20 protein-coding genes and 1 pseudogene (2 of these 21 cut by a window edge) are annotated in these 57,671 nt (G+C 68.6%); 17 read left to right on the top strand and 4 right to left on the bottom strand.

From position 1 onward, the window contains the following. Positions 1-373, top strand: the 3' end of a protein-coding gene (locus ACFRU2_RS22905) for a phenazine antibiotic biosynthesis protein (protein WP_382974933.1). Its footprint begins 734 nt before the window's first position; only the last 373 of its 1,107 coding nucleotides appear in the window; its start codon lies beyond the left edge, outside the window; its stop codon occupies positions 371-373. 190 nt (positions 374-563) lie between these two features. Next, on the top strand, positions 564-2,000 hold the full coding sequence (locus tag ACFRU2_RS22900; protein WP_382974931.1) for an FAD-binding oxidoreductase: 1,437 nt from the start codon (positions 564-566) through the stop codon (positions 1,998-2,000). Positions 2,001-2,220: 220 nt separating this feature from the next. Here the strand turns inward: ACFRU2_RS22900 and ACFRU2_RS22895 are convergent, their stop codons facing one another. Next, positions 2,221-3,612 (bottom strand): carboxylesterase family protein, encoded by a 1,392-nt coding sequence (locus ACFRU2_RS22895; RefSeq protein WP_382974928.1) that lies wholly within the window; start codon positions 3,610-3,612, stop codon positions 2,221-2,223. Between the two features lie 222 nt (positions 3,613-3,834). Between ACFRU2_RS22895 and pabB the strand changes: the two genes are divergently transcribed. The 13 genes and pseudogenes from pabB (at position 3,835) to ACFRU2_RS22830 (ending at position 53,106) form a co-directional block, all read left to right on the top strand. After that, positions 3,835-5,934: an aminodeoxychorismate synthase component I gene (pabB, locus tag ACFRU2_RS22890; protein WP_382974925.1), complete on the top strand. Its 2,100-nt coding sequence runs from the start codon at positions 3,835-3,837 to the stop codon at positions 5,932-5,934. Next, complete coding sequence (locus ACFRU2_RS22885; protein ID WP_382974923.1) at positions 5,934-7,163, top strand: 4-hydroxybenzoate 3-monooxygenase; 1,230 nt, start codon at positions 5,934-5,936, stop codon at positions 7,161-7,163. Before pabB ends, ACFRU2_RS22885 begins: the two co-directional genes overlap by 1 nt. Then, on the top strand, positions 7,164-8,342 hold the full coding sequence (locus ACFRU2_RS22880; protein ID WP_382974920.1) for an FAD-dependent monooxygenase: 1,179 nt from the start codon (positions 7,164-7,166) through the stop codon (positions 8,340-8,342). Between the two features lie 67 nt (positions 8,343-8,409). Beyond that, the gene (locus ACFRU2_RS22875) at positions 8,410-35,004 is read left to right on the top strand and encodes an SDR family NAD(P)-dependent oxidoreductase (RefSeq protein WP_382974917.1); all 26,595 of its coding nucleotides are present in this window, start codon (positions 8,410-8,412) and stop codon (positions 35,002-35,004) included. Between the two features lie 153 nt (positions 35,005-35,157). Then, positions 35,158-45,582 (top strand): annotated as a pseudogene (locus ACFRU2_RS22870) (SDR family NAD(P)-dependent oxidoreductase); the annotation flags it as partial. After that, positions 45,575-46,381, top strand: a complete 807-nt coding sequence (locus ACFRU2_RS22865; protein ID WP_382974914.1) for an arylamine N-acetyltransferase — start codon at positions 45,575-45,577, stop codon at positions 46,379-46,381. The pseudogene ACFRU2_RS22870 and the gene ACFRU2_RS22865, both read left to right, overlap by 8 nt. A 43-nt stretch (positions 46,382-46,424) precedes the next feature. After that, positions 46,425-47,285, top strand: a complete 861-nt coding sequence (locus tag ACFRU2_RS22860) for a 3-hydroxyacyl-CoA dehydrogenase family protein (RefSeq protein WP_382974912.1) — start codon at positions 46,425-46,427, stop codon at positions 47,283-47,285. After that, positions 47,285-48,010 carry an O-methyltransferase gene (locus ACFRU2_RS22855; protein ID WP_382974909.1) on the top strand — a complete coding sequence of 242 codons (726 nt, stop codon included), beginning with the start codon at positions 47,285-47,287 and terminating at the stop codon, positions 48,008-48,010. The genes ACFRU2_RS22860 and ACFRU2_RS22855 overlap by 1 nt, the downstream gene beginning before the upstream one ends. Continuing rightward, positions 48,003-48,278, top strand: a complete 276-nt coding sequence (locus ACFRU2_RS22850; protein ID WP_382974906.1) for an acyl carrier protein — start codon at positions 48,003-48,005, stop codon at positions 48,276-48,278. Before ACFRU2_RS22855 ends, ACFRU2_RS22850 begins: the two co-directional genes overlap by 8 nt. Continuing rightward, entirely contained in the window at positions 48,271-49,371 is a 1,101-nt protein-coding gene (locus ACFRU2_RS22845) for an acyl-CoA dehydrogenase family protein (RefSeq protein WP_382974903.1), read from the top strand. The genes ACFRU2_RS22850 and ACFRU2_RS22845 overlap by 8 nt, the downstream gene beginning before the upstream one ends. Further along, positions 49,368-50,330 carry a 3-oxoacyl-ACP synthase gene (locus ACFRU2_RS22840; protein WP_267038625.1) on the top strand — a complete coding sequence of 321 codons (963 nt, stop codon included), beginning with the start codon at positions 49,368-49,370 and terminating at the stop codon, positions 50,328-50,330. The genes ACFRU2_RS22845 and ACFRU2_RS22840 overlap by 4 nt, the downstream gene beginning before the upstream one ends. Before the next feature lie 10 nt (positions 50,331-50,340). After that, a complete protein-coding gene (locus ACFRU2_RS22835; RefSeq protein ID WP_382974900.1) occupies positions 50,341-51,459 on the top strand; it encodes an HAD-IIIC family phosphatase in 1,119 nt (372 codons plus the stop codon). A gap of 150 nt (positions 51,460-51,609) precedes the next feature. After that, complete coding sequence (locus ACFRU2_RS22830) at positions 51,610-53,106, top strand: MFS transporter (RefSeq protein ID WP_382974897.1); 1,497 nt, start codon at positions 51,610-51,612, stop codon at positions 53,104-53,106. Positions 53,107-53,352: 246 nt separating this feature from the next. On the opposite strand, the gene ACFRU2_RS22825 is transcribed toward ACFRU2_RS22830, so the two are convergent. Next, a complete protein-coding gene (locus ACFRU2_RS22825) occupies positions 53,353-54,132 on the bottom strand; it encodes an aminotransferase class IV family protein (protein WP_382974894.1) in 780 nt (259 codons plus the stop codon). A 699-nt stretch (positions 54,133-54,831) separates the two neighbouring features. On the opposite strand from ACFRU2_RS22825, the gene ACFRU2_RS22820 reads away from it, so the two are divergent. Further along, positions 54,832-55,050 (top strand): adenylosuccinate synthetase, encoded by a 219-nt coding sequence (locus ACFRU2_RS22820; RefSeq protein ID WP_382974891.1) that lies wholly within the window; start codon positions 54,832-54,834, stop codon positions 55,048-55,050. A gap of 12 nt (positions 55,051-55,062) precedes the next feature. Continuing rightward, on the top strand, positions 55,063-55,995 hold the full coding sequence (locus tag ACFRU2_RS22815) for a methylenetetrahydrofolate reductase (protein ID WP_382974888.1): 933 nt from the start codon (positions 55,063-55,065) through the stop codon (positions 55,993-55,995). Positions 55,996-56,128: 133 nt separating this feature from the next. On the opposite strand, the gene ACFRU2_RS22810 is transcribed toward ACFRU2_RS22815, so the two are convergent. Together ACFRU2_RS22810 and ACFRU2_RS22805 are read right to left on the bottom strand one after the other, a co-directional pair. After that, positions 56,129-57,238, bottom strand: coding sequence for an aspartate kinase (locus tag ACFRU2_RS22810; RefSeq protein ID WP_382974885.1), 1,110 nt, complete (start codon positions 57,236-57,238; stop codon positions 56,129-56,131). Next, positions 57,235-57,671, bottom strand: the 3' end of a protein-coding gene (locus ACFRU2_RS22805; protein ID WP_382974883.1) for an aspartate-semialdehyde dehydrogenase. The gene runs 583 nt beyond the window's last position; the window shows 437 of its 1,020 coding nt (coding positions 584-1,020); the start codon falls outside the window, past its right edge — the gene reads right to left on this strand; the stop codon is at positions 57,235-57,237. The genes ACFRU2_RS22810 and ACFRU2_RS22805 overlap by 4 nt, the downstream gene beginning before the upstream one ends.

Below are 57,671 nucleotides of genomic sequence, written 5' to 3'. Positions count from 1 at the left end.
CCAGCGGTTCGAGCTCGAGCGGGTGACCTTCCCCAAAGCCCGGTTCCTCAGCCGGTACAGCAGTGCCCTGATCCTCGAGGGTTCCCGGCAGCGGTCCGGCACCAGTCTGGACGAAGAGATCGTCTACGACCCGGGCAGCCCGGTCGTCACGTTCCTGGTCGTGGATCCGGCGACCGGCGAGCCGGTGCCGTACGGCCGGCGAGGCCAGGTGGTCATGAACCATGTCAGCAAGGGCATGTTCCTGCCGAACAACCTCGAACGCGACACCGCGATCCGTGTTCCTGGACCGCCGGGGCAGATCGGCGACTCGGTCTCGGCTCCCCAACCGGTGGAGACCTTCGGCGGCGAGGAAGTCATCGAGGGCATCTACTGAACGCCGTACCCGGTCCTAGGGGCCTTGCATCGCCATGCCCCTAAACAGCCCCTAGATATCACTGAATGCAAAACGCCCAATTCTTAATAAGATAAATACGACAAGGGGTGTAGTCATGCTCAATCGAAGAAACCTGTTGAGGGTCGGAGGCAGCGCGGCTCTGGCAGTAGTGGCCTCAGGAGAGGGGCTCTTGTCGCCGGCCTTCGGAGCCGACAACGATTGGACCCGCCTCGCGGGCCGGCTGCAGGGTGATCTGGTCCTGCCGGGGGACGCGAACTACCCCTACGCCAAGCAACTGCAGTTCGCGGCGTTCGACTCGGTCAACCCGCAGGCCATCGCCTACTGCGAGACCGTCGCTGATGTCCAGGCATGCGTGCGGGTCGCTCGGCGGAACGGGGTGGGCGTCCGCGTGCGCAGCGGCGGCCACAACTTCGAGGGCTGGTCCACCGGTCCCGGCCTGGTGATCGACGTGTCTCGGCTCAACCACGTGTCGGTGGGCGCCTCCACCGTCCACATGGGTCCCGGCGCCGCCTCGATCGACGCGCTCGCCGCGCTGGCCCCGCACAACAAGCAGATCATCGCGGGCACCTGCCCCACCGTCTGCCCTGGCGGATTCATCTCCGGCGGCGGTATCGGCAACCAAACCCGCATGTTCGGTCTCGGCGCCGACCGCTTGGTCTCGGCGAAGGTCGTCTTGGCCGACGGAAGCGTCGTGCACTGCTCGCCCACCCGCGAATCGAGCCTGTTCTGGGCGCTGCGCGGCAGCGGCGGCGGCACCTTCGGCATCGTTGTCGACTTCGAGGTGAAGCCGATCGACGCGCCGAACATGGTGCACTTCGTCACCTACTGGTCCTGGAACGATGCCCAGCGGATGTTCCCTGCCTGGCAGGAATGGATGGCCAGTGCACCGCGCGCGCTCGGCTCTACGTTCGTCGGCTACCTGTTCGACGCTGCCCCGGGCAACGCACCCGGGATCGGGATCACGGGCGGCTTCCATGGTCCGAAGAGCCAACTCGACGCGGAGCTTGCCCGCTTGTCGGCGCTGTCGGGAGCTCAGCCCGTCAACACCACGGTGAGGGACCTGTCCTACGTGGACGGTATGAAGGCCGCTTACCTCTGCGACACCATCAGTACCTCCCAGTGCCACCGGGTCGGTCAGACTCCGGATGCGGTCCTTCCGCGCACCGGTTACCAAACGAACGGCTTCCGCCTGTTCAACCGGTCGCTCGACTCCTCCACCAACGACGCGATCCTCACCGCGTTCGAGGCCGACCGGCACGCGGGCCAGGGCCGGTTCCTGCAATGCATCGCGATGGGCGGGGCGGCCAGCGACATCAACCCGAGGTCAACCGCGTTCTGGAACCGCGACGCGCAGTTCCTCGCCGGCTATGTAGCCCTGGGTGAGAAGGCGACGCCGGCCGACGAGGCCGCGGCCACGGCCTTCATCGACAAGGGCTCCGCCGTGCTCGACCCGGCTTCGAGCGGTGCCTACGTCAACTTCCCCAGCTCGAAGCTGCCGAACTGGCGAGAGGCGTACCACGGCGGCAACTACCCACGCCTGCTGCGCGTGAAGCAGGCCTACGACCCGGGCAACTTCTTCTCCCACCCTCGAAGCATCGGCAGCTGACCTGGTCGTTGAGAGTGCCCACGGGAGCTCGTTCTGGTGGCGGTTGTGCCGCTGCCGGCGGGCTCCCTCGTCACTCACGCTTCCGTGCACCCAGCTTCACAAGCCCTGCGAGGGGGGAGCGACGATGCGGCGGGCGCTTGAAACTGGCGGACCTCTGTCGGGGCCGGCACCCGACGGACAAGAGCGCGGCTGGGAGCCGGGAGTTCGCCTCGGCCGCGCCTTACCGGACGACGACAGCCGAGGGTGCCGTGATCTCGTGTGTCACCGGCGTCTGCGGGGTCCATGTCGGCCATGACGGGCGCCCTTCCCGGGCCAGGGAGATCAGAGCGTTTTGCACCTGCTGCCCGATCAGCCGGTCGGTCTCCGTCCCGTCGCTTCCCTCGGTGTCGACGAACAAAGACGCCATGTCGGTGCCGTGCACCGGGCGATCCGCCATGGAAGGAAACTCGGACGCGAAGTTCGAGTTGGTCGGCGCGTAGCAGAACTTCTGCAGCCACGCCTTTCCGCCGGCTTGGTGGGCGGTCCGCACCAATCGGTTGGCGGGTGCCCAGTAACGCTTCTCCGTGAGCAGCCGGGTCTTCTCGTCCAGGTCGGCCGAGGAATCACCTGTGGCGATCGCGTTGTAGACGCGGTCGAAGACCGCTTCGCCCATGGCGACGTAGATGCCGGCCTCGTCCGACGTCACTGACACCATTACGGGCACGTCGGCGATGCCTCCGGCGAGGACGCTCTCGAGCGGCGGCCTGGGAATGACGGTGCCATCGATGAAAGGGCGGTACCGGACCGGGATCCCCCGTTCGAGCAGCTTCCCGTGGATGTGCCGCAACCCCACGTTCGGGAGTCGGGTCAGATCCTCGGGCGACTTCGCCAGTGGCCCGGCCGCCGCGAGGAACTCGTCGGTGAAGCGCACCGCGGCCTCCTCGGACGTGGGCACCTCGGCGTTCCCGCTGTAGATCGCCGCCCGATGGAAGAGCCCGTAGGCCGCGGGCGTGCCGAGCAGAGTCGCCACGTCGGAACCGCCGGAGGACATACCGAACAGCGTGACGTTGCTCGGGTCGCCGCCGAAGCCGGCGATGTTGTCCCTGATCCAGCGCAGCAGCATGACCTGGTCGAGAGCCTCGAGGTTGGCGCTTTCCGCGAAGTCCGGGTCGTGGCCGCCTAGGTACAGGCATCCCCACGGGCCGAGTCGGTAGTTCGCGGTGATCACGACGGCGCCGTGCCGGGCCGCGAAATGCCACGGGTCGATCCAGCTGCTCGCACTGCCGTTCACCCGGCTGCCTCCGTGGAACCAGACCAGGACCGGCAGGGGTTCGTCTGGCCGCGGACCAGGGGACCACACGTTCAGGTTCAGGCAGTCCTCGTTCTCTACGAGGTCGCCCAACGGGAGGTGGTAGAGGCCCCGGCTCACCTTGATCGGCAACTGCCAGCTGACCGGTCCCCATGCGGTGGCCTCGATCGGGCCGCCCGGCTCCACCGGTACCGCCGGCCGGAAGCGCCGCTCGACGCGCGCGTAGGGTACGCCCCTCCAGTTGGGCACCCCCCGGTCGAGAAAACCGTGCACCGGCCCGGACGTGGTGCCGACCACGAGGTCCCTTTCGGTGAACTCACGCACGGTCTCATCTCCGAATCCTTGGAAGCCAATCACTGATCATGCTTCTGGTGGGGTCCGGAGAATGTCAATAGGGGATATCCGCTCCCGATGAGCAGGGGCCCCTAGGACTGATTCGGCCAACCCCTAAATACGTTACGGCGGTTGCCCGGCCAGTTGCGGTCAGGCCAATATGAGCCGTTCCTGCCCTTCTCCCGTGTAGTCGATCGCCGTCTGGAGGCCCCGATGCAACCTGCGAATCCGGCGGGCAATGTGAACTCGCCCATCGGTCATGTGCGCACGTTGCTGGTGGACAACTACGACTCCTACACCTACAACCTTTTCCAGATGATCGCGCAGATCAACGGCGCGGAGCCCGTGGTCGTCCGCAATGACGACCCGGCACTGAGGGACGACGCCTTCATCTTGCAGTTCGACAACGTCGTGATATCCCCGGGCCCCGGCCACCCTCAGGATGGCCGGGACTTCGGCGACGCCGCCCGGCTGCTGTCGCTGCCGGACCTGCCGGTGCTCGGGGTCTGTCTCGGACACCAAGGCATCGCTCTGTTCCACGGTGCCGAGGTGCGCTCGGCCGGCGCACCGAGGCACGGCCACCTCTCGCAGATCACCCACACGGGCGAGGGCGTCTTCGAAGGACTGCCCCAGGACTTCACCGCCGTGCGCTACCACTCCTTCGCGGTGGACTCCCTGGCCTCGACGTCTCTGGAGGCGATCGCCTGGGCCGAGGACGGCGAGATCATGGGCATCCGCCACATCAACCGGCCGCACTGGGGCGTGCAGTTCCACCCCGAGTCGGTGGCGACCGAGCACGGCGCCCGGATCCTGGAGAACTTCCGCGACCTGACCCGGGGCCGGACCGCCACGCGCCGCGACCTGTCGGTGGCCAGCCCGGACGGTGAGGGTCCGTTCGTCGTCCGCATGTCGACCGTGGAACGCGAGGTCGACGCGGAGTCGGTCTTCATCGGTCTCTACGGCGACAGTGCCCACGCGTTCTGGCTCGACAGCAACCGCTGCGAGCGCGGCCTGGCGCGGTTCTCGTACCTGGGCGACGCCTCGGGCCCGCTCAGCGAGGTGCTCAGCTACTCGGTGACCGACGACGTGGTCGTCGTGGACTCTGCGGATGGCGCCCAGAGCCTGGTCGAGGGGAACATCTTCGACGTCCTGAGCCGGCGCTTGGCCCAGTCGCGGGTCGAGCTGGACGCGCCGTTCGACTTCAACGGTGGGTACGTCGGCTACTTCGGGTACGAGATGAAGGCGGACTGCGGCTTCAGCAACCGCCACAAGGCGGAGACCCCCGACGCGCAATGGATGCGCGCCGACCGGTTGGTCGTCGTCGACCACGTCGAGCACCGGACCTACCTGGTGGCGCTGTGCCGGCCGGGCGCGGAGTCCGTCGCCGAAGCCGACGCCTGGCTGGCCGACACGGCCGCGGCCGTCGACGCGCTCGACAAGGCGGGGCCGACGCTGCCCGAGGTGGGCCCAAGCCCGCACGTGGACGTCCCGGCGTCCCTCGTGCGGGACCGGGAAACCTACCTTGCCGACATCGCCGAGTGCCAGCGGCAGCTGCGAGCGGGCGAGAGCTACGAGATCTGCCTGACCAACATGCTCCGGACCGCGGCCCCGGACGACGACCTCGCCTTCTACCTGCGGATGCGACGCACCAACTCGGCCCCCTACAGCGCGTTCCTACGGTTCGGCGAGCTGCGGATCCTGAGCTCCTCACCCGAGCGATTCCTGCGGATCGACCGCCACGGCATGGTCGAGAGCAAGCCCATCAAGGGCACTGTGGCCCGCAGCGAGGATCCCGCGACTGATGAGTCCCGGCGGCTTGAGCTGACCCGCAGCGCCAAGACCCAGGCTGAGAACCTCATGATCGTCGACCTTGTGCGCAACGACCTCGGCCAGGTGTGCGAGGTCGGGAGCGTGCACGTCCCGAAGTTCATGGCGACCGAGTCGTACGCCACCGTGCACCAGCTGGTCTCCACGATCCGCGGGCGGCTGCGGTCGGAGGTGAACGCCGTCGACTGCGTGAAGGCGTGCTTCCCGGGCGGCTCGATGACCGGAGCGCCCAAGCTGCGCACGGTCGAGATCACCGACCGGCTGGAGTCCGAGGCCCGCGGCGTCTACTCCGGGACACTCGGCTACTTCGGGTACGGCGGGTCGGCCGACCTCAGCATCGTGATCCGGACGGCCGTCTTCTGGCGCGACGTCGTCCTCATCGGAGCGGGCGGCGCCATCGTGCTCGACTCGGACCCGGTCGACGAGTACGAGGAAATGCTGCTCAAGGCCCGCACCGTCCTGCTGAATCCAGCCCGGCAGAAGTGATGAGGATTCTTCGTACGCAGGTCGTCGTCATCGGCGCCGGCCCAGCCGGGCTGTACCTGTCCCACGAGCTGCGCGCCCACGGCGTCGACTCCGTGATCGTCGAGAGCTGCAGTCGCGAGCATCTGGAACGACGGGTGAGGGCGGGGCTGCTCGAGGAGGGCACGGTGCAGCTGCTGCGCGGTTCCGGGCTGGCCGACCGGCTTGACCGGCAGGGTCTGGTACACGACGGTTTCCAGCTGCGCTTCGAGGACACGGTTCAGCGGATCTCGACCGAGTCGCTGATCGGTGAGCCGACCTACATCTATGGTCAGCAGGAAGTCGTCAAGGACCTGTTGGCCGCTCGTCCGTCGGATGACGGATCGCTGTACTTCGACGCGCTGGACGTTCAGATCGCGGGGATCACCGGCGACAAGCCCTCGGTGGCGTTCACGGTCGGCGGGGAGCAGGTCGTCGTCGAGGCCGACTTCATCGCCGGCTGCGATGGATACCACGGAGTGTCCCGCGCGAGCATCCCTGCGGCGTCCCTCGCCTTCCACACTCGGCGCTACCCGTTCGACTGGATCGGGCTGCTGGTCAACGCGGCGCCCTTCGCGTCCGAACTGGTCTACTCCGTGCACCCGCGCGGCTTCGCCCTGGCGAGCATGCGCACGCCCGAGGTCAGCCGCCTCTACCTACAGGCCGACGCCCGGGACGAGCAGAGCAACTGGCCGCATGAACGGATCTGGGACGAACTCGGGCAACGGCTGTACGTGGACGAGGGCCGGATGCGGGCGCGGGGAGCGATTCTCGAGCAGGTCAGGGTTCCGCTTCGGGCCACCGTCGCGGAGCCCATGCAGTTCGGCCGGCTCTTCCTCGTAGGCGACGCCGCCCACATCTTCCCGCCCACCGCTGCGAAGGGGTTGAACGTGGCGCTCGAGGACTCGAGCGTGCTCGCCCACGCCCTCATCGGGTGGTTCCGCCGCGGTGAGGCCGGTCCCCTTGAGGGCTACTCGTCCGCGCGTTTGCCTGCGGTCTGGCGTGCCCAGGACTTCTCGGCCTGGCTGACCTGGCTGTTCCATCCTGCGGCGGACGCGACCGCGTTCGACCACCGCCGCCGGACCGCGAGCCTGACACGACTGGCTGAGGGTGGTAGCAGCGCTGCCGCCTTCGCCGACGAGTACGTCGGCCGCTCTCGGCGCCGGCTGTCCTCACCTTCTTACATTCACGAACTCGACGGCATGGAGGCTTGAGTGTCCACTCAACGGCGGGAAGCAGGCCGGGCATTGGTCGTCGGCGCCGGTGTCGCCGGCTTGACCGCGGCGCTGAGGTTGCACCGGGGCGGCTGGCAGGTCCAGGTCGTGGAGAAGGCCTCCGGCAATCGCAACGGCGGGACGTGGATCAGCTTCCGGGGCGTGGGCTACCAGGCGGCCGAGCGGCTCGGCATCCTCCCGCAGCTCACCGAGGGGCAGCTGCCGTGGGAGGACATCCACATGCTGGACACCGACGGACGGCTGCGTGTCGTCTGGCGGGCGGCCACACAGCTGGCGCTGAACAACGAGCCGACCTTGCACATCCCGCGCGACAAGATCGCGGACATCCTGCTCGACGCGCTGGACGGCGAGGTGAAGATCGAGTACGGCACGACCGTGTCGAGCATCACCCAGGACGAGTCCGGAGCCGAGGTCGTTCTGTCGAACGGTGACAGTGATCGCTTCGACCTGGTGATCGGCGCTGACGGCGTCAACTCCGTCGTTCGCGAGCTGGCCTTCGGCCCGGAGACGGAGTTCCGAACCGACTTCGGTGACCTCATGGCCATCTACAACCTGGAGCGCAGTCCGGTCGACACCGGGGTCGAGCATCTCCTGAGCGGAGTCGGGCGGATGATCGCGGTCAGCCGCCTCGGCGACACCTTCTCGGTGATCTTCTTGTGGACGAGCACCGACCTGGCCGGCGACCTGTCCACCGATCTGTCCAAGGCGGTTCGGCGCCGGTTCGAGGACCTCGGCTGGGCCGTCCCGGCCCTGCTGAAGGAGGCCGAGGCCGTCCCGTCGGCCTACTACGGGCCGGTGAGCCAGATCAAGATGGACACCTGGAGCCAGGGCCGGGTGGTTCTCGTCGGCGACGCGGCCTGGTGCACCGGGTTCTACGCGGGTTACGGCGCTTCGCTGGCCGTCGGCGGCGCCGATCTCCTCGGTGACGTGCTGGAACGCCACCCCGGGGACATCCCCACGGCTCTGCGCGAGTGGGAGGCCGAGTACCGCCCCATCGCGCTGAAGGTTCAGGCGCAGGCTCGTCGGGGACGCGAGAGCTTCTTCCTGCCACCCACCGAGTTCGCCATCAAGCTCCGCACGATCTTCCTGCGGGTCGCTGGCAACTCCGTCACCACACGGCTGCTCCGCCTGTTCATGGGCGTCCGGTCCCCGAAGTAGGGACCCGCCCGCTCGCCTCCCGGACGAGCGCCCGCACCGAAACTTGATCACAGAAAGTGTCACGCAGTTGCTTATCGAGCTGGTTCGGCCCCTGAGCGAGATCGTCCGGGCAAACGCCACCCGTCTGGGTGACAAGATCGCCTTCTCCGACGCGCATGGCAGCGTCTCCTACGCTGATCTGGACCGGGACACCTCCCGCCTCGCCGGGCACCTCGCCGCGCTCGGAGTGGAGCCCGGGGACCGGGTCGCGCTGTTCCTCGGCAGCTGCGTCGAGATGATCGAGAGCTACCTGGGGGTCGTCCGCGCGGCGGGGATCGGCGTGCCGCTCTCACCGGACTGCACGGAGGAGGAGCTGCGCCACTACCTCGTCGACAGCGGAGCGAAGGTCGTCATCACCCGGGCTGCCTACGCCGGTCAGGTGCGCCGGGCAGCGCAGGGCAGCGACGTCCGTGAAATCGTCGCGGTGGGGAGCGCGCCGGGGACCACGTCCTTCGCCGACCTGATCGGATCGGAACCCGACACCCCCGCCCGGGACAGTCTCGGACTCGACGACCCGGCCTGGATGCTCTACACGTCGGGCACCACCGGCCGGCCCAAGGGGGTCCTGTCCACCCAGCGCAGCTGCCTGTGGTCGGTCGGTTCCAGCTACCTGCCGATGGCCCGGCTCGAGGAGCAGGACCGCATCCTGTGGCCCCTGCCCCTGCACCACAGCCTGGCCCACTGCCTGTGCCTGCTCGGCGTGACCGTCGTCGGCGCCTCCGCGCACATCGTGAGCGGATTCGCCGCCGACGAAGTGCTCGACACTCTGAGCCGGGAGCCGTTCAGCATCCTGTCCGGCGTCCCTGCCATGTATCACCTGCTGATCGCCGAGGCCCGGGCACAGGCCCGTGAGGTCCGGGGCCTGCGGCTGGCCCTCGTCGCCGGTGCCGTCACCTCCGACACCCTGCGCGAGGAAATCGAGGAGACGCTCGGCGTCGTCGTGCTCAACACCTACGGCAGCACCGAGACGTGCGGGCCGATCACCATGAGCAGCCTCGACGAGCCCGCGCCGGCCGGGTCCTGCGGCCGGCCGGTCCCCGGTCTCGACGTACGTCTGGTGGATCCCGTCGCCCTCCGCGACGTCGGCACCGGCGAGGAGGGCGAAGTCTGGGTCCGGGGGCCGGGCCTGATGCTCGGCTACCACGACGCCCCGGCCGAGACCGAGGGCAGGTTCAGCGACGGCTGGTACCGCACCGGCGACCTGGCCCGCAGCGACCAGGAGGGCTTCTTCCGGATCACCGGCCGGATCAAGGAACTCATCATCCGGGGCGCGGTCAACATCCACCCCGGCGAGATCGACGAGGCCATCCGGCCGGTGCCGGGGGTGATGGACGTCGCGGCCGCCGGCAAGAGCGACGACGTCCTCGGTGAGGTGCCGGTCGCCTTCCTGGTCGCCGGTGACGGCGGCCTCGAACCCGGCCGGGTCCTGTCCCGATGCCGCGAACTGCTGTCGGTCCACAAGATCCCCGAGGAGCTGTACGAGACGCAGCACATCCCGCGGACGGGCTCGGGCAAGATCGCCCGCCATCTCCTCGCAGACACCCCCGCCCGGCTCCTGGCCGTCAACCACACCGGCCGGGCGACAGCGGCCACGCGCATTCCGGGCGCGGACGGGGAAGAGACGACGCTGCCCCTCGGTCGGAGCGGGACCCGCGCCGGCGCCCCGAACCCGTGGTTCGGGCCGTCCGACACCGTGATGATCTCGGGCGCCGCCACGACGCTCGGGGCGGCGGTGGCGGACCTGCTCGCCGACCGGTACTCCGTGCGCCGGCTCGTGCTCGTGGACACCGCTGAGCACCGGGACCTCCTCGGCATGCTCGCCGACGGCATCGGCCGGCGGACCGGCATCGAGGTCATCCTGGGATCCGCCGACACGCCGGACGCCGAGATCACGGGCCTCGTCCACATCGAGGACCCCGCCCGCGGCGCGGCGCCTGACGGCGAGGACCTGGTGACCGCGTCGTCGGCGCGAACTGTCGTCCTCTGCGCCGGTGCGGTCTCGCAGCCCTTCGACGTGCTCGCGCGCCGTCACGACTCAGCGGACCGGCGCGTCCTGTCCCTGACGTGCGACGGCTGGGCGGTCACCGGCGGCTTCTTGCGCACGGGCCTGTCGGATCCGTGGTCGGCGGCCGAGCTCGCCGGGGCGTTCGACTCCGCCGTCCGTTCCTCGGGCACCACGATGGCGATCACCGAGGTCGTGCCGCAGGACGACCGGCTCGCCGTGGCCGGTGCGACCGAGTTCTTGCGCGACCTGATCTACCGTGAGGTGGCTTCGACCGTCGGGGACGAGGTGTTCGACCGGCAGCGGCCGTTCAAGGACCTCGGCCTGGACTCGGCCCGTGCCGTCGCCCTCCGCAATCGGCTCGCCTCGCTGACCGGGCTGAACCTTTCGGTCTCGGCACTGTTCGACCACCCCACCCCGTCGGCTCTGGCCGACTTCCTGTCCGCCCAGGTGGCAGGGGAAACGCCCGCACTCGCGGCCACCCCCATGGCCGCGACGACGGACGAGCCGGTGGCGATCGTGGGTCTGGGCGTGCGGCTGCCCGGAGGCGTGGACAGCCCGGCCGCCTTGTGGGACCTGCTGTCGTCGGCTGCGGACGTGGTGGGTGAGTTCCCCACCGACCGGGGTTGGGACCTCGACGGCTTGTTCGACTCGGCCCCGGACGCGGTAGGCGTCTCGCACGCGCGTGAGGGCGGGTTCCTCACCGACGCGGCGGGGTTCGACGCGGGGTTCTTCGGGATCAGTCCGCGTGAGGCGTTGGCGATGGATCCGCAGCAGCGTCTGCTGCTGGAGACGTCGTGGGAGGCGCTGGAACACGCCGGGATCGACCCGTCCTCGCTGCACGGCCGGGACGTCGGCGTCTACACCGGACTGATCGCCAACGACTACCAGTCCGCCGCGGACGCGGTGGTGCCGATTCCGGAGCTGGACGGGTACCGGTCGACTGGTGACGCGCACAGTGTGGCGTCGGGGCGCATCTCCTACGTGCTGGGTCTTGAGGGTCCGGCGGTGAGCGTCGACACGGCGTGCTCGTCGTCATTGGTGGCGTTGCATCTGGCCGTTCAGGCGTTGCGCGCGGGTGAATGCTCGATGGCGCTGGCCGGTGGCGCGACCGTGATGGCCACTCCCGAGACCTTCGTGGAGTTCTCCAGGTTGCAGGGCATGGCCCTTGACGGCCGGTGCAAGGCGTTCTCGGACTCTGCGGATGGCATGGGCTGGGCCGAGGGCGCGGGGATGCTGGTCCTGGAGCGGCTGTCGGATGCGCAGCGGCTCGGGCATGAGGTGCTGGCGGTGGTCCGGGGCAGTGCGATCAACCAGGACGGTGCGTCCAACGGGCTCACGGCTCCGAATGGTCCGTCGCAGCAGAGGGTGATCCGTCAGGCGTTGGCGAGTGCTGGACTTGCTGCGGCTGAGGTCGACGCGGTCGAGGCCCACGGCACGGGGACCACTCTGGGTGACCCGATCGAGGCGCAGGCGCTGCTTGCGGTGTACGGCGATCGTGGTGAGCAGGGTGAGCCGTTGTGGTTGGGGTCGGTGAAGTCGAACATCGGCCACACCCAGGCCGCGTCGGGTGTCACCGGTGTCGCCAAGATGATTCTGGCGATGCGGCACGGTCTTCTGCCCCGGACTCTGCACGCTGAGACGCCTTCGTCGAAGGTCGACTGGAGCGTGGGGAACGTCCAAGTGCTGGCCGAAGAACGCGAATGGCCGCAGACCGGCCGTCCGCGCCGCGCCGGCGTGTCCTCCTTCGGTATCAGCGGTACCAACGCCCACGTCATCCTCGAACAGGCCCCGGACGCTCCTGCGACGCCGGACGTGCTTGCCGAGCCGGTCTCGGACTCGTCGGGTGTGGTGCCGTTGGTGGTGTCGGCGCGGTCGCCGGAGGGTTTGCGGGCTGCTGCGGGGCAGTTGGCTGACTTCCTGGAGCAGCAGCCTGCGTCGGGCTTGGCTGACCTGGAGCAGGTCGGTCGGGCGTTGTTGACGTCTCGTTCGGTGTGGGAGTTCCGGGCTGCGGTTGTGGCCGCGGATCGGGACGAAGCCGTGGCGGGGCTGCGTGCCGTGGCGGCCGGGGACGCGGGGTCCTCGGGGGCGGCCGGCATGGGCCGGGTGGTGTTCACGTTCGCTGGGCAGGGTGCTCAGCGGGCGGGGATGGGCCGGGATCTGTGTGAGGCGTTCCCGGTGTTCGCTGCTGCGTTTGATGAGGTGTGTGCGGCGCTGGACGCCGAGTTGGGCGGGGTGGCGGGGTTCCCTCTTCGTGAGGTTGCGTTCGCTGATGCGGGTTCGGATCTGGCGGGTCTGCTGGATCAGACGATGTATACGCAGTCGGTGTTGTTCGCGTTCGAGGTTGCGCTGTGGCGTCTGGTGGAGTCGTGGGGCGTTCGTGCGGATGCGCTGGTCGGTCATTCGATTGGTGAGCTGGCTGCGGCGTTCGTGGCTGGTGTGTGGTCTCTGGAGGATGCCGCTCGGGTGGTGGCTGCCAGGGCTCGCCTGATGCAGTCGCTTCCGGCCGGCGGCGGAATGGCGTCGCTGGCTACGGGTGAAGAGCAGGTCGCGGAGCTGCTTGCCGGTCGCACCGGTGTGTGGGTCGCTGCGGTGAACGGGCCGCGCGCGGTCACGGTTTCAGGTGAGCAGGCGGCTGTTGAAGAGGTCGTCGCGCTCGCGGTGGCGGGCGGGATCCGGGCGCGGCTGCTGTCGGTCAGTCATGCCTTCCACTCGCCTCTCATGGATCCGATGCTGGAGGAGTTCGGCTCCGTGGCGGCTGGCGTCTCCTACCGGGAGCCGTCGGCGGCCGGACGGCGGGAGTGGATGTCGCCGGAGTACTGGGTCCGACAGGTCCGTGAACCGGTCCGCTACGCCGATGCGCTCACCGAAGCCCGGGGCGACTTCCTGGTCGAGATCGGTCCGGATGGGAGTCTGACGTCTCTCGCCCGGTCCAGTGACCACGCGGTTGCGGCGGTTGCGTTCTCGCGTCGGAAGCAGCCCGAGGTGGCTGCTGCCGTTGGTGGGCTGGCGGAGTTGTGGTCTGTTGGCGGGCCTGTTGCCCAGACGGCCTTGGCTGCGCTGATTCCCGGCGCCCAGGTGTCGGGCCGTGTCGTTCCGCTGCCGACTTATCCGTTCCAGCGCGACCGTTATTGGCTCACCCCCGCCGCTGCTTCTGGTCAGGTGGCGGGCGGGCATCCGCTGCTGGGCATGGTGGTGGAGGTGCCGGGTGGGGTGATGCTGACCGGGCGGGTGTCGCTGCATACGCATCCGTGGCTGGCCGACCACATGATCGCCGGTGCGGTCGTGGTCCCTGGCGCTGCTCTGGTCGAGCTCGCCATCAGCGCGGGAGACCGGATCGACTGCCCCGTCGTGGATGAGCTCATCATCCATGCTCCTTTGCCGGTCCCCGCGTCCGGCAGCGTCGAAATCCAGGTTCACGTCACCGAGCAGCCGGACCCCAGTGGCCGTCGGCAGGTCCTCATTCGCTCCCGCCTGTCCGGGGCAGAACAATGGCGATCCAACGCCGAAGGCTTCCTCGCACCCGTCGCCGCGGCTGCCGGCACCGACGACCTGCGAGCCTGGCCGCCGCCGGGAGCACGCCCGATTTCCGTTCAGGGCTTCTATGAGGACCTGGCCGGCCGTGGTTACGCGTATGGGCCGTCGTTCCAGGGTCTGACTGCGGCCTGGACCGTTGACGGGGTGTTGTTCGGTGAGGTTGCTCTTGCTGAGGGCTCCGAGATTGATGTGTCGGGGTACGGGATTCACCCCGCTCTTGTGGACGCTGCTCTTCATCTGTCGATGGCGGCGACTCCGCCGGGTGCTACTGACAGTGTGTTGATGCCGTTCGCGTGGAACCGCGTCGCTCTGCATGCGACCGGTGCCACAAGGCTTCGGGTCCGTGCGACCCAGAGCCCCGAGGGGCTGACGGTGGACCTGGCCGACACTGCCGGTGATCCGGTCCTGACCCTGGGAGCCCTGACCACACGGCCCGTCCTCGCCGCCGACCTCGCCGCCGCCGACGCGTCGGCCCGCGGCGCGCTGTTCACCGTCGACTGGACCCCCCTCGCCACCGGCCACACCCTGGCCGACGCGCCCGCCAGCGCCGTGATCGCAGACGGGGTCGACCTGCGATCGCTGGAACAGGACGTCCCGTCGTGGCTGATCCTCGATGCCGGGCAGACCGATGGAGCCGGAGAACTTGCGCGGGTGCGCGCGGAACTGGCGCGGGTGCTGGAGGTGCTGCAGGTCTTCACGACCGACCCGGCCTTCAAGGAAACCCGGCTGGCCGTGGTGGTCCGGGATGCGGGCAGTGACCCGGTAGCGTCTGCGATCGCCGGGCTGACCCGCTCGGCCCAGTCCGAGAACCCCGGCCGGATCCTGCTTGCCGACCTCGCCTCGGACGCGGCGGAACTCGTCGATCTGACGGGTCCGCTGGAGCAGGCCGCTGCCGAGGACGAATGGGAGATCCGGCTCCGGGACGGGCAGACCGAAGTCCCCCGGCTCACCCGGGCACCTCAAGCGGACTTCGCAGCCGGGGACCTGAGTGCGGGCTGCGTGGTGGTCACCGGAGGAACCGGGACCCTGGGCGGCCTCGTCGCCCGCCACCTCGTCGCCGAGCATGAGGTCCGGAGCCTGGTGCTGGTCTCACGGCAGGGCCTCGCCGCGCCCGGAGCCGCACAGCTGCAGGCGGAGTTGGAGGCCGCCGGCGCCCACGTGCAGATCGTCGCCGCTGATGTCGCCGACCGGGATCAGGCCGAGGCCCTGCTGGCCGCGGTGCCGGGGCCGCTCAGCGGGGTGATCCACACCGCTGGTGTGCTGGATGACGCCGTCCTGGGTGGGCTCACGGTAGAGCGGCTCGAGACCGTACTGCGTCCGAAGGCGGATGCGGCCACGCATCTGGACGAGCTGACGCGTGGGCTCGGGCTGGCGGCGTTCGTGCTGTTCTCCTCCGTTGCCGGGGTGATGGGTACTCCGGGACAGGGGAACTACGCGGCGGCAAACTGCTACCTCGACGCCCTGGCCACCCGTCGGCGGGCCGCCGGCGAGGCCGCGGTGTCCCTGGCCTGGGGCTATTGGGCATCGGCGAGCACGATGACCGAGCACCTCAGCCAGGCCGACCTGGCACGAATGAGCCGCACCGGGATGGGCGCGCTGGATCCCGAGCCGGGTATGGCGCTGCTGGATCAGGCTCTCACTTCCGGTCAGCCGACGCTGGTCCCGATGGTGCTGGACCTGGCGGTGCTGCGCCGCCACCACGGTCCGGTCCCCGCTCTGCTCCAGGCGCTGGCGGGGCCGCAGCGCCGCGCTGCCGCCTCCGGCACCGTCGGAGCGTTGCGAGCGACGCTGGCGGCGATGGGGCGGGAGGATCAGGTGGCCCATCTGGTCGGCCTGGTCCGCGCGGAGGCCGCTGTGATCCTGGGGGCCGCCGGTCAAGACCTGATCCGGGCCGACCAGGCGTTCAGCGACGCGGGGTTCGATTCACTGACCTCGGTCGAGCTGCGCAACCGTCTCACCGCTGTGACCGGAACACCCCTGCCCGCGACGCTGGTGTTCGACTACCCCACCCCCGCGGCGCTCGCTGACCACCTGTTCACCGAGCTGGCCGGTCTCACCCCGGCGCACGCGATCATCCCCGCCACGAAGATCGTCACAGACGAGCCCGTCGCCATCGTCGGTCTGGGACTGCGGCTGCCCGGAGGCGTGGACAGCCCGGCTGCCTTGTGGAACCTGCTGTCCTCGGGCATGGATGTGGTGGGGGAGTTCCCCACCGACCGGGGTTGGGACCTGGACGGCCTGTTCGACCCGGACCCTGAGGCTGCTGGGAAGTCCTATGTGCGTGAGGGCGGGTTCCTCACCGAAGCGACCGGGTTCGACCCGGGGTTCTTCGGGATCAGTCCGCGTGAGGCGCTGGCGATGGATCCGCAGCAGCGGTTGCTGCTGGAGACGTCGTGGGAGGCGCTTGAACACGCTGGGATCGACCCGACTTCCCTACGGGGCCGGCACGTGGGCGTCTACACCGGCCTGATCGCCAACGACTACCAGACCTCCGCCGACGCCGCGGCCGCACTTCCGGAGCTGGACGGATACCGGTCGACGGGTGCGATCTCAAGCGTGGCGTCGGGACGTATCTCGTATGTGCTGGGCGTGGAGGGCCCGGCGGTGAGCGTCGACACGGCGTGCTCGTCGTCGCTGGTGGCTTTGCACCTGGCCGCTCAGGCGTTGCGTGCGGGCGAGTGCTCGATGGCCCTGGCGGGTGGCGTGACGGTGCTCGCGCATCCGGGCGTGTTCGTCGAGTTCTCCCGGCTCCGCGGTGTCGCCGCCGACGGCCGCTGCAAGGCGTTCTCGGACTCTGCGGATGGCATGGGCTGGGCCGAGGGCGCGGGGATGCTGGTCCTGGAGCGGCTGTCGGATGCGCAGCGGCTCGGGCATGAGGTGCTGGCGGTGGTCCGGGGCAGTGCGATCAACCAGGACGGTGCGTCCAACGGGCTCACGGCTCCGAATGGTCCGTCGCAGCAGAGGGTGATCCGTCAGGCGTTGGCGAGTGCTGGACTTGCTGCGGCTGAGGTCGACGCGGTCGAGGCGCATGGCACGGGGACCACTCTGGGTGACCCGATCGAGGCGCAGGCGCTGCTTGCGGTGTACGGCGATCGTGGTGAGCAGGGTGAGCCGTTGTGGTTGGGGTCGGTGAAGTCGAACATCGGCCACACCCAGGCCGCGTCGGGTGTCACCGGTGTCGCCAAGATGGTCCTGGCGATGCGGCACGGCGTTCTGCCCCGGACCCTGCATGCCGAGACGCCTTCGTCGAAGGTGGATTGGTCGGTCGGTGATGTGCGGGTCCTGACCGAGGAGCGGGAGTGGCCCGCGACCGGGCGTCCGCGCCGCGCCGGCGTGTCCTCCTTCGGCGTCAGCGGTACCAACGCCCACGTCATCCTCGAACAGGCCCCCGACACCCCTGGCAGCACGGACGTGGCTGTCGAGTCCCCCTCGGACACGTCGGGTGTGGTGCCGTTGGTGGTGTCGGCGCGGTCGCCGGAGGGCCTGCGGGCGGCGGCGGGACGGTTGGCTGATGTCCTGGCCCTCGAACCTGACCTGGAGCAGGTCGGTCGGGCGTTGTTGACGTCTCGTTCGGTGTGGGAGTTCCGGGCTGCGGTCGTGGCCGCGGATCGGGACGAAGCCGTGGCGGGGCTGCGTGCCGTGGCGGCCGGGGACGCGGGGTCCTCGGGGGCGGCCGGCATGGGCCGGGTGGTGTTCACGTTCGCTGGGCAGGGTGCTCAGCGGGCGGGGATGGGCCGGGATCTGTGTGCTGAGTTCCCGGTGTTCGCTGCTGCATTTGATGAGGTGTGTGCGGCGCTGGATGCGGAGCTGGGTGCAGCGGCGCTGAGTTCGGTGCGTGAGGTTGCGTTCGCTGAGCCGGGTTCGGATCTGGCGGGTCTGCTGGATCAGACGATGTATACGCAGTCGGTGTTGTTCGCGTTCGAGGTTGCGCTGTGGCGTCTGGTGGAGTCGTGGGGCGTTCGTGCGGATGCGCTGGTCGGTCATTCGATTGGTGAGCTGGCTGCGGCGTTCGTGGCTGGTGTGTGGTCTCTGGAAGACGCGGCTCGGGTGGTGGCTGCCAGGGCTCGCCTGATGCAGTCGCTTCCGGCCGGCGGCGGAATGGCGTCGCTGGCTACGGGTGAAGAGCAGGTCGCGGAGCTGCTTGCCGGTCGCACCGGTGTGTGGGTCGCTGCGGTGAACGGGCCGCGCGCGGTCACGGTGTCCGGAGAGCAGGCGGCTGTTGAAGAGGTCGTCGCGCTCGCGGTGGCGGGCGGGATCCGGGCGCGGCTGCTGTCGGTCAGTCATGCCTTCCACTCGCCTCTCATGGATCCGATGTTGGAGGAGTTCCGCTCCGTGGCGGCTGGCGTCTCCTATCGGGAGCCGTCGGCGGCCGGGCGGCAGGAGTGGATGTCGCCGGAGTACTGGGTTCGGCAGGTCCGTGAACCGGTCCATTACGCCGACGCCTTGGCTGAAGCCATCGCCAGCACCGGTGCGGGGTTCGTCGTCGAGATCGGTCCGGACGGGAGTCTCACCTCGTTGGCCCGGTCCGGCGACCACTCGGTTGCGGCGGTTGCGTTCTCGCGTCGGAAGCAGCCCGAGGTGGCTGCTGCCGTTGCTGGGCTGGCGGAGTTGTGGTCTGTTGGCGGGCCTGTTGCCCAGACGGCCTTGGCTGCGCTGATTCCCGGCGCCCAGGTGTCGGGCCGGGTCGTTCCGCTGCCGACTTATCCGTTCCAGCGCGATCGTTATTGGCTCACCCCCGCCGCCGCTTCTGGTCAGGTGGCGGGCGGGCATCCGCTGCTGGGCATGGTGGTGGAGGTGCCGGGTGGGGTGATGCTGACCGGGCGGGTGTCGCTGCATACGCATCCGTGGCTGGCCGACCACATGATCGCCGGTGCGGTCGTGGTCCCTGGCGCTGCTCTGGTCGAGCTCGCCATCAGCGCGGGAGACCGGATCGACTGCCCCGTCGTGGATGAGCTCATCATCCATGCTCCCTTGCCGGTCCCCGCATCCGGCAGCGTCGAAATCCAGGTCCACGTCACCGACACCGACGCCACTGGACGTCATCCGGTGACGGTGAGTTCACGTCCGACAGGCGCGCAGGACTGGCGGCGAAACGCCGAGGGTTTCCTCACCGCGACCGTGAGTGCGGCCGATCAGACCGGCACGGCGATTTCGGGAACGTGGCCGCCGCCGGGAGCACGCCCGATTTCCGTTCAGGGCTTCTATGAGGACCTGGCCGGCCGTGGTTACGCGTATGGGCCGTCGTTCCAGGGTCTGACTGCGGCCTGGACCGTTGACGGGGTGTTGTTCGGTGAGGTTGCTCTTGCTGAGGACTCCGAGATTGATGTGTCGGGGTACGGGATTCATCCCGCTCTTGTGGACGCTGCTCTTCATCTGTCGATGGCGGCGACTCCGCCGGGTGCTACTGACAGTGTGTTGATGCCGTTCGCGTGGAACCGCGTCGCTCTGCATGCGACCGGTGCCACAAGGCTTCGGGTCCGTGCGACCCAGAGCCCCGAGGGGCTGACGGTGGACCTGGCCGACACTGCCGGTGATCCGGTCCTGACCCTGGGAGCCCTGACCACACGGCCCGTCCTCGCCGCCGACCTCGCCGCCGCCGGCACCGGGGGCGGGGGTGCCGAACCGCTGATGCTGGCGGTCGACTGGACCCCGCTCCCCGTCCCGGCCCTCGGTGACACCGCCACCCCGGCCACCGGGACGGTGGACGGGGAGATCGGCGTGGTGATCACGGACGCGGCAAGCCTGGAGGCGCTGGGTGCGGAGGCACCGGAGTGGCTGATCCTGGAGACGGACCCGCTGATCGCCTATGCCGCTGAGTCCAGCGCTGTCCCCGGCGCGGATGAGCCGGCGCGGGTGCGTGTGGTGCTGGCACGGGTACTGGAGGTGCTGCAGGCCTTCACGACCGACCCGGCCTTCAAGGAAACCCGGCTGGCCGTGGCGGTTCGGGATGCGGGCAGCGACCCGGTCGCGTCCGCTGTCGCCGGGCTGACCCGCTCGGCCCAGTCCGAGAACCCCGGCCGGATCCTGCTCGCCGATCTCGGCCGGCCGGACCCCGGCACGGACGCCGCGGCACTCGCGCATCTCGCGGGATCGTTCGGAACCGCCGCGGCGGCGGACAAGTGGGAGATCAGGCTCCAGGACGGGCAGATCGAAACCCCGAGGCTGATGCGGGCCGCTGACGACCGGCTGGAGCTGCCGGCCGATCCGTGGGTGCTGTCGGCGTCGGCGGCATCGACGGTCGAGGAGCTGGCGGCGGTTCCGTGGCCGGCGGCGTCCGAGCGGCTGGAGGCGGGGCAGGTCCGGGTCGGGATCCGCGCCAGTGGCGTGAACTTCCGCGATGTCCTCGTCACGCTGGGCATGATCCCTCCGATCGCCGGCGCCGGCCTGCGGCTCGGTGGCGAGTGCGCGGGCGTCGTCCTGGAGACCGGACCCGGGGTAGTGGATCTGGTCCCCGGAGACGAAGTCACCGGTATCGGCATGGTGATCGGACCGACGGCGGTCGTGGATCACCGGTACCTGGTGAAGGTCCCGTGCGGCTGGACCCCCGAACAAGCGGCCTCGATGCCGGTCGCGTTCATGACCGCCTGGTACGCCTTCACCGAACTGGCCACCGTCGGAGCCGGAGACACCGTCCTGGTCCACGCCGGTGCCGGAGGCGTCGGCATGGCCGCCATCCAGCTCGCTCAGCACCTCGGCGCCGAAGTCTTCGCCACCGCCAGCCCCGCCAAGCACGACCTCCTGCGGAGTCTCGGACTCGACGAAGACCACATCGCCAGCTCCCGCGACGGCGACTTCGAACAGCGATTCCTCACCGTCAGCGGCGGACGCGGCATGGACGTGGTGCTGAACTCCCTCGCCGGTGAACTGACGGACGCGTCCCTGCGGCTCCTGCCCAGAGGCGGCCTGTTCCTCGAAATGGGCGCCACCGACGCCCGCCGCCAGGACGAGACCGAAGCCGCGTACCCCGGCGTGGCGTACCGGGTGTTCTACCTACAGGAACTGGACCCGGCACTGATCCAGCGGATGCTGCTGGATCTGGCCCGGCTCTTCGAGGCCGGGCACCTGACCACGCTGCCGTTGACCGTCTGGGACGTCCGCGACGCTCGCGACGCCTTCCGTCACATGGCCCAGGCCAAGCACACCGGCAAGAACATTCTGCGGCTGAACTCCACGACCGGGACGGAGGGTCTGGCTGCGGGGTGTGTGGTGGTGACCGGTGGTACCGGGATGTTGGGTGGGCTGGTGGCCCGGCATCTGGTCGCCGCGCACGGGGTCCGGAGTCTGGTCCTGACCTCGCGGCAGGGTGGTGCTGCGCCGGGGGCTGATGATCTTCGGGCGGAGTTGGAAGCTGCTGGCGCCGAGGTGCGGATCGTCGCCTGTGACGTGGCCGATCGTGATCAGGTGGTGGACCTGCTGGCTGGGGTTCCGGGGCCGTTGAGCGGGGTGTTCCACACTTCCGGTGTCTTGGACGACACGGTCTTGGGCGGGCTCAGTCCGGAGCGGTTGGACACGGTGTTGCGTCCGAAGGCGGATGCGGCCACGCATCTTGACGAGCTGACGCGTGGGCTCGGGCTGGCGGCGTTCGTGGTGTTCTCCTCCGTCGCAGGGGTGACGGGCGGACCCGGACAGGGGAACTACGCGGCGGCGAACTGCTATCTCGACGCTTTGGCCGCCCGACGGCGGGCCGCCGGCGAGGCTGCGGTATCCCTGGCCTGGGGCTACTGGGCGCAGGCGAGCACGATGACCGAGCACTTGACCTCCGGTGATCTGGCTCGGATGAGCCGCGCCGGATTCGGCGCGCTGGACGCCGAAGAGGGCATGGCGTTGCTGGATCAGGCCCTCGTCTCCCAGCACCCGATGCTGGTTCCGATAGCGCTGGACCTGGCGGTCCTGCGTCGCCAGGACGGCCCGGTTCCTCCTTTGCTTCGGGCTTTGGCCGGGACTCAGCGTCGCGCTGCCGCTACCGGCGCTGTGGATGTGTTGCGGTCGACGTTGGCCGGGATGGCGGCGGGAGATCAGGTCGACTATCTGGCTGGGTTGGTGCGTGCTGAGGCGTCGGTCGTTCTCGGTGGTGCGGGTCGGGAACTGGTCCGGGTTGACCAGGCGTTCAATGACGCTGGCTTTGATTCGCTGACGTCGGTCGAGCTTCGTAATCGTCTGACCGCTCTGGCTGGGATGCCGTTGCCGGCGACGTTGGTGTTCGATTACCCGACTCCGTTGGCGCTGGCTGACTTCCTGCTGGGCGAGTTGGTTGGTGTTGCTCCCGCTCACGCCGTGATGCCCGTGGCCGCGACGGTCACGGATGAGCCGGTGGCGATCGTGGGCCTGGGCTTGCGGCTGCCCGGCGGTGTGGACGACCCCGCCGCCCTGTGGAACCTGCTGTCCTCGGGCATGGACATGGTGGGGGAGTTCCCCACCGACCGAGGCTGGGATCTGGGTGACCTGTACGACCCGGACCCTGAGGCCGCAGGGAAGTCCTATGTGCGTGAGGGCGGTTTCCTCACCGATGCGGCGGGGTTCGATGCGGGGTTCTTCGGGATCAGTCCGCGTGAGGCGCTGGCGATGGATCCGCAGCAGCGTCTGCTGCTGGAGACGTCGTGGGAGGCGCTGGAGCGTGCCGGGATCGACCCGACTTCGCTTCGGGGCGAGCGGGTTGGGGTCTATGCCGGACTGATCGCCAACGCCTACCTCGCTGCAACCGACACCCCGGACCTCGAGGGCTTCCGAGCCACCGGCACCACCCCGAGTGTGGCGTCGGGGCGTATCTCCTATGTGCTGGGTCTTGAGGGTCCGGCGGTGAGTGTGGACACGGCGTGTTCGTCGTCGCTGGTGGCGTTGCACCTGGCCGCTCAGGCGTTGCGTGCGGGTGAGTGCTCGATGGCGCTTGCCGGCGGCGTCACCGTGATGGCCAATCCAGAATCCTTCGTGGAGTTCTCCCGGCTCCGAAACATGGCCCTCAACGGCCGGTGCAAGGCCTTCTCGGACACCGCCGACGGTGTGGGCTGGGGCGAAGGCGCGGGGATGCTCGTGTTGGAGCGCCTGTCGGATGCGCGGCGGCTCGGGCATGAGGTCCTGGCCGTGGTCCGGGGCAGTGCGATCAACCAGGACGGCGCGTCCAACGGGCTCACGGCTCCCAATGGTCCGTCGCAGCAGAGGGTGATCCGTCAGGCGTTGGCGAGTGCCGGACTCGCTCCGGCTGAGGTCGACGCGGTCGAGGCCCACGGCACGGGGACCACTCTGGGTGACCCGATCGAGGCGCAGGCGCTGCTTGCGGTGTACGGCGATCGTGGTGAGCAGGGCGAACCGTTGTGGTTGGGGTCGGTGAAGTCGAACATCGGCCACACCCAGGCCGCGGCCGGCGTCGCCGGTGTCGCCAAGATGATTCTGGCGATGCGGCATGGCGTTCTGCCCCGGACTCTGCATGCCGAGACGCCTTCGTCGAAGGTGGATTGGTCGGTCGGTGATGTGCGGGTACTGGCCGAGGAGCGGGATTGGCCCGTGACCGGGCGTCCGCGCCGGGCGGGCGTGTCCTCGTTCGGGTTCAGCGGTACCAATGCCCACGTCATCCTCGAACAGGCCCCGGACGCTCCTGAGACGCCGGACGTGCTTGCCGAGCCGGTCTCGGACACGTCGGGTGTGGTGCCGTTGGTGGTGTCGGCGCGCTCGCCGGAGGGTTTGCGGGCGGCTGCCATGCAGCTGGCCGATTTCCTGGAACAGCAGCCTGTGTCGAACCTGGCTGATGTGAGCCGGGCGTTGCTGACGTCTCGTTCGGTGTGGGAGTTCCGGGCTGGAGTGGTGGCCGCGGAGCGGGATGAGGCGGTAGCGAAGCTCCGTGCGGTGGCTGCGGTGGAGCAGGCCGGTGTTGTGGATGCTGTCGTGGCCGGGACGTTGCGGCGTGACGAGGATGAGCCGGTCGGGTTCGTCCAGTCGCTGGTCGATGCGTGGGTGGCGGGTGGCCCCGTCTCCGTGGCCGAGCTCGCCGCTGCCATTCCGGGAGGCGCGGGGTCCCCGGGACGGTTCGTTGCGTTGCCGACGTATCCGTTCCAGCGGGATCGGTACTGGCTGGCTCCGAATGTGCATGGCCGGTCGGTAGCCGGCTTGGCGGGAGCTCGCTCATCAGGTCATGCGTTGCTGGATGCGGTGGTCGATGTTCCCGGTGGGGTGATGCTGGCCGGGAGCCTGTCGCTGGAGGCGCATCCGTGGCTGGCTGATCACGCGATTGCCGGCACCGTCGTGGTTCCGGGTGCTGGTCTGGTCGAGTTCGCGATCGCCGCGGGTGACCTGGTGGATTGCCCGGTTCTGGATGAGCTGGTGATTCAGGCGCCGTTGCGGATTCCGGCCTCGGGCGCGGTAGACGTTCAGGTTCATGTCGGGGAGACCGACGAGGCTGGGACACGGCCGGTGACGGTGAGTTCGCGTCCCTCGGGCAGAGAGGGATGGGAGCGTAACGCCGAGGGGTTCCTTGCTCCCGCCGCTGCTGCGGTTGTCCATGACGGTGCTGACGTGGGGGCCTGGCCGCCACCAGGAGCCGAACCGGTCTCGGTTGAGGACTTCTACGAACGCCTCGCCGACCTCGGCTACGTCTATGGGCCCGCGTTCCAGGGCCTGACCGCGGTCTGGACCCTTGACGGGGAGACGTTCGGCGTAGTCACCCTCCCTGAGAGCACCGATACGGCCGGGTACGGGATCCACCCGGCTCTCCTTGACGCTGCGCTGCACGTGTCCATGGCTGCGACGCCCTTGGGCGACACCGACACCGACACCGTGCAGATGCCGTTCGCGTGGAACCGCGTCGCTCTCCACGCCACCGGCGCCACCGCCCTTCGCGTCCGAGCCACCCCTGGTTCTGATGGACTGAGGGTGAACCTGGCTGACAGCGCCGGCGAGCCGGTTCTGACGCTGGAAGCTCTAGCCTCACGACCTTTCACCGCCACCGATCTCAATGCTCCCGACGCACCGCTGCGCCTGTCGGCTGGTCCTCAACGCCGCGACGCCGGGTCCGCGACCGGCCTGTCGGCGAAGCTGGCCGCAATGACACCGGAGGACCGGGACCGGTATGTGTTCGAGCTGGTCCGCGGCGAAGCGGCCGTCGTCCTCGGCGCTGCGGGCCAGGATCTGGTGCGGGCCGATCAGACCTTCGGCAACGCGGGATTCAACTCACTGGCCGCGGTCGAGTTCCGGAACCGGCTGATGGCCCTGACCGGGGTCAAGCTGCCGGCGACCTTGGTGTTCGACTATCCGACCCCGTCGGCGCTGGCCGACTTCCTGATCGCACAGTTGGCGGGCACCGTCGCCGTATCCGCGCCCGTCTCGACACCGGTTCAGGTAAACGAGCCGGTGGCGATCGTGGGGGTGGGGATGCGGCTGCCCGGCGGTGTGGACAGCCCGGCCGCGTTCTGGGAGCTGTTGTCCTCGGGCACGGATGCGGTGGTGGAGTTCCCGACCGATCGGGGTTGGGATCTGGAGGGCTTGTTCGGTTCGGATTCTGACCCCGCAGGGAGATCGTCTGCTCGTGTAGGGGGCTTCCTCGCCGATGCGGCGGGGTTCGATGCGGGGTTCTTCGGGATCAGTCCGCGTGAGGCGTTGGCGATGGATCCGCAGCAGCGGTTGCTGCTGGAGACGTCGTGGGAGGCGCTGGAGCGGGCGGGGATCGACCCGTCCTCGCTGCACGGCCGTGACGTCGGGGTCTACACCGGCATCATCGAGAACGACTTCCAGGCGGCGGCCGGCGCGGCCCGGGATATGGAGGGATACCGAGCCACCGGTGGCGCGCACAGTGTGGCGTCGGGGCGTATCTCCTACGTGCTGGGTCTTGAGGGTCCGGCAGTAAGTGTGGACACGGCGTGTTCGTCGTCGCTGGTGGCGTTGCACCTGGCCGCTCAGGCGTTGCGTGCGGGCGAGTGCTCGATGGCGCTTGCCGGCGGCGTGACCGTGATGGCGGGCCCAGGCATTTTCGTGGAGTTCTCCCGGCTCGGAAACATTGCCCTCAATGGCCGGTGCAAGGCGTTCTCGGATGAGGCGGACGGCATTGGCTTGGCCGAGGGCGCCGGGATGCTGGTCCTGGAGCGCCTGTCGGATGCGCGGCGGCTCGGGCATGAGGTCCTGGCCGTGGTCCGGGGCAGTGCGATCAACCAGGACGGAGCGTCGAATGGTTTGACGGCTCCGAATGGTCCGTCGCAGCAGAGGGTGATCCGTCAGGCGTTGGCGAGTGCCGGACTCGCTCCGGCTGAGGTCGACGCGGTGGAAGCGCACGGTACGGGGACCACTCTGGGTGACCCGATCGAGGCGCAGGCGCTGCTTGCGGTATATGGCGACCGCGGTGAGGGCGGTGAGCCGTTGTGGTTGGGGTCGGCGAAGTCGAACATCGGCCACGCCCAAGCCGCAGCAGGTGTGATCGGGATCGCCAAGATGATTCTGGCGATGCGGCACGGGGTCCTGCCCCGGACCCTGCACGCTGAGACGCCTTCGTCGACGGTGGACTGGTCGGTCGGGGATGTGCGGATCCTGACCGAGGAGCGTGACTGGCCGCAGACCGGGCGTCCGCGCCGGGCGGGCGTGTCCTCGTTCGGGTTCAGTGGTACCAACGCCCACGTCATCCTCGAACAAGCCCCGGACACTCCCGACATCCCGGCCAGCGCCGTCCCTGACTCGGACGAGCCTGCTGTCCTCGCTGCAGAAATGGATGCGGATGGTGTGCCGGTCTCCGAGGCACCAGTCGACACGGACGCTGAGGCGTCGGGTGTGGTGCCGTTGGTGGTGTCGGCGCGTTCGCCGGAGGGCCTGCGGGCTGCGGCCGGGCAGTTGGCTGACTTCCTGGAGCAGCAGCCTGTGTCGGGCTTGGCTGATGTGGGGCGTGCGTTGTTGACGTCTCGTTCGGTGTGGGAGTTCCGGGCTGGAGTGGTGGCCGCGGAGCGGGATGAGGTGATAGCGAAGCTCCGTGCGGTGGCTGCTTCTTCGGGTGAGGAGCAGGCGGCTCGTTCGGCGGGCCGGGTGGTGTTCACGTTCGCTGGGCAGGGTGCTCAGCGGACGGGGATGGGCCGGGACCTGTGCGAGGCGTTCCCGGTGTTCGCTGCTGCGTTTGATGAGGTGTGTGCGGCGCTGGACGCCGAGTTGGGCGGGGTGGCGGGGTTCCCTCTTCGTGAGGTGGCGTTCGCTGATGCGGGTTCGGATCTGGCGGGTCTGCTGGATCAGACGATGTATACGCAGTCGGTGTTGTTCGCGTTCGAGGTTGCGCTGTGGCGTCTGGTGGAGTCGTGGGGCGTTCGTGCGGATGCGCTGGTCGGTCATTCGATTGGTGAGCTGGCTGCGGCGTTCGTGGCTGGTGTGTGGTCTCTGGAGGATGCCGCTCGGGTGGTGGCTGCCAGGGCTCGCCTGATGCAGTCGCTTCCGGCCGGCGGCGGAATGGCGTCGCTGGCTGCGGGTGAAGAGCAGGTCGCGGAGCTGCTTGCCGGTCGCTCCGGTGTGTGGGTTGCTGCGGTGAACGGGCCGCGCGCGGTCACGGTTTCAGGTGAGCAGGCGGCTGTTGAAGAGGTCGTCGCGCTCGCGGTGGCGGGCGGGATCCGGGCGCGGCTGCTGTCGGTCAGTCATGCGTTCCACTCGCCTCTCATGGATCCGATGTTGGAGGAGTTCGGCTCCGTGGCGGCTGGCGTCTCCTATCGGGAGCCGTCGGCGGCCGGGCGGCAGGAGTGGATGTCGCCTGAGTACTGGGTTCGGCAGGTTCGTGAACCGGTCCATTACGCCGACGCCTTGGCTGAGGCCCGGGGCGACTTCCTGGTCGAGATCGGTCCGGATGGGAGTCTGACGAATCTCGCCCGGTCCGGCGACGACCCGGTTGCGGCGGTTGCGGTGTCGCGCCGGGATCAGCTGGAGTCGGTTGCGGTGGTCGCGGGACTCGTTGAACTCTGGGCTGCTGGCGGGCCGGTCACGCAGGCTGCTTTGGCTGCGTTGATTCCCGGCGCTGCCACTCCCGGTCGGGTCGTTCCGCTGCCTACCTATCCCTTCCAGCGGGACCGCTACTGGCTGGCGCCTGGTGTTGCCGGTATGGCTCAGGTGGCTGGTGGGCATCCGCTGCTGGGTCCGGTGGTGGAGGTTCCGGGTGGGGTGATGCTGGCGGGGCGGGTGTCGTTGAACACTCATCCGTGGCTGGCCGACCACAAGATCGCCGATGCTGTGATCGTTCCGGGTGCTGCGATTGTTGAGCTTGCGATCGCTGCGGGGGACCGGGTGGATTGTCCGGTGCTGGATGAGCTCGTCATCCATGCTCCGCTGCTGGTCCCGGCGTCCGGTGTTGTCGAGATTCAGGTGCATGTCACCGACGCCGGTGCCGACTCTGCTGGGCGTCGGCCGGTGATGGTGAGTTCGCGTCCGGTCGGGACGCAGGAATGGCAGCGGAACGCCGAGGGCTTCCTCACTCCCACCGCCGATGTCGCTGGAGTGCAGGCGATGGCGTCCGAGGCATGGCCGCCCTCGGGGGCGCGTCGGGTTTCTTTGGATGGTTTCTATGAGCGGCTGGTCGATTACGGCTATGGGTACGGGCCGCTGTTCCAGGGTCTGAGCGCGGTCTGGATGCGTGAGGGGGAGATGTTCGGCGAGGTCACCCTTCCCGAGGGTGCCGATGTCGACGGATACGGAATCCACCCCGCCCTCCTCGAGGCCGCCCTCCACCTGCCCACGGCCATCACTCCGCCTACCGGCGACACACTCATGCCGTTCGCGTGGAACCGGGTCACCCTCCACGCCACCGGAGCCACCACGCTTCGGATCCGGGCGACCACGGGTCCCGGCGGGTTGACGATGGACCTGGCCGACACGGCCGGCGAGCCGGTCCTGACCCTGGGAGCCCTCACCTCACGGCCCATCACCGCCACGGATCTCAATGCTCCCGTCGCCCCCGCCCGCGGCGCGATGTTCGCCGTCGACTGGACCCCCCTGTCCGGCAGCGGCGCAGGTGATGCGAGCCGGCCGAGTAGTGCTGTGTTCGTTGATGTGGTGGGTCTGGCGGCGCTGGGTGAGGATCTCCCGGCGTGGCTGGTTCTCGATGTGGATCCGCTGACGGCTGACTCTGAGTCGGACGAGTTGGTGCGGGTGCGTGTGGTGTTGGCGCGTGTGTTGGAGGTGTTGCAGGCGTTCACCTCTGGGTCGGCTCATCGCGATGCCCGGTTGGCGGTCGTGGTTCGGGGCGCGGATGGTGATCCGGTTGCGTCTGCGGTCGCCGGTCTGGTGCGTTCGGCCCAGTCGGAGAACCCCGGCCGGATCCTGCTGGCTGATCTCGGCTCTGGGGCTGCGGAGCATCCGGATCTGGTGGGTGCGCTGGAGCAGGCTGCTGCTGGTGGAGAGTGGGAGATTCGGCTGGGTGATGGCCTGGTCGAGGTCCCCCGGCTCGTCCGAGTCGTGGAAGAAGATCTCCTGGCTGGGGATCTGGCCGCGGGTTGTGTGGTGGTGACCGGTGGTACCGGGACGTTGGGCGGGCTGGTGGCCCGGCATCTCGTCGCCGCGCACGGCGTCCGGAACCTGATGCTGGTCTCACGGCGCGGCGCGGCTGCTGAAGGAGCCGCACGGTTGCGTTCCGAGCTGCAGGCCGCTGGGGCCCAGGTGCGGATCGTGGCCTGTGATGTGGCTGATCGTGATCAGGTTGCGGCGTTGCTCGCTGGAGCGTCGGCGCCGCTCAGCGGGGTGATTCATACCGCTGGCGTGCTGGATGACGCGGTTCTGGGCGGGCTCACTCCGAAGCGGTTGGACACGGTGCTGCGTCCGAAGGCGGATGCGGCCACGCATCTGGATGAGTTGACGCGTGGGCTCGGGCTGGCGGCGTTCGTGGTGTTCTCCTCTGGCGCGGGAGTGTTGGGTACTCCGGGGCAGGGGAACTACGCGGCGGCGAACTGCTATCTCGACGCGCTGGCCGCCCGACGGCGGGCCGCCGGCGAGGCTGCGGTGTCCCTGGCCTGGGGTTACTGGGCTGAGGCGAGCACGATCACTGGGAATCTGACCCAGGCTGATCTGGCTCGTATGGGCCGGGCCGGGATCGGCGCGCTCAGCGCTGAAGAGGGCACGGCGTTGCTGGACCAGGCGCTGGCCTCGCGGCATTCGACGTTGCTTCCGATGGTGCTGGATCTGGCGGTGCTGCGTCGTCAGGACGGGCCTGTTCCCGGTCTGCTGCGGGCTCTGGCCGGGCCCCAGCGCCGTATCGCCTCTGGTGCCGTGGATGTGTTGCGGTCGACGTTGGCTGGAATGGCGGCGGGAGATCAGGTCGACTATCTGGCTGGGTTGGTGCGTGCTGAGGCGTCGGTCGTTCTCGGCGGTGGGGGTCGGGAACTGGTCCGGGTTGACCAGGCGTTCAATGACGCTGGCTTTGATTCGCTGACGTCGGTCGAGCTTCGTAACCGGCTGACCGCTCTGGCTGGGATGCCGTTGCCGGCGACGTTGGTGTTCGATTACCCGACTCCGTTGGCGCTGGCTGACTTCCTGCTTGGCGAGCTGGTTGGCGTCATCCCCCGTGCCGTTGTCCCCGCGATGCCTGTGGCCGTGACGGATGACCCGGTGGCGGTCGTGGGTGTCGGGCTGCGGCTGCCCGGCGGCGTGGATGGTCTGGCGGCGTACTGGGAGTTGCTGTCCTCGGGCATGGATGTGGTGGGGGAGTTCCCCACCGACCGAGGCTGGGATCTGGGTGACCTGTACGACTCGGATCCCGATGCTGCTGGGAAGTCCTATGTGCGTGAGGGCGGTTTCCTCACCGATGCGGCGGGGTTCGATGCGGGGTTCTTCGGGATCAGTCCGCGTGAGGCGCTGGCGATGGATCCGCAGCAGCGTCTGCTGTTGGAGACGTCGTGGGAGGCGCTGGAGCGAGCCGGGATCGACCCGACTTCGCTGCGTGGTCGGGACGTGGGTGTCTACGCCGGACTGATCGCCAACGACTATCTCTCTGCCGCTGGAACGGTGCCTGAGACCGAGGGATACCGGGCGACGGGCGCGATTTCGAGTGTGGCGTCGGGACGTATCTCGTATGCGCTGGGTCTTGAGGGTCCGGCGGTGAGTGTGGACACGGCGTGTTCGTCGTCGCTGGTGGCTTTGCACCTGGCCGCTCAGGCGTTGCGTGCGGGCGAGTGCTCGATGGCGCTTGCCGGCGGCGTGACCGTGATGGCGCACCCGGGCGTATTCGTCGAGTTCTCCCGGCTCCGCGGTGTCGCCCCTGACGGCCGGTGTAGGGCGTTCTCGGATGAAGCGGACGGTGTGGGCTGGGGCGAAGGCGCGGGGATGCTGGTCCTGGAACGGCTGTCGGACGCCCAGCGCCTCGGGCATGAGGTCCTGGCGGTGGTCCGGGGCAGTGCGATCAACCAGGACGGCGCCTCCAACGGGCTCACGGCTCCGAATGGTCCGTCGCAGCAGAGGGTGATCCGTCAGGCGTTGGCGAGTGCCGGACTTGCTCCGGCTGAGGTCGACGCGGTGGAAGCGCATGGCACGGGGACCACTCTGGGTGACCCGATCGAGGCGCAGGCGCTGCTTGCGGTGTACGGCGATCGTGGTGAACAGGGCGAACCGTTGTGGTTGGGGTCGGTGAAGTCGAACATCGGCCACGCCCAGGCCGCGGCCGGCGTCGCCGGTGTCGCCAAGATGATTCTGGCGATGCGGCACGGTGTCCTGCCAAGGACTCTGCATGCCGAGACGCCTTCGTCGAAGGTGGATTGGTCGGTAGGTGATGTGCGGGTCCTGGCCGAGGAGCGGGATTGGCCCGTGACCGGGCGTCCGCGCCGGGCGGGGGTCTCCGCGTTCGGGTTCAGCGGTACCAACGCCCACGTCATCCTCGAACAAGCGCCGGACACTCCCGACATCACGGGTATGGCTGTTTCGGACGCACCGGTCGACACGGACGCTCTTGCGGTGCCGTTGGTGGTGTCGGCGCGCTCGCCGGAGGGCCTGCGGGCGGCTGCCGGGCAGTTGGCTGACTTCCTGGAGCAGCAGCCTGTGTCGGGCTTGGCTGATGTGGGGCGTGCGTTGTTGACGTCTCGTTCGGTGTGGGAATTCCGGGCCGGAGTGGTGGCCGCGGAGCGGGATGAAGCTGTGGCGAAACTCCGTGCGCTGGCTGCGGTGGACACCGGGTCTTCTGGTGTGGCCGGGGCCGGGCCGGTGGTGTTCACGTTCGCTGGGCAGGGTGCTCAGCGGGCGGGGATGGGCCGGGATCTGTGTGCTGAGTTCCCGGTGTTCGCTGCTGCATTTGATGAGGTGTGCGCGGCGCTGGATGCGGAGCTGGGTGCAGCGGCGCTGAGTTCGGTGCGTGAGGTTGCGTTCGCTGAGCCGGGTTCGGATCTGGCGGGTCTGCTGGATCAGACGATGTACACGCAGTCGGTGTTGTTCGCGTTCGAGGTTGCGCTGTGGCGTCTGGTGGAGTCGTGGGGCGTTCGTGCGGATGCGCTGGTCGGTCATTCGATTGGTGAGCTGGCTGCGGCGTTCGTGGCTGGTGTGTGGTCTCTGGAGGATGCCGCACGGGTGGTGGCTGCCAGGGCTCGCCTGATGCAGTCGCTTCCGGCCGGCGGCGGAATGGCCTCGCTGGCTACGGGTGAAGAGCAGGTCGCGGAGCTGCTTGCCGGTCGCACCGGTGTGTGGGTCGCTGCGGTGAACGGGCCGCGCGCGGTCACGGTTTCAGGTGAGCAGGCGGCTGTTGAAGAGGTCGTCGCGCTCGCGGTGGCGGGCGGGATCCGGGCGCGGCTGCTGTCGGTCAGTCATGCCTTCCACTCGCCTCTCATGGATCCGATGTTGGAGGAGTTCGGCTCCGTGGCGGCTGGCGTCTCCTATCGGGAGCCGTCGGCGGCCGGGCGGCAGGAGTGGATGTCGCCGGGGTACTGGGTCCGACAGGTTCGTGAACCGGTCCATTACGCCGACGCCCTCGCCAAGGCGCTCACCGAAGCCGGGAGCGGCGGTTTCCTGGTGGAGATCGGTCCGGATGGGAGTCTGACGAATCTCGCTCGGACCAGTGACCACCCGGTTGCGGCGGTCGCGTTCTCGCGTCGCGATCAGTTGGAGTCGGTTGCGGTGGTCGCGGGACTCGTTGAACTCTGGGCTGCTGGTGGGCCGGTCACGCAGGCTGCTTTGGCTGCGTTGATTCCCGGCGCTGCCACTCCCGGTCGGGTCGTTCCGCTGCCTACCTATCCCTTCCAGCGCGATCGCTACTGGCTCGCCCCCACCACCCACGTGGCCTCGTCCGCAGGTGGTGCCCAAGCCATGATGCTCGCCGTCGACTGGACCCCCCTGTCCGGCAGCGACGCAGGTGGTGCGAGCCGGCCGAGTAGTGCTGTGATCGCGGATGCGGCGGGTCTGAAGGCCTTCGCCGAGTACGTGCCGGCGTGGCTGGTTCTCGATGTGGATCCGCTCACGGCTGACTCTGAGTTGGATGAGTTGGTGCGGGTGCGTGTGGTGTTGGCCCGTGTGTTGGAGGTGTTGCAGGCGTTCACCTCCGGGTCGGCTCATCGCGATGCGCGGTTGGCGGTCGTGGTTCGGGGCGCGGATGGTGATCCGGTTGCGTCTGCGGTCGCTGGTCTGGTGCGTTCGGCGCAGTCGGAGAACCCCGGCCGGATCCTGCTGGCTGATCTTGGTGAGCGGGATCTCGGCGGGGACGTTGTAGAGCTCGCGGAGTTCGCGGGGACGTTCGGGCGTGCTGCGGCGGCGGATGAGTGGGAGATCCGGGTCCGGGACGGACAAGCCGAGATCCCCGGCTTCACTCGTACCGCGGATGTTCCCCTCGTGCCGCGTGCCGACGCCACCGAACCTGACGGCGCCGTCCGGGCCGCGGGTCTGGGTGCGGGTTGTGTGGTGGTGACCGGTGGTACCGGGACGTTGGGTGGGCTCGTGGCGCGGCATCTGGTTGCTGCGCATGGTGTTCGGAGTCTGGTTCTGGCGTCGCGTCAGGGTCCGGCTGCTGAAGGGGCTGCGCGGTTGCGTGCGGAGTTGGAGGCGGCTGGTGCGGATGTGCGGATCGTGGCGTGTGATGTCGCGGACCGGGCTCAAGCTCAGGCTTTGCTCGCCGAGGCACCGGTACCGCTGAGCGGTGTGATTCACACGGCCGGCGTGCTGGATGACGCGGTTTTGGGTGGGCTCACGCCGGAGCGGTTGGACACGGTGCTGCGTCCGAAGGCCGACGCGGCCACGCATCTGGACGAGTTGACGCGTGGGCTCGGCCTGGCGGCGTTCGTGGTGTTCTCCTCTGGCGCCGGGGTGATGGGTACTCCGGGGCAGGGGAACTACGCGGCGGCGAACTGCTACCTCGACGCTTTGGCCGCCCGTCGGCGGGCCGTCGGCGAGGCTGCGGTGTCCCTGGCCTGGGGCTACTGGGCTGAGGCGAGCACGATCACCGGGCATCTGACGGAGGCTGATCTGGCTCGGATGAGCCGGGCCGGGATCGGCGCGCTGGACGCCGCAGCGGGTATGGCATTGCTCGATCGGGCCCTCGTCTCCCAGCACCCGATGCTGGTTCCGATATCGTTGGACCTGGAGGTGCTGAGCCGTCAAGACGGCCCGGTCCCCGGCCTGCTGCGAGCACTGACGGGAACCCGGCACGCCGCCGACGGCGCTGGCGCCGTGGATGCACTGCGGGCGACGTTGGCCGGGATGGCGCCTGCGGATCAGGCCCTTCATCTGGCCGGGTTGGTGCGTGCTGAGGCCTCGGCCGTCCTCGGCGGTGCGGGTCGGGATCTGCTCCGGGTTGACCAGGCGTTCAATGACGCGGGCTTCGATTCGCTGACCTCGGTCGAGCTCCGTAACCGCCTGACCGCTCTGGCCGGGATGCCGTTGCCCGCGACGTTGGTGTTCGACTACCCGACGCCATTGGCGCTGGCCAACTACCTGCTCACCGAGCTCCCCGGCGACACGCGAGGACTCGATGCCACAGCGTCGCCATGGGATCTCCTGGAGCACCTGGAGACCAGCCTCCTCACCATCCCGGCCGACGACGACATGCGCCGCATGCTGAGCCTTCGTCTGAAGAAGACCCTGGCCAAGCTGACCGGCGAGAACGAGAAGACGAGTGGAGAGACCGACGTGACGGTGGCGACCGTGGACGAGCTCTTCGACCTGCTCGACGAAGAACTCGATCTCTGATCACCGGCCCCTCCTGTACCTCCCCTCTTACCACCAGAAATGGAGCGAACTCCGATGTCTGAGGACGCCCGGACCCTCGAATACCTCCGACGCACGACAGCAGCACTGCAGCAGGCCCGTCACCAGCTCAAGGAACTTGAGGACGTCCGATCAGAGCCGTTGGCGGTCGTGGGTGTGGGGTTGCGGCTGCCCGGCGGTGTGGACGGTCCGGCGGCGTTCTGGGAGCTGCTGTCCTCGGGCACGGATGCGGTGGGCGATTTCCCCACCGATCGGAGTTGGGATCTGGAGGGCTTGTTCGATCCGGATCCTGACGCCGTGGGGAAGTCGTCTGTTGGTGTCGGGGGCTTCCTGGCCGATGCGGCGGGGTTCGATGCGGGGTTCTTCGGGATCAGTCCGCGTGAGGCGTTGGCGATGGATCCGCAGCAGCGGTTGCTGCTGGAGACGTCGTGGGAGGCGCTGGAACACGCCGGGATCGACCCGTCCTCGCTGCAAGGCCAGCGCGTGGGGGTCTATACCGGGCTGTCCGCCAACGACTACCAGTCTGTGGCTACTGCGACTCCTGAGCTGGACGGGTACCGGACGGGCGCGACTTCGAGTGTGGCGTCGGGGCGGATTTCGTACGTGCTGGGTCTTGAGGGTCCGGCGGTGAGTGTGGACACGGCGTGTTCGTCGTCGCTGGTGGCTTTGCACCTGGCGGCTCAGGCGTTGCGTGCGGGTGAGTGCTCGATGGCTCTCGCGGGTGGCGTGACGGTGCTCGCGCATCCGGGCGTGTTCGTGGAGTTCTCCCGGCTCCGGGGTGTCGCCCCTGACGGCCGGTGTAAGGCGTTCTCAGAGAGCGCGGATGGTGTGGGCTGGGCCGAGGGCGCCGGGATGCTCGTGTTGGAGCGCCTGTCGGATGCGCGGCGGCTCGGGCATGAGGTCCTGGCGGTGGTCCGGGGCAGTGCGGTGAACCAGGATGGTGCGTCGAATGGGTTGACGGCTCCGAATGGTCCGTCGCAGCAGCGGGTGATCCGTCAGGCGTTGGCGAGTGCCGGGCTTGCTGCGGCTGAGGTCGACGCGGTCGAGGCGCATGGCACGGGGACCACTCTGGGTGACCCGATCGAGGCGCAGGCGCTGCTTGCGGTGTACGGCGATCGTGGTGAGCAGGGTGAGCCGTTGTGGTTGGGGTCGGTGAAGTCGAACATCGGTCACACCCAGGCCGCATCCGGCGTCGCCGGAGTCGCCAAGATGATTCTGGCGATGCGGCACGGTCTCCTGCCCCGGACTCTGCACGCTGAGACGCCTTCGTCGAAGGTGGATTGGTCGGTCGGGGATGTGCGGGTCCTGGCCGAGGAGCGTGACTGGCCGCAGACCGGGCGTCCGCGCCGCGCCGGCATCTCCTCCTTCGGCGTCAGTGGAACCAACGCCCACGTCATCCTCGAGCAAGCCCCGGACGCTCCTGAGACGCCGGACGTGCTTGCTGAGTCCCCCTCGGACACGTCGGGTGTGGTGCCGTTGGTGGTGTCGGCGCGGTCGCCGGAGGGTTTGCGGGCTGCTGCTAAGCAGTTGGCTGACTTCCTGGAGCAGCAGCCCGGGTCGAACCTGGCTGATGTGGGGCGTGCGTTGTTGACGTCTCGTTCGGTGTGGGAGTTCCGGGCTGGAGTGGTGGCTGCCGGCCGGGATGAGGCGGTGGCGAGACTCTCTGCGCTGGCTGCTTCTTCGGGTGAGGAGCAGGCGGCTCGTTCGGCGGGCCGGGTGGTGTTCACGTTCGCTGGGCAGGGTGCTCAGCGGACGGGGATGGGCCGGGACCTGTGCGAGGCGTTCCCGGTGTTCGCTGCTGCGTTTGATGAGGTGTGCGCGGCGCTGGACGCCGAGTTGGGCGGGGTGGCGGGGTTCCCTCTTCGTGAGGTGGCGTTCGCTGAGCCGGGTTCGGATCTGGCGGGTCTGCTGGATCAGACGATGTATACGCAGTCGGTGTTGTTCGCGTTCGAGGTTGCGCTGTGGCGTCTGGTGGAGTCGTGGGGCGTTCGTGCGGATGCGCTGGTCGGTCATTCGATCGGTGAGCTGGCTGCGGCGTTCGTGGCTGGTGTGTGGTCTCTGGAGGATGCCGCACGGGTGGTGGCTGCCAGGGCTCGCCTGATGCAGTCGCTTCCGGCCGGCGGCGGAATGGCGTCGCTGGCTGCGGGTGAAGAGCAGGTCGCGGAGCTGCTTGCCGGTCGCACCGGTGTGTGGGTTGCTGCGGTGAACGGGCCGCGTGCGGTCACGGTTTCAGGTGAGAAGTCCGCAGTTGAGGAGCTGGTTGCTGCTGCGGCTGGTGCGGGGATCCGGGCGCGGCTGCTGTCGGTCAGTCATGCGTTCCACTCGCCTCTCATGGATCCGATGCTGGAGGAGTTCGGCTCCGTGGCGGCTGGCGTCTCCTATCGGGAGCCGTCGGCGGCCGGACGGCAGGAGTGGATGTCGCCGGAGTACTGGGTCCGACAGGTTCGTGAACCGGTCCATTATGCCGACGCCTTGGCTGAGGCCCGGGGCGACTTCCTGGTCGAGATCGGTCCGGATGGGAGTCTGACGAATCTCGCCCGGTCCAGTGACCACCCGGTTGCGGCGGTTGCGTTCTCGCGCCGGGATCAGCTGGAGTCGGTTGCGGTGGTCGCGGGACTCGTTGAACTCTGGGCTGTGGGCGGGCCGGTCACGTCGGCTGCTTTGGCGGCGTTGGTTCCTGGTGTCGCTGTTCCTGGGCGGGTCGTTCCGCTGCCGACATATCCCTTCCAGCGGGATCGTTATTGGCTGGCGCCTGCTGTTGCCGGTATGGCTCAGGTGGCTGGTGGGCATCCGCTGCTGGGTCCGGTGGTGGAGGTTCCGGGTGGGGTGATGCTGGCGGGGCGGGTGTCGTTGAACACTCATCCGTGGCTGGCCGACCACAAGATCGCCGATGCTGTGATCGTTCCGGGTGCTGCGATTGTTGAGCTTGCGATCGCTGCGGGGGACCGGGTGGATAGCCCGGTTCTGGATGAGCTCGTCATCCATGCTCCGCTGCTGGTCCCGGCGTCCGGTGTCGTCGAGATTCAGGTCCACGTCACCGACGCCGGTGCCGACTCTGCTGGGCGTCGGCCGGTGATGGTGAGTTCGCGTCTGGTCGGGACGCAGGAATGGCAGCGGAACGCCGAGGGCTTCCTCACTCCCATTGTCGGCTCCGTTACTGACGGAGCCGATCTGCGGGCCTGGCCGCCGCCGGGCGCCGAGCCGGTCTCGGTCGAGGGCTTCTATGAGCGGCTGGTCGATTACGGCTATGGGTACGGGCCGCTGTTCCAGGGTCTGAGTGCGGTCTGGGCGCGTGAGGGGGAGATGTTCGGCGAGGTCACCCTTCCCGAGGGCACCGATGTCGACGGATACGGAATCCACCCCGCCCTCCTGGACGCCGCCCTGCACATCTCCATGGTCGCCACGCCGGCTGGTGACACCGGCGAAGTGATGGTCCCGTTCGCGTGGAACCGCGTCACCCTCCACGCCACCGGAGCCACCACGCTTCGGATCCGGGCGATCACGGGTCCCGGCGGGTTGACGATGGACCTGGCCGACACGGCAGGCGAGCCGGTCCTGACCCTGGGAGCCCTCACCTCACGGCCCATCACCGCCCCCTCTGCCACCACCCCCTCCGTCGGCGGTGCCGAACCGATGATGTTCGCCGTCGACTGGACCCCCCTCGCCACCGGTGATGGCGGCGGCGCGGCCGGGACGACCAGCGCTGTGATCGCGGATGCGGCGGGTCTGAAGGCTTTGGCCGAGGACGTGCCGGAGTGGCTGGTCTTGGACTCGGACCTGCCCGTTTCCTCTGGCGCTGACTCTGAGCTGGACGAGTTGGTGCAGGTGCGTGCGGTGTTGGCGCGTGTGTTGGAGGTGTTGCAGGCGTTCACCTCTGGGCCGGCTCATCGCGATGCCCGGTTGGCGGTCGTGGTTCGGGGCGCGGATGGTGATCCGGTTGCGTCTGCGGTCGCCGGTCTGGTGCGTTCGGCCCAGTCGGAGAACCCCGGCCGGATCCTGCTGGCTGATCTCGGTGAGCGGGATCTCGGCGGGGACGTTGTGGAGCTCGCGGAGTTCGCGGGGACGTTCGGGCGCGCTGCGGCGGCGGATGAGTGGGAGATCCGGGTCCGGGACGGACAGGCCGAAACCCCTGGGCTCACCCGGGTCACGGATGTTCCCCTCGTGGCGGGTACCGCCGACACCGGACCTGACGGTGTTGTCCGGGGTGCGGGTCTGGGTGCGGGTTGTGTGGTGGTGACCGGTGGTACCGGGATGCTGGGTGGGCTGGTGGCCCGGCATCTGGTCGCCGCGCACGGGGTCCGGAGTCTGGTCCTGACCTCGCGGCAGGGTGGTGCTGCTCCGGGGGCTGATGATCTTCGGGCGGAGTTGGAAGCTGCTGGCGCCGACGTGCGGATCGTCGCCTGTGACGTGGCTGATCGTGATCAGGTGGTGGCCCTGCTGGCTGGGGTTCCGGGGCCGCTCAGCGGGGTGATTCACACCGCCGGTGTACTGGATGACGCCGTCCTGGGCGGGCTCAGCCCGGAGCGGTTGGACACGGTGTTGCGTCCGAAGGCGGACGCGGCCACGCATCTGGACGAGCTGACTCGTGGGCTCGGCCTGGCGGCGTTCGTGGTGTTCTCCTCCGTCTCAGGGGTGATGGGCGGCCCTGGGCAAGGGAACTACGCGGCGGCAAACTGCTATCTCGACGCGCTGGCTGCCCGGCGACGGGACGCCGGTGAGGCTGCGGTGTCCTTGGCGTGGGGTTACTGGGCTGAGGCGAGCACGATCACTGGGAATCTGACCCAGGCTGATCTGGCTCGCATGAGCCGGGTCGGGATGGGCGCGCTGGATGCCGAGCGGGGTATGGCGTTGCTGGACCAGGCTCTGGTCTCGCGGCATTCGACGCTGGTTCCGATAGCGCTGGATCTGGCTGTGCTGCGCCGCCAGGACGGCCCGGTCCCCGGCTTGCTGCGGCCTCTGACAGGACCGCGGCGCCGCGCCGCCGCCAGCGGTGGCGCTGTGGATGTGTTGCGGTCGACGTTGGCCGGGATGGCGGCGGGAGATCAGGTCGACTATCTGGCTGGGTTGGTGCGTGCTGAGGCGTCGGTCGTTCTCGGTGGTGCGGGTCGGGAACTGGTCCGGGTTGACCAGGCGTTCAATGACGCTGGCTTTGATTCGCTGACGTCGGTCGAGCTTCGTAACCGGCTGACCGCTCTGGCTGGGATGCCGTTGCCGGCGACGTTGGTGTTCGATTACCCGACTCCGTTGGCGCTGGCTGACTTCCTGCTGGGCGAGTTGGTTGGGGTCGCTCCCGCTCACTCCGCGATGCCCGTGGCCGCGACGGTCACGGATGAGCCGGTGGCGATCGTGGGCCTGGGCTTGCGGCTGCCCGGCGGTGTGGACGACCCCGCCGCCCTGTGGAACCTGCTGTCCTCGGGCATGGACATGGTGGGGGAGTTCCCCACCGACCGAGGCTGGGATCTGGGTGACCTGTACGACCCGGACCCTGAGGCCGCAGGGAAGTCCTATGTGCGTGAGGGCGGTTTCCTCACCGACGCGGCAGGGTTCGATGCGGGGTTCTTCGGGATCAGTCCGCGTGAGGCGCTGGCGATGGATCCGCAGCAGCGTCTGCTGTTGGAGACGTCGTGGGAGGCGCTGGAGCGAGCCGGGATCGACCCGTCCTCCTTGCGGGGCGAGCGGGTTGGGGTCTATGCCGGACTGATCGCCAACGATTATCTCTCTGCCGCTGGAACGGTGCCTGAGACCGAGGGATACCGGGCGACGGGCGCGATTTCGAGTGTGGCGTCGGGACGTATCTCGTACGTGCTGGGTCTTGAGGGTCCGGCGGTGAGTGTGGACACGGCGTGTTCGTCGTCGCTGGTGGCTTTGCACCTGGCCGCTCAGGCGTTGCGTGCGGGCGAGTGCTCGATGGCCCTGGCCGGCGGCGTGACCGTGATCGCGCACCCGGGCGTGTTCATCGAGTTCTCCCGGCTCCGTGGTGTCGCCGCCGACGGGCGTTGTAAGGCGTTCTCGGATGAAGCGGACGGTGTGGGCTGGGGCGAAGGCGCGGGGATGCTCGTGCTGGAGCGCCTGTCGGATGCGCGGCGCCTCGGGCATGAGGTCCTGGCGGTGGTCCGGGGCAGTGCGATCAACCAGGACGGCGCGTCCAACGGGCTCACGGCTCCGAATGGTCCGTCGCAGCAGAGGGTGATCCGTCAGGCGTTGGCGAGTGCCGGACTTGCTCCGGCTGAGGTCGACGCGGTGGAAGCGCATGGCACGGGGACCACTCTGGGTGACCCGATCGAGGCGCAGGCGCTGCTTGCGGTATATGGCGACCGCGGTGAGGGCGGTGAGCCGTTGTGGTTGGGGTCGGCGAAGTCGAACATCGGCCACGCCCAAGCCGCAGCAGGTGTGATCGGGATCGCCAAGATGATTCTGGCGATGCGGCACGGGGTCCTGCCCCAGACCCTGCACGCTGAGACGCCTTCGTCGAAGGTGGACTGGTCGGTCGGGGATGTGCGGATCCTGACCGAGGAGCGGGACTGGCCGCAGACCGGGCGTCCGCGCCGGGCGGGGATCTCCTCGTTCGGGTTCAGCGGGACCAATGCCCACGTCATCCTCGAACAAGCCCCGGACACTCCCGGCATCCCGGCCGCTGCCGTCCCTGACTCGGACGAGCCTGTGCCGGTCTCGGATGTGCCGGGTGTGGTGCCGATGGCGGTGTCGGCGCGGTCGCCGGAGGGATTGCGGGCTGCAGCCGGGCAGATGGCCGACTTCCTCGAACAGCAGCCGGCGCTCGGTCTGGGCGCGGTGGGGCGTGCGTTGCTGACGTCTCGTTCGGTGTGGGAATTCCGGGCCGGAGTGGTGGCCGCGAACCGGGATGAAGCTGTGGCGAAACTCCGTGCTGTGGCTGCTTCTTCGGGCGGGGAGCAGGCGGCTCGTTCGGTGGGACGAGTGGCGTTGGTGTTCCCCGGTCAGGGGGCGCAGTGGGTGGGGATGGGCCGGGGCCTGTGGGCGTCCGACGCTGTCTTCGCATCGCGGATGGATGAGTGTGATCGGCTTCTGGATTGGTCGCTGCGGGATGTGGTCGATGGCGTAGAGGGTGCTCCGTCGCTGGATCGGGTCGATGTGCTCCAGCCGGTGTCGTTCGCGGTGATGGTGTCGCTGGCGTCGATGTGGCGAGCGCGCGGTGTCGTTCCGGACGCGGTGGTGGGCCATTCCCAAGGCGAGATCGCTGCGGCGGTCGTTGCCGGGAAGTTGACTCTGGCTCAGGGAATGCGGTTGGTGGCGGCTCGTAGCCAGGTGATCGCGGCGCAGCTGTCAGGACGAGGCGCGATGTTGTCGGTTGCGGTGGGTGAGGAGCGGGCCCGAACGCTGATCGGTGAACGGGCGGTGGAGATCGCCGCGGTGAACGGTCCGGCGTCGGTGGTCCTGGCCGGCACTGGAGATGCCATTGCGCTGGTGCGCAAGGAGTGCGAGGCGCACGGGGTGCGGTCCTCGCTGCTGCCCGTGGACTACGCATCGCACTCGGTGCATGTCGAAGCGGCTGAAGCCGAGTTGACCGCTGCTGCGGTCGCCGCCTTGGCCGGGGTCGGTGATGCGGATCAGGGCGAGGGGTTCGATCCGCCGGTGAAGATGATGTCGACCGTGGAGGTGGACTGGGCTGTCGGGGAGCTGGACGCGGGTTACTGGGTGCGGAATCTGCGTTCGCGGGTGCGGTTCGCCGAGGCGTTGGAGCGTCTGGCGGACGAGGGGCACCGGGTGTTCATCGAGGTGAGTTCGCATCCGGTGCTGACGATGGGCATCGAGGCCGTGCTGGAGCAGGCCGGCGTTGTGGATGCCGTTGTGGCCGGGACGTTGCGGCGTGATGAGGATGAGTCGGCCAGGTTCGTCCAGTCGATGGTCGATGTGTGGGCGGCGGGTGGTCCTGTCTCCGTGGCCGAGCTTGCGGCTGTGATTACGGGGCCTGCGGGGAGAGTCGCCTCCCTGCCGACGTATCCGTTCCAGCGGGATCGCTATTGGCTGGCTCCGAGTGTGCATGGCCGGTCACTGGTCGGTTTGGCGGGGGCGGGTTCGTCGGGTCATGCCCTGTTGGACGCGGTGGTCGATGTTCCCGGTGGGGTGATGCTGGCGGGGAGGCTGTCGCTGGAGGCGCATCCGTGGCTGGCTGATCATGCGATTACCGACACTGTCGTGGTTCCGGGTGCTGGTCTGGTCGAGTTCGCGATCGCCGCGGGTGACCTGGTGGATTGCCCGGTCCTGGATGAGCTCGTGATCCAGGCGCCGTTGCGGATCCCGGCCTCGGGCGTGGTCGACGTTCAGGTTCATGTCGGGGAGGCCGACGAGGCAGGGGTACGGCCGGTGACGGTCCGCTCGCGTCCTTCGGGTGAGGAGGGGTGGGAGCGGAACGCCGAGGGGTTCCTTGCTTCCGTCGCTGCTGCGGTTGTCCATGACGGTGCTGACGTGGGGGCCTGGCCGCCACCGGGCGCCGAACCGGTGCCCTTGGAAGGCTTCTACGAGCGGCTGTTCGACCATGGATACACCTACGGGCCGTCGTTCCGCGGCCTTACTGCAGCCTGGACCCGAGAAGGGGAGATGTTCGGGGAAGTGCACTTCCCCGAGGGCACCGGAACCGAAGTGGCCGGGTACGGGATCCACCCCGCCCTCTTGGACGCCGCCCTCCATCTGTCCATGGCCACCGCACCGCCCAGCGTCACCGGTGGTGTGATGGTCCCGTTCGCGTGGAATCGCGTGGTCCTCCACGCCACCGACGCCACCACCCTCCGGATCCACGCGGCCCAGGGCCCCGACGGGCTGAGGATGGAGCTGACCGACCACGCCGGTGACCCGGTTCTCACCTTCGGCGCCCTGAGCTCACGCCCCATCAATCCGTCGGCACTCACCGCCTCCTCTGCGAGTAGCGCCGTGGCGACGATGCTGGCCGTCGAATGGACGCCCGCCCTCATCGGGACGGCTCGTGCCGGCGGCGGCAAGGCCGCCGCCGGTCAACCGGGCCGTGTCGTGATCGGCGACGTGGCGGACCTGGAAGCGCTGGGCGAGGACGTGCCCGAGTGGTTGGTCCTCGACGCGGAGCCGTTGAGCACTGACTCTGCCGAGGGTGAGCTGGCGCGGGTGCGGGTGGTTCTGGCGCGGGCGCTGGAGGTCTTGCAGGCGTTCACGACCGAGCCGGCCTGTCGTGAGGCTCGGCTGGCTGTGATCGTCCGGGGGGCGGGCAACGATCCGGTGGCGGGTGCGGTCGCCGGACTGGTCCGTTCGGCCCAGTCGGAGAACCCCGGCCGGATCCTGCTGGTCGACCTCGCCGACCCGGACCCTGGCACTGAACTCACGGGCTTGGTCGGGTTGTTCGGCCGGGCCGCGGCGGCGGACAAGTGGCAGATCCGGCTCCGGGACGGGCAGGTCGAGACTCCCAGGCTCACCCGGGCTGAACACGCCGACGGCGCCGTCCGGGCCGCGGGTCTGGGTGCGGGTTGTGTGGTGGTGACCGGTGGTACCGGGACGTTGGGTGGGCTCGTGGCGCGGCATCTGGTTGCTGCGCATGGGGTTCGGAGTCTGGTTCTGGCGTCGCGTCAGGGTCCGGCTGCTGAAGGGGCTGCGCGGTTGCGTGCGGAGTTGGAGGCGGCTGGTGCGGATGTGCGGATCGTGGCGTGTGATGTCGCGGACCGGGCTCAAGCTCAGGCTTTGCTCGCCGAGGCACCGGTACCGCTGAGCGGTGTGATTCACACGGCCGGCGTGCTGGATGACGCGGTTTTGGGTGGGCTCACGCCGGAGCGGTTGGACACGGTGCTGCGTCCGAAGGCCGACGCGGCCACGCATCTGGACGAGTTGACGCGTGGGCTCGGCCTGGCGGCGTTCGTGGTATTTTCGTCCGGCGCCGGGGTGTTGGGCACCCCGGGACAGGCGAACTACGCGGCCGCGAACAGCTATCTCGATGTTCTCGCCGCTCGCCGCCGGGCCGCCGGCGAGGCTGCGGTGTCCCTGGCTTGGGGCTACTGGGCTGACGCCACCACGATGACCGGGTCCAAGGACCAGGGCGACATCGAGCGGATCAGCCGGGCCGGGTTGGGTGCGCTGGAAACCGCCGAGGGGATGGCGCTGCTCGACGCGGCGCTTGACGGCGGACATCCGGCGCTCGTCCCGATGGTGCTGGACATAGCCGTCCTGCGCCGTCACGTCGGACCCGTCCCCGGGGCACCGTGGGCGTGGCCGCTGGCGCGCATGCTGGCTGGACCGCGGCGCCGCACCGCTGCCGCCGTCGGCAATGTGGGAGCACTGCAGGCGACGCTGGCCGCGATGGCGCCGGCGGACCAGGTGCAGCACCTGGCAGGGCTGGTCAGCGCCGAAGCGGCCGTCATCCTTGGGACGGCCGGGGACCTGGTCGCCATCGACAGTCCGCTGCTCGACATCGGATTCGATTCGCTCACGGCGGTCGAGCTCCGTAACCGGATCACCAGGCTGACCGGGACCTCCCTGCCCGCGACTTTGGTGTTCGACCACCCGACCCCATTCATGGTCGCCGAGCGATTGGTGGAACTGATGAGAAATGAGAACACCCATGCTTGACGTTGATCAGTACCTTGCCGCCATCGGCTACGAGGGGCCGCTCGATCCCAGCCTGCGAACGCTTCGGGGCCTGCATGAGAGCCATGTCCGGGCCGTGCCGTACAACACTCAGCCCCACGATGCCGATTTCCTGACCGGCGCGGAATTCGACGTGGAGCAGGCCTTTCAGCGTGCGATCGTCAGCCGGGCCGGTGGAAGCTGCTACGAGCTGAACGAATCGTTCCGTCAACTGCTCGAACAGCTCGGTTTCACGGCGCACCGGCTGGCGGCGAGCACGCGACTGCCGAGTGGCCGGTTCGGGCCCGAGATCGAGCACTTGGCCGTGCTGGTGGACCTGGACGGTGAGCAGTGGATCGCTGACGTCGGCTACAGCGAACCGACCTCCTTCGGGCCGCTCAAAATCACCGGCGAGGTGCAGCGGCAGGACGGCTTCGAGTTCCGCATGGTGCCCGACGGCGAGTGGTGGGTGCTCGAACGGCTTTCCCCGGTGAAAGGGTGGTCGGGGATCTACCGGTTCAAGGCGGTGGTGCGTTCGCAAGCCGATTTCGCCGCCAGCATCGGCGAAATCGCCGCGCAGCTGAACGAATGGCCGGCGGCGAATCTCCGGATCCTCAGCAGAGTGGTCGGCAATTCGACCGTCCTGATGACCGGCCGTCGCCTCATGAAGCACGAAGTCGGCCGAGAAGTGAGCCGCATGGTGATCGACCAGGGCGAGTACGAGAAGCTCGCCGACCTGATCCTCGATCCCGAAGTGACCGACGAAGAACGCGCGGAGCGGATAAAGGAATTCCATCCGTGAGCGGTGAGACGCCGTTGTCAGCCATCAAGGACGGAAAGATCGCATGAACATGACTGGAGCGGGCGGCGACCGTATCGCCGTGTTCGGGGCCGGTGTCATGGGCGTCGGCATCACCGCGCTCGCGCTCGGGCACGGTGTCCCGGTTCTGCTGGTGGACGTGGATCCGGACAAGCTCGCCGCCGCGTCGGGTGAGATCCGCGGACACCTCAGGCAGGCCCAGCTGATGGGCGCGCTGCCGGACGTGCCGGCCGGCGAGCTGACCACCTCGGAATCGCCGGACGGCGTCGAGGGCGCGATCGCCGTCATCGAGGCCGTCACCGAGGACTTCGAGACGAAGGCCAAGCTGCACGCCGAGATAGCGGCGGCGGTCGCTCCCGGTACACCTCGGATCACGAACACCTCGTCGATCCCGGTCGCCGAGCTCGCCGCGGCGCTACCACACCCCGAGGACCTCGTCGGCGCTCACTTCATGAACCCGCCGTCGCTGATCAGGACGATCGAGGTGATTCGCGGGCCGCAGACCGGCGACGCGGCGCTGGCCGCCGTCAAGGCGCTGGTCGAGCGGCTCGGGCGCAGACCGATCGTCGTGGAAGACGGACCCGGCTTTGTGACCAGCATGCTGCTCCACCGCATGATCAACGCCGCGGCCGACCTCGTCGAACAGGGACGCGCGTCGGTCGAGGACGTGGACGCGCTCATGGAGGGCTGCCTCGGTCACCCGAGCGGCCCGCTGCGCACGGCCGACCTCATCGGGATCGACAACCTGGTCGACTCGCTGCGCGTGCTGCACCAGCGGACCGGCGACGTGGGATGCAGCCCCTCGCCACTGCTGCTGCGGAAGGTCGCAGAGGGCGAACTCGGCCGCAAGACCGGCCGCGGCTTCTACGAATATGCGAGGTTCTGATGGCGGGCCAGGTCGAAGTGAGCGACGCACTCCAGCAGTACGTGCGCGACGTCTCCCTGCGCGACGACGAGGTGCTGCGTGATCTGGCGGCCGAGACCGCCGGCATGAGCGCCCTCGCCGCGATGGTCACGATGCCCGAGGAAGGCCAGCTGCTGGGCCTCCTGACCAGCCTCGTGGGCGCGCGCAACGTGCTGGAGCTCGGCACGTTCACCGGCTACGGCGCGTTGTGCATGGCACGCGCCCTGCCGTCGGGCGGCCGTCTGGTGACCTGTGACATCAGCGAGCGTTGGACGCGCATCGCCCAGCGGTACTGGGAGCGCGCGGGCGTCGCGGACCGGATCGAACTGCGGCTCGACACGGCCACCAAGGTGCTCGACACGCTCCTCGCCGAGCAGGGACCCGACAGCTTCGATCTGATCTTCATCGACGCCGACAAGTCCGGATATCCCGACTACTTCGAGCGCGCGCTGACCCTCGTGCGGCCGGGCGGCCTGATCATCCTCGACAACACCCTGTTCTTCGGTCGTGTCGTGGATCCCGCCGCGCAGGATCTCGACACGCTTGCCATCAGGGAGCTCAACGCCGCGCTGCGCGACGACGATCGCGTCGAGCTGTCCCTCATCCCGATGGCCGACGGCATCACCCTGGTGCGCAAGCTCGCGCCGGACCCACAGAGCCCGTCCCCCGACGGATCATCACGAGAAGAAGGAACGCGTCATGCCTGAATCGACCACCGAGCACCTGACGACCGCAATGATCGAACAGCGGCTGCTCGATTTCCTCGCCGAGCGGACCAAGCTCGAGTGGGAGGTCGGGCAGGACCTGTTCGACTCCGGAGTCCTCTCCTCGTTGTTCGCGATGGAGCTCGTCGTCTACGTGGAGAAGTCCTTCGACGTCGCCGTCGAACGCGAGTACCTCGCACTGGCCAACTTCCGCACCGTGCGCGCGATGACCGACTTGGTGCTGCGGCTGAGGAAGCCCGCCGATGCGTGAAGACCTGTCCGCGATCGTGACCGAGGCGGTCGGTGACGCCGCAGAGCGCTGGGACCTGGCCGGCGAGATCCCCTTGGACCTGCTGCGCGGGCTCGGCGGCAAGGGCCTGCTGTGCCCCGAGATCGGGACGCAGTTCGGCGGGCTCGGCCTGACCGGCAAGGAGTGCGGGGAGCTGACGGCCCATGTCGGCTCCCTGTGCAGCTCGCTTCGGAGCGTCATGACCTCACAGCAGATGGGCGCCTGGACCATCTCGCGGCTCGGCGACCGTACCCAGCGCGAGGACTACCTGTCCCGCCTCACCGGTGGCGAGCTCGTCGCCGTCGCGTTCAGCGAACCGGACGCCGGAAGCGATCTGTCGGCGATGTCCACCGTGATCCGCGAGGACGGGGACAGCCTCGTCATCGACGGCGTCAAGACCTGGATCACGGCCTCCGTGTACGCGGATCTGCTCGTCGTGTTCGGCCGCTACGGCGACGGTGGCGCTGCCGTCATCATTCCGGCGACCAGCCCGGGCGTCCGGCGGGACCCGGCGCGGTCGCCGCTGGGCTGCCGCGCCGCCGGGCATGCGACGGTGACGCTCGACGCGGTACGCGTTCCGCGCGCGAACCTGCTCGGCGCCGCCGGGCAGTCCCTGGCCATGCTCACCACGATCGCGCTGACCTGCGGCCGTCTCTCGGTCGCTTGGGGCTGCGTCGGAATCCTGCGCGCCTGCTTGGCCGCGGCGACGGCGCACGCACGCGACCGGCGGCAGTTCGGCGTGCCCATCGCCAAGCACCAGCTCGTCGCCCGTCATCTGGCGGAACTGTACGTTGCGGAGCGCACCGCGACTCTGGCCTGCGAGCGTGCCAGCGACTGTTGGGACGAGGGCTCACCCGACCAGTTCACGGCAGCCGTACTCGCCAAGCTCGTCGCCTCCCGGGCAGCGGCCCAGGGTGCCGCGACGGCGGTTCAGGTGTTGGCCTCCGCGGGAGCGCAGGACGGGCACGTCGTCGCCCGCGCTTACCGGGACGCCAAGCTCATGGAGATCATCGAAGGTAGTAGCGAGGTCAGCCAGATGATTCTGGCCGATCGGGTGATGGGAGCGGGCCGATGACGATCGGTATCGGAGCGATCACGTGCCTGTTGCCGCCGCGGCGGGTTGCCGTGACCGAACTGCCCGAAGTATCTGAACTCGGCTCGATGGAGCGCGAGTTCCTGGAGACCTCCGGCGTGCGCACGGTCGGCATATTCGAGGACGGCGATGTCGGCTCGCTGGCCGGCCGGGCCTGCAAGACGCTGCTTGAGGAGTACGGGGGGAACCCCGATGTGATGATCATGGTTGGGCCGCGCGCGCCGGATGTGCTGATCGGGTCCGACGTCTGCAAGGCCCAGGCGCATGGCGAGGTCAAGAGCGCCTTCGCCTTCGCCGTGGACGGTCTCGGATGCGCGGGCTCGTCCGCGGCCTGGGCCCTCGCCCGAGATCTGCTGATCGCGGACCCGAGTCGCGAGAGCGTGCTGATCACCTTCGCCAGCCTGCCGACCGGCGATTTCCGGATCCGCTATCCGGTCACGGTGATCGGCGATGGCGCCTACGCCATGACGGTCGTGCGCGGCGGTCGGCCGGTGCTGCGCGCCCACCGGCAGGAGACCGATGGCGCCTTCCACGACCTGTTCTATGTCGACTACAAGAGCGGCCCGATGCCGGAGTGGCGCGAGGAGTGCCGCTCACGCGACCGGTACAGCTTCGAGTTGGCCATGCACAGCAGGGTCCGGTTGAGTGCGCTGGTCGACGGCGTGCTCAAGGACGCCGGGATCACGAAGGCGGAAGTCTCCGCGACGTTGATGCAGAACGTCACCGAAAGCGCCTTCCAGTTCTACGAGCAGACCCTCGAGCTGCCGATCCACCAGTTCTGCCGGGCACACCTCGCCGACGCCGGGCACCTCGGGGCCATGGATGTCGTGCTCAACCTCCAGCGGGTCGTGTCCATGGGAGGCCTGAGCCGCGGGGATTTCGTGCTGGTGCTCAACAACAGCCCCGTGGCGGCGTGGATCGTCACGCTGTGGGAGATCTAGGAGTCATCTGATGGAGAACGATCCGACGCTGGTCAAATGCCTGATCTGGGACCTCGACAACACACTGTGGCAGGGGACGATCGCCGAGCAGGACAAGGTCGTCTTGAGCGACGCCGTCCGCAAGGTGATCGTCGGACTCGATGAGCGCGGCATCCTGCAATCGGTCTGCAGCCGCAACGACTTCGACCACGCGTGGAGCCGGCTGGAGGAACTCGGAGTGGCGGAGTACTTCGTCGTTCCGCGCATCGGCTGGACGCCCAAGTCCGGCATGGTCAAAGAGATCGCGGAGGAACTCTCGTTCGCGCTGGGGGCCATCGCATTCATCGACGACATGCCGGCCGAGCGCGCCGACGTCTCCTACCACCATCCCGAGGTGCGCTGCTACGAAGCCGAGCGCGCAGCCGAGCTGCTGGAACTGCCCGAGTTCACACCCACGGTGATGACCGTCGACGGACGGCGGCGCCGCCAGATGTACCAGGCGGCGGCCCGCAGGGAAACCGCGAAGTCCGAGTTCGCCGGTCCCGACGAGGACTTCCTGCGCACGCTCGGCATCGTACTTCGGATCGTACGCGCCACCGATGAGGACATCAGCCGGGTCGAGGAACTCACCCTGCGCACGAGCCAGATGAACGCCACGGGCGTGCATTACTCGGACGGGACACTGCGCTCACTGCTCGCGGATGAGTCCCACGAGGTGCTCGTGGTGACGCTCGACGACAAGTTCGGTGGGTATGGCGCGGTGGGCCTGCTGCTGATCGAGAAGTTCGAGCACGCATGGAATATCAAGCTGCTGGCCACATCGTGCCGGGTGGTCTTCTCCGGCGCGGGCACGATACTGCTGCGCTGGCTGGCCGACGCCGCGGCAAAGGCGGGGGTCCACCTGGTCGCCGACTTCCGTAAGACAGACCGCAACCGGATGGCCGAGGTCGCCTACAGCTTCGCCGGTTTCCGGTCCGAGGACTGCGACTGCGTGGAGGAGATCCCGCCGGCGTCCGAACCGGGGGTCGAACGGCTGCACCTCACGCCCACGCAGCAGGAGCCGCCGTCCACGATGACGGTGTATGCCACCGATGTGCGTTCGCCCGAGGCTGCCGACCTCATGTGGGGCATCGCCGGGGCGGAATCGTAAACCGCGGCCTCGCCCGAGCCTCAACTGCCAGAGATAACGCATTTTCGCCACATGCCGCGCATGTGGCTTGATCTGCGCCCGAAATCATTGAATCAACACACCTGGTGTGAGATCCCCCCTCCCCCCACGGTAGAGCACAGGAGTAATCGAATGACGTCGACCGCTGCGAAGCAGAGTATGGCCGCGCAGAACGAGCCAGGACGGGGTCGGTGGCTGGTCTTCGGCGTGCTGGCTTTCGCCCAGTACCTGATGACCTTGGATACCAGCATCGTGTTCGTGGCGCTGCCGTCGATCCAGACAGACCTGCACTTCACCCAGACCGGGCTCGCGTGGGTCATGAACGCCTTCATTCTTTCCTTCGGCGGCTTCCTGATGCTGGGCGGCCGGGCAGCGGACGTCTTCGGCCGGCGCAGGGTGCTGACCGTCGGCCTGGTACTGATGGGCATCGCGTCGCTGGCCTGTGGGCTGTCGACGCAGCCCTGGCAGATCGTCACGGCCCGGGCGATACAGGGCCTGGCCGGCGCGTTGGTGCTGCCCACCACGATGGCGCTGGTCCTGGACATCTTCGAGCCCGGGCCGGACCGCAACAAGGCGCTGGCCATTCTGGCCAGCCTCGGCGGGATCGCCGGTGCCACCGGAACGGTCTTCGGTGGTCTGCTCACCGCCATCGCCTGGCAGGCGGCGTTCCTGGTGTACGTCCCGATCATGCTCCTTCTGCTCGTGTTCGGCGTTCGGGTAGTGCCCGCGAGCGCACCGACCGCCACGGGTGGCATGGACGTGTGGGGTTCCCTGACCGGTACCGGCGGACTGTGCCTGCTGCTGTACGGCCTCTTGGAGGGCGGCAACAAGAGCTGGACCTCGGCGGCCGTGCTGAGTGCCCTCGCCGCCGCGGTGGTGCTGCTCGCGGTGTTCGTCCTGCGGCAGCTTCGGGCCGCCGTGCCGCTGATTCCTCGCCAGTTGTTCGGGCTGCGCAACGTCGTCTTCGGCAACCTGACCAACGTGGTGCTCGGCACGCTGCTGGTCGGGATCTTCTTCGTGCTGACTCTGCACCTGCAGGCCGAGCGCGGCTACTCGCCCGTCGAGGCGGCCCTGCTGACCACCCCGATCTGCCTGGGGCTGTTCGCCGGCGCCAACATCGTGGTCCGGTTGTTCGCCCGGATGGCCCCGGTCACTGTGCTGGTCCTCGCGTTCTCGCTCCAAGCGGTCGCTCTGGTGTGGTGGGTCGCAGTGCTCGACGTGCACGCCAACATCGTGCTGTCCTTCATCCTGCCCGGCATGCTGTACACCTTCGGGATGGGACTGGCGATCGTGCCTGCGGTCATCATCTGCACCACCGGGGTTGAGGGGGACGTGGCCGGCGCGGCGTCCGGTTTGAACAACACCACCCTGCAGATCGGCGGCGCGATCGGTGTCGCACTCCTGAGCACACTGAGCCAGCACCGGTTCGACACGGCGCTGGCCGACGGTGACAGCATGGCGGAGGCCAGCAACGCCGGCCATGCCTGGGCGCTGGCCGGCGGTGCGGGCGTAGCCGTCGTCGGCTTGCTGCTGGCCCTGATGCTGCGGGCCGGCATCCGAGGGCAGCAACCCCCGGCCGACTCCCAGCCTGCCGAACCGGTTGCTGCCGAGGGCGTCCAACCCGCCTAGTGACCTGGTCCGGAGAACTGGAGCAGTAGCAGCAGGCGGATGCGGTCGATGATCTGCAGGGCGCAGTGGATCGTCTCCCGCGGGGGCCGTTTGCGGCCCGCGAGACGTCGTCCTGTGTGGAGATCACGCGCGATCCTGGCCTCGGCCGGCGGCCGAGGCCAGGATCGCGGACGCGTGGCTATTGATGGGTGCTCGACTCACCTGCTGGCGCAGCCTCAATCGCGTGTTCGATTGAACAGCGGCGTCTTACAAAGACTCGTGGGGGGTTTCCTCGTACAGCTTTCGCACCTTGTCCAGGACCTCGTGGTCGGTGCGCCATTCGGTGCGGTCGACGGACAACACTGCCCGAACGCCGGTGCCTGCGTTGGTGACGAACGCGGCCTCCATGTCCGGTAGGTCGGACACGCTGACGGGCTCCGTCACGGTCAACTGGTCGAGTTCCTGGTTGATCAACGCCATGGTCACGCCCGGCAACCATTCGGCCTGCGGCCATATCACCCGCCCCTGCTTCACGAAGCCGATGTTCGACGTCGAAGCCTCACTGATCATTCCGCCGTCGTCGGTGAACAGTACGTCGTCGAAGCCGGCCCGCTGTGCGCGACGGCGGTGCATGAGCGCGCCGAAGACGCTGACGTGTTTGACCGTCGGAATCTCGCGTTGGTACCGCGCGGCCTGAAGTCTCAGGGGCGCCGAGACGCCGGGCGCGACCGGTCGAGTGGTCACCAGGATGCTCGGCTCCGCGTCCGAGCCCATGGTCCCGAGGTCGAGAGCCGGGTCGTAGATCGTGACCCGAACCATGACCGGCCCAGGATCCGCGGCCAATGCGTGCCGCACATGGTGACGAACGGCGTCGGTGTCGAGTTCGACGTCGAACAGTTGCCGGCAGTCCCTCGTCAAACGCTCCAGGTGCAGGGAAAGGCCCCGCACGGCGAAGTTCTTTACCAGCATCGTTGTGAAATGCCCGTAGTTGGTCAGGGCGAGCACTCTCATCTGATCCGGGCCGACCGGAGCGCCATTCAGTTCCATCGCGTCCTCAATTATTCGAAGAAGTCCGCAGACCGATAATCGAACCGCCATTCTTTCACATTCAACCACGAATAAGCTACTTGCGTGCTCGCAGTAGAACATCCAGCTTTTCTGGCGGTGCTCTGCGAACTGGCTCAGGCAATGACTCTGACGCGAACCCGCGAAAGGGTCCACCAAAAGCCTCAGCCGTTACAGTCTGACGAGTCCACAGCGGGAATCAGGTCAGCGATCCCGTGAATGGAATCGGACTCTGGAGACCAAGGCGCGAGCGCTGAATTCGTAATCGGCGCCTGGCCCCGATTGTTCAAGTTCGAGACTTCCTCGTGCTGCCGGCGGTCCAGCCCGGCCGATATTCGAAGAGCGGATCAGATTTCATGCACCTGCCCGCCCGGCTCGCGGCTCATGCCCGCCGCCGCCGGCTGCGGATCGACCGAACCCGGCGTCACCGCAGCGTCATGCGACGGCCCGCCCTGAACGGCATCGGGACAGTACGGGCGAACCGCCGATCCGATCACCGAGGACAGGCCGCTGAAGGATCGAGGCCAATGGTCAAATCCGCCGACGCGGTTGCTTGGGCGATGGGTAGTAGTGATGGACGTGAATTCCCCTAAGAACAACCCACTGCCCTGTAATAGATGAGGCTGCCAGTCGGTTTTGCAAGAAGGTTTACCGTGTTGACCGTCGCGACCGAACGCCGGATTGAAACTGCAAGGCAAGTCGACGCCGAGGCCGCCGCCGAGTCGCGGTCCTTGCGGAGGCTGGCTCGACCTCGTCTATGTTCGCTCTGTGGTAGAGCTCAACCGGTACACGAGCATCGCGCTCACCAAGCTCGACGTCCTCGACACCTTCGACAGAATCGGAATCTGCGTCGCCTTTTCAACGCTCCGCGAAAACAGCGAGTCAGGTGGGAGTTTCTGACATGATTGGTGCATGGATTCCGCCGAGATAACAACAGTCGCTGGGCTCTTGGACCGCACCCGTGACGGTGTCCTGCTGTACGGCCTGACCCCACCACGGCAGACCACCACTCCCGACCAGGCTGCCGCCGTTGCCGCCGCGGCCCTGAACCGGCTCCGGTCGGTGCAGATCGACGGGCTCATCCTCTACGACGTGGACGCCGAGGCCGACCGGACCGAGGCCCCGCGACCGTTCCCGTTCATGCCGATGATGGACCCGGCCCACTTCGTCGACGACCACTTCGCCGACTGGGCCGGCCCGGTGATCGTCTACCGCGCCGTGGGCAAGTACACCGGCGACCAGCTGGACAACTGGTGGTCGAAGGCCGACCGCGACCGGGTGCTGACCGTTCTGGTCGGCGCGGCCTCCCGGCACCAAGTGGTCCGGACGAGCCTTTCCGAGGCCTACAGCAGGCATGCCGGACTCTCCCTCGCGCCGCGGATGGGCGGCGTGGTCATCGCCGAACGGCACGCCGCCTCGGGGACGGAGCACGCACGCATGCTGCGCAAGCAGGACGCTGGCTGCGAGTTCTTCGTCTCCCAGGTCTGCTACGACCTGAACCACACCCTCAACCTGCTCTCCGACTACACCCAAGACTGCCGCGACCGGGGCCTGGACCCGAAGCCGGTTGTGCTGACCCTGGCCCCGTGCGGGTCGGTGAAGACCCTGGAGTTCATGACCTGGCTCGGCATCGACGTCCCGCGATGGCTCCGGGCCGAGATCACCCACGGTGACCCCCTCACCGCCTCGTACGAGCAGTGCCTTCTCAACGCCCGGGCCCTGATCGAGTACTGCCGCCGCCTCGGCCTGCCGTTCGGGATCAACGTCGAGAGCCTCACCAACCGCAAACTCGAGATCGAGGCCTCCATCGACCTCGCCCGGGAGATCCGCGACCTGCTGGGCTGAATCACAGAGAAGCGACTGGCACGAACGCTCATGGTCTCGTAATGCGTAGGTCTCGGGTTCGAATCCCGAAGGCGGCTCTGTGGAAGCCCCAGGACTCACTCGCCGTGACCTGGGGCTTTTGCCTTTCCCGGGGTCAGGCCGGTACGGATGCCCTGTCGCGGAGGTCGGCGTGCAGTCGGTGTCCCCAGGCCAGGGCGGAATCCGCGGTGGGGGCCACGTGGAGCACGGGGTGTCCGGCGCGGACTTCGGTCACCATGCGTTCATCGGTGATCTCGCCGGTGAGCCCGTTCTCGTCGAGGCAGCGTCGCACGTCGAAGAAGCCGCCGTTCACCACCACCAGATGGCGGCCGGGCCAGTCCGGGGCGCTCACGGACACCCCGGCGGATTCGAGTGCCGCGAGGGCGAGCTCCGCCTCGGACGGGGTCCCGAACTCGGCGACGACCGAGCGGGCGTCGATGATCACGGCGTCCGCGCCGATGCCGTCGCCGATGCCGTCGATCACCGAACCCGCTTCGAAGTCGCCCGTGTTGAGCCGGCAGACGATCTGCACCGAGTGGCGCTGGGCGGTCCGTACCGCCTCCGGGTGCAGGACCTTCGCGCCGTGGTGGGCGAGCAGCACGACGTCCTCGTAGGAGAGGGCGGGAATGCGCCGCGCCTGCGGGACCAGGCGGGGGTCGGCGTCGTACACGCCGTTGACGTCGGAGTAGATCTCACAGCTCTTCAGGCCCAGAGCACCGGCCAGCGCCGTGGCGCTGAGGTCGGAACTGTTCTTACCGAGCCAGGCCGGGGTCCCGGCCCCGTCGTCGGCCTGGCCGCCGGGAAGCACGACCACGGGAGCGCGCGTGAACGCCTGCTCCAGCGGGCCCGGGTCGAAGCCGGTGAGCGTGGCCCCCTTGTGCCGGGTGCCGTCGGAGTGCAGTCCGGTGCGGTCGCCGTGCAGCATCACCGCGTCGACTCCCTCGCCCTGCAGGGCTATCCGCAGCAGACCCGCGCCGATGGTGTCCGCGAGGGGCAGCACCCCGTGGAGCGCTTCCACGGAGACGCCGGGGTCGATGGACCGGGCGATCTCGCGCAGGTTCTCGGTCGCGCCCGGCATGCCGCTGACGACCACGACGAGCCGTTCCCCGGCGTCGACCCGGGCTCTGATGTGCGCGGCCACGTCGCGGTAGTGGCCGGCGGAGGCGAAGCTGGACCCGCCGAACTTCAGTACGCCTGTGGGGCGGTGGTCGGTGGTGCTGCTCATGCGATGCCCTCCTGGACGGCTCGTTCGGCGATCTGCAGTGCGTTGAGTGCGGCGCCGATCCTCAGGTTGTCCGCGACGAGCCACAGCAGGGCGCGGTTCGGGCGCTCGGGGTCGACCCGAATGCGGCCGACGTGGACCAGATCGGGCGCGTCGACGATGGTGCGGGGCGTGGGCCAGCCCTCGTGCCACACCTTGACCTCGTCCTGGGCGTCCAGCAGCCGGGCCAGTTCGGCGGCGTCCACCGGGCGGTTGCACTCGAGGGTGACGGCCTCGCTGTGCCCGTTCTCCACGGGGACCCGTACGCAGGTCGCGACGAGGTCCAGTCCGGGCAGATCGAGGATGCGGCGGGACTCCTGGCGCATCTTGCGCTCTTCGAGGGTGAAGCCGTCGTCCTGCAGCACGTCGATGGCCGGCAGGACGTCGAAGGCCAGCG

Source organism: Streptomyces sp. NPDC056883, from assembly GCF_042788835.1.
In the GTDB taxonomy this organism is placed as follows: domain Bacteria; phylum Actinomycetota; class Actinomycetes; order Streptomycetales; family Streptomycetaceae; genus Streptomyces; species Streptomyces stoeckheimensis.
The sequence above is the reverse complement of the archived record's forward strand: the minus strand, read 5'-3'. Positions and strand labels throughout refer to the sequence as shown.

Coding starts and splice junctions, on each gene's coding strand:
- ACFRU2_RS22825 (WP_382974894.1), bottom strand. CDS start 54,132: ATGGAACTGAATGGCGCTCCGGTCGGCCCGGATCAGATGAGAGTGCTC.
- ACFRU2_RS22815 (WP_382974888.1), top strand. CDS start 55,063: ATGGATTCCGCCGAGATAACAACAGTCGCTGGGCTCTTGGACCGCACC.
- ACFRU2_RS22855 (WP_382974909.1), top strand. CDS start 47,285: ATGGCGGGCCAGGTCGAAGTGAGCGACGCACTCCAGCAGTACGTGCGC.
- ACFRU2_RS22840 (WP_267038625.1), top strand. CDS start 49,368: ATGACGATCGGTATCGGAGCGATCACGTGCCTGTTGCCGCCGCGGCGG.
- ACFRU2_RS22865 (WP_382974914.1), top strand. CDS start 45,575: ATGCTTGACGTTGATCAGTACCTTGCCGCCATCGGCTACGAGGGGCCG.
- ACFRU2_RS22810 (WP_382974885.1), bottom strand. CDS start 57,238: ATGAGCAGCACCACCGACCACCGCCCCACAGGCGTACTGAAGTTCGGC.
- pabB (WP_382974925.1), top strand. CDS start 3,835: ATGCAACCTGCGAATCCGGCGGGCAATGTGAACTCGCCCATCGGTCAT.
- ACFRU2_RS22850 (WP_382974906.1), top strand. CDS start 48,003: ATGCCTGAATCGACCACCGAGCACCTGACGACCGCAATGATCGAACAG.
- ACFRU2_RS22860 (WP_382974912.1), top strand. CDS start 46,425: ATGAACATGACTGGAGCGGGCGGCGACCGTATCGCCGTGTTCGGGGCC.
- ACFRU2_RS22885 (WP_382974923.1), top strand. CDS start 5,934: ATGAGGATTCTTCGTACGCAGGTCGTCGTCATCGGCGCCGGCCCAGCC.
- ACFRU2_RS22830 (WP_382974897.1), top strand. CDS start 51,610: ATGACGTCGACCGCTGCGAAGCAGAGTATGGCCGCGCAGAACGAGCCA.
- ACFRU2_RS22845 (WP_382974903.1), top strand. CDS start 48,271: ATGCGTGAAGACCTGTCCGCGATCGTGACCGAGGCGGTCGGTGACGCC.
- ACFRU2_RS22835 (WP_382974900.1), top strand. CDS start 50,341: ATGGAGAACGATCCGACGCTGGTCAAATGCCTGATCTGGGACCTCGAC.